This window comes from Sinorhizobium sp., assembly GCF_059070375.1.
Map to the genome: position 1 here is coordinate 1 of NZ_JCACWC010000005.1, position 55,968 is coordinate 55,968.

The 55,968-nt window shown below is 63.4% G+C and carries 53 protein-coding genes (1 of these 53 only partly in view); 24 read left to right on the top strand and 29 right to left on the bottom strand.

What is annotated here, in order from left to right; translation table 11 throughout:
* The 3 genes from AC5J09_RS28235 to AC5J09_RS28245 all read right to left on the bottom strand — a co-directional run.
* The coding region (locus AC5J09_RS28235) for an SPFH domain-containing protein (protein ID WP_494299148.1) at positions 1-945 on the bottom strand (945 nt) is incomplete at its 3' end.
* Between the two features lie 145 nt (positions 946-1,090).
* Positions 1,091-2,596, bottom strand: a complete 1,506-nt coding sequence (locus AC5J09_RS28240; RefSeq protein WP_324762330.1) for a xylulokinase — start codon at positions 2,594-2,596, stop codon at positions 1,091-1,093.
* A 112-nt stretch (positions 2,597-2,708) separates the two neighbouring features.
* Entirely contained in the window at positions 2,709-3,695 is a 987-nt protein-coding gene (locus AC5J09_RS28245) for a sugar-binding transcriptional regulator (RefSeq protein WP_018096776.1), read from the bottom strand.
* A gap of 112 nt (positions 3,696-3,807) precedes the next feature.
* Between AC5J09_RS28245 and AC5J09_RS28250 the strand changes: the two genes are divergently transcribed.
* The 10 genes from AC5J09_RS28250 to AC5J09_RS28295 all read left to right on the top strand — a co-directional run bounded on the left by AC5J09_RS28250 (position 3,808) and on the right by AC5J09_RS28295 (position 16,098).
* Positions 3,808-5,163: a sn-glycerol-1-phosphate dehydrogenase gene (locus AC5J09_RS28250; protein WP_324762329.1), complete on the top strand. Its 1,356-nt coding sequence runs from the start codon at positions 3,808-3,810 to the stop codon at positions 5,161-5,163.
* Positions 5,164-5,167: 4 nt separating this feature from the next.
* Positions 5,168-5,980, top strand: coding sequence for an HAD-IIB family hydrolase (locus AC5J09_RS28255; protein ID WP_275597354.1), 813 nt, complete (start codon positions 5,168-5,170; stop codon positions 5,978-5,980).
* Positions 5,977-7,512, top strand: coding sequence for a glycerol-3-phosphate dehydrogenase (gene glpD, locus AC5J09_RS28260; protein ID WP_494299150.1), 1,536 nt, complete (start codon positions 5,977-5,979; stop codon positions 7,510-7,512). Before AC5J09_RS28255 ends, glpD begins: the two co-directional genes overlap by 4 nt.
* Positions 7,513-7,633: 121 nt before the next feature.
* On the top strand, positions 7,634-8,521 hold the full coding sequence (locus AC5J09_RS28265; protein WP_275597356.1) for a carbohydrate ABC transporter permease: 888 nt from the start codon (positions 7,634-7,636) through the stop codon (positions 8,519-8,521).
* A 1-nt stretch (position 8,522) separates the two neighbouring features.
* The gene (locus tag AC5J09_RS28270; RefSeq protein ID WP_018096781.1) at positions 8,523-9,404 is read left to right on the top strand and encodes a carbohydrate ABC transporter permease; all 882 of its coding nucleotides are present in this window, start codon (positions 8,523-8,525) and stop codon (positions 9,402-9,404) included.
* 68 nt (positions 9,405-9,472) lie between these two features.
* The gene (locus AC5J09_RS28275; RefSeq protein ID WP_324762327.1) at positions 9,473-10,969 is read left to right on the top strand and encodes an ABC transporter substrate-binding protein; all 1,497 of its coding nucleotides are present in this window, start codon (positions 9,473-9,475) and stop codon (positions 10,967-10,969) included.
* Positions 10,970-11,091: 122 nt separating this feature from the next.
* Positions 11,092-11,817 (top strand): SDR family oxidoreductase, encoded by a 726-nt coding sequence (locus AC5J09_RS28280; RefSeq protein WP_018096783.1) that lies wholly within the window; start codon positions 11,092-11,094, stop codon positions 11,815-11,817.
* A gap of 50 nt (positions 11,818-11,867) precedes the next feature.
* Entirely contained in the window at positions 11,868-12,932 is a 1,065-nt protein-coding gene (locus AC5J09_RS28285; protein ID WP_100672938.1) for an ABC transporter ATP-binding protein, read from the top strand.
* An 81-nt stretch (positions 12,933-13,013) separates the two neighbouring features.
* Positions 13,014-15,062, top strand: a complete 2,049-nt coding sequence (locus tag AC5J09_RS28290) for a bifunctional aldolase/short-chain dehydrogenase (protein ID WP_494299154.1) — start codon at positions 13,014-13,016, stop codon at positions 15,060-15,062.
* A gap of 19 nt (positions 15,063-15,081) precedes the next feature.
* A complete protein-coding gene (locus AC5J09_RS28295; RefSeq protein ID WP_494299155.1) occupies positions 15,082-16,098 on the top strand; it encodes a glycerol-3-phosphate dehydrogenase in 1,017 nt (338 codons plus the stop codon).
* Between the two features lie 34 nt (positions 16,099-16,132).
* Here the strand turns inward: AC5J09_RS28295 and hemH are convergent, their stop codons facing one another.
* The 4 genes from hemH to AC5J09_RS28315 form a co-directional block, all read right to left on the bottom strand.
* Positions 16,133-17,167, bottom strand: coding sequence for a ferrochelatase (gene hemH / locus AC5J09_RS28300; RefSeq protein WP_494299157.1), 1,035 nt, complete (start codon positions 17,165-17,167; stop codon positions 16,133-16,135).
* Positions 17,168-17,291: 124 nt separating this feature from the next.
* The gene (locus tag AC5J09_RS28305) at positions 17,292-19,202 is read right to left on the bottom strand and encodes a 5'-nucleotidase C-terminal domain-containing protein (RefSeq protein ID WP_494299158.1); all 1,911 of its coding nucleotides are present in this window, start codon (positions 19,200-19,202) and stop codon (positions 17,292-17,294) included.
* 189 nt (positions 19,203-19,391) lie between these two features.
* Positions 19,392-19,760 carry an outer membrane lipoprotein Omp10 gene (gene omp10, locus AC5J09_RS28310; protein ID WP_003531074.1) on the bottom strand — a complete coding sequence of 123 codons (369 nt, stop codon included), beginning with the start codon at positions 19,758-19,760 and terminating at the stop codon, positions 19,392-19,394.
* A gap of 289 nt (positions 19,761-20,049) precedes the next feature.
* Complete coding sequence (locus tag AC5J09_RS28315) at positions 20,050-21,501, bottom strand: homospermidine synthase (RefSeq protein ID WP_494299159.1); 1,452 nt, start codon at positions 21,499-21,501, stop codon at positions 20,050-20,052.
* A 389-nt stretch (positions 21,502-21,890) separates the two neighbouring features.
* Here AC5J09_RS28315 and AC5J09_RS28320 point away from each other — a divergent pair, with 389 nt between their 5' ends.
* The gene (locus AC5J09_RS28320; protein ID WP_018096790.1) at positions 21,891-22,841 is read left to right on the top strand and encodes a sensor domain-containing diguanylate cyclase; all 951 of its coding nucleotides are present in this window, start codon (positions 21,891-21,893) and stop codon (positions 22,839-22,841) included.
* Here AC5J09_RS28320 and AC5J09_RS28325 read toward each other — a convergent pair.
* Genes AC5J09_RS28325 through AC5J09_RS28335 form a run of 3 tightly spaced genes read right to left on the bottom strand, consistent with a single transcriptional unit; the run spans position 22,806 to position 26,523 of the window.
* Positions 22,806-23,432, bottom strand: a complete 627-nt coding sequence (locus AC5J09_RS28325) for an aminotransferase class IV family protein (RefSeq protein ID WP_494299160.1) — start codon at positions 23,430-23,432, stop codon at positions 22,806-22,808. The genes AC5J09_RS28320 and AC5J09_RS28325 overlap by 36 nt on opposite strands.
* Positions 23,429-24,586 (bottom strand): aminodeoxychorismate synthase component I, encoded by a 1,158-nt coding sequence (locus AC5J09_RS28330; protein ID WP_440852253.1) that lies wholly within the window; start codon positions 24,584-24,586, stop codon positions 23,429-23,431. The genes AC5J09_RS28325 and AC5J09_RS28330 overlap by 4 nt, the downstream gene beginning before the upstream one ends.
* A 53-nt stretch (positions 24,587-24,639) precedes the next feature.
* Entirely contained in the window at positions 24,640-26,523 is a 1,884-nt protein-coding gene (locus AC5J09_RS28335; protein ID WP_100672946.1) for a M3 family oligoendopeptidase, read from the bottom strand.
* 198 nt (positions 26,524-26,721) lie between these two features.
* On the opposite strand from AC5J09_RS28335, the gene AC5J09_RS28340 reads away from it, so the two are divergent.
* Both AC5J09_RS28340 and AC5J09_RS28345 read left to right on the top strand, forming a co-directional pair.
* Complete coding sequence (locus AC5J09_RS28340; RefSeq protein ID WP_275597363.1) at positions 26,722-28,263, top strand: sigma-54-dependent transcriptional regulator; 1,542 nt, start codon at positions 26,722-26,724, stop codon at positions 28,261-28,263.
* Positions 28,264-28,443: 180 nt separating this feature from the next.
* Positions 28,444-30,267, top strand: a complete 1,824-nt coding sequence (locus tag AC5J09_RS28345) for a peptidoglycan L,D-endopeptidase MepK (protein ID WP_100672948.1) — start codon at positions 28,444-28,446, stop codon at positions 30,265-30,267.
* Positions 30,268-30,334: 67 nt separating this feature from the next.
* On the opposite strand, the gene AC5J09_RS28350 is transcribed toward AC5J09_RS28345, so the two are convergent.
* The 3 genes from AC5J09_RS28350 to AC5J09_RS28360 form a co-directional block, all read right to left on the bottom strand.
* Positions 30,335-30,607: a DUF2312 domain-containing protein gene (locus tag AC5J09_RS28350; RefSeq protein ID WP_018096796.1), complete on the bottom strand. Its 273-nt coding sequence runs from the start codon at positions 30,605-30,607 to the stop codon at positions 30,335-30,337.
* A gap of 107 nt (positions 30,608-30,714) precedes the next feature.
* Complete coding sequence (locus AC5J09_RS28355) at positions 30,715-31,020, bottom strand: DUF1244 domain-containing protein (RefSeq protein ID WP_100672949.1); 306 nt, start codon at positions 31,018-31,020, stop codon at positions 30,715-30,717.
* A gap of 19 nt (positions 31,021-31,039) precedes the next feature.
* Positions 31,040-31,834, bottom strand: coding sequence for an N-formylglutamate amidohydrolase (locus AC5J09_RS28360; protein WP_100672950.1), 795 nt, complete (start codon positions 31,832-31,834; stop codon positions 31,040-31,042).
* A gap of 229 nt (positions 31,835-32,063) precedes the next feature.
* On the opposite strand from AC5J09_RS28360, the gene AC5J09_RS28365 reads away from it, so the two are divergent.
* Together AC5J09_RS28365 and pyk are read left to right on the top strand one after the other, a co-directional pair.
* Positions 32,064-32,501 carry a DUF1036 domain-containing protein gene (locus AC5J09_RS28365; RefSeq protein WP_100672951.1) on the top strand — a complete coding sequence of 146 codons (438 nt, stop codon included), beginning with the start codon at positions 32,064-32,066 and terminating at the stop codon, positions 32,499-32,501.
* Positions 32,501-33,940, top strand: a complete 1,440-nt coding sequence (gene pyk / locus AC5J09_RS28370; RefSeq protein ID WP_494299161.1) for a pyruvate kinase — start codon at positions 32,501-32,503, stop codon at positions 33,938-33,940. Before AC5J09_RS28365 ends, pyk begins: the two co-directional genes overlap by 1 nt.
* Before the next feature lie 262 nt (positions 33,941-34,202).
* On the opposite strand, the gene AC5J09_RS28375 is transcribed toward pyk, so the two are convergent.
* From AC5J09_RS28375 to AC5J09_RS28395, 5 genes are all read right to left on the bottom strand, one after another.
* On the bottom strand, positions 34,203-34,817 hold the full coding sequence (locus tag AC5J09_RS28375) for a hypothetical protein (RefSeq protein ID WP_324762318.1): 615 nt from the start codon (positions 34,815-34,817) through the stop codon (positions 34,203-34,205).
* 176 nt (positions 34,818-34,993) lie between these two features.
* Entirely contained in the window at positions 34,994-35,119 is a 126-nt protein-coding gene (gene ykgO / locus AC5J09_RS28380; RefSeq protein WP_010970191.1) for a type B 50S ribosomal protein L36, read from the bottom strand.
* Positions 35,120-35,293: 174 nt separating this feature from the next.
* The gene (locus AC5J09_RS28385) at positions 35,294-36,343 is read right to left on the bottom strand and encodes a 5-(carboxyamino)imidazole ribonucleotide synthase (protein ID WP_324762317.1); all 1,050 of its coding nucleotides are present in this window, start codon (positions 36,341-36,343) and stop codon (positions 35,294-35,296) included.
* A complete protein-coding gene (purE, locus tag AC5J09_RS28390) occupies positions 36,340-36,852 on the bottom strand; it encodes a 5-(carboxyamino)imidazole ribonucleotide mutase (protein ID WP_018096802.1) in 513 nt (170 codons plus the stop codon). Before purE ends, AC5J09_RS28385 begins: the two co-directional genes overlap by 4 nt.
* 1 nt (position 36,853) lies before the next feature.
* Positions 36,854-37,057: a YdcH family protein gene (locus AC5J09_RS28395; RefSeq protein ID WP_003536028.1), complete on the bottom strand. Its 204-nt coding sequence runs from the start codon at positions 37,055-37,057 to the stop codon at positions 36,854-36,856.
* A gap of 211 nt (positions 37,058-37,268) precedes the next feature.
* Between AC5J09_RS28395 and AC5J09_RS28400 the strand changes: the two genes are divergently transcribed.
* Positions 37,269-37,442, top strand: a complete 174-nt coding sequence (locus AC5J09_RS28400) for a YdcH family protein (protein WP_003536026.1) — start codon at positions 37,269-37,271, stop codon at positions 37,440-37,442.
* A 153-nt stretch (positions 37,443-37,595) separates the two neighbouring features.
* Here the strand turns inward: AC5J09_RS28400 and AC5J09_RS28405 are convergent, their stop codons facing one another.
* On the bottom strand, positions 37,596-37,856 hold the full coding sequence (locus AC5J09_RS28405) for an ArsR/SmtB family transcription factor (RefSeq protein WP_100672955.1): 261 nt from the start codon (positions 37,854-37,856) through the stop codon (positions 37,596-37,598).
* 78 nt (positions 37,857-37,934) lie between these two features.
* The gene (locus AC5J09_RS28410; RefSeq protein ID WP_494299162.1) at positions 37,935-38,717 is read right to left on the bottom strand and encodes a sulfite exporter TauE/SafE family protein; all 783 of its coding nucleotides are present in this window, start codon (positions 38,715-38,717) and stop codon (positions 37,935-37,937) included.
* 100 nt (positions 38,718-38,817) lie between these two features.
* Here AC5J09_RS28410 and AC5J09_RS28415 point away from each other — a divergent pair, with 100 nt between their 5' ends.
* The 5 genes from AC5J09_RS28415 to AC5J09_RS28435 all read left to right on the top strand — a co-directional run bounded on the left by AC5J09_RS28415 (position 38,818) and on the right by AC5J09_RS28435 (position 44,118).
* Entirely contained in the window at positions 38,818-39,471 is a 654-nt protein-coding gene (locus tag AC5J09_RS28415) for a thiamine phosphate synthase (RefSeq protein WP_324762316.1), read from the top strand.
* A 9-nt stretch (positions 39,472-39,480) separates the two neighbouring features.
* On the top strand, positions 39,481-40,626 hold the full coding sequence (locus AC5J09_RS28420) for a tetratricopeptide repeat protein (protein ID WP_275597370.1): 1,146 nt from the start codon (positions 39,481-39,483) through the stop codon (positions 40,624-40,626).
* A gap of 240 nt (positions 40,627-40,866) precedes the next feature.
* Entirely contained in the window at positions 40,867-41,667 is an 801-nt protein-coding gene (locus AC5J09_RS28425; protein WP_018096807.1) for an inositol monophosphatase family protein, read from the top strand.
* Between the two features lie 313 nt (positions 41,668-41,980).
* On the top strand, positions 41,981-43,087 hold the full coding sequence (locus AC5J09_RS28430) for a MotA/TolQ/ExbB proton channel family protein (RefSeq protein WP_100672959.1): 1,107 nt from the start codon (positions 41,981-41,983) through the stop codon (positions 43,085-43,087).
* Positions 43,088-43,089: 2 nt separating this feature from the next.
* Complete coding sequence (locus tag AC5J09_RS28435) at positions 43,090-44,118, top strand: peptidoglycan -binding protein (protein ID WP_494299163.1); 1,029 nt, start codon at positions 43,090-43,092, stop codon at positions 44,116-44,118.
* Here AC5J09_RS28435 and AC5J09_RS28440 read toward each other — a convergent pair.
* Positions 44,105-45,919, bottom strand: a complete 1,815-nt coding sequence (locus tag AC5J09_RS28440; protein ID WP_494299164.1) for an ABC transporter transmembrane domain-containing protein — start codon at positions 45,917-45,919, stop codon at positions 44,105-44,107. The two genes, AC5J09_RS28435 and AC5J09_RS28440, sit on opposite strands and share 14 nt — an antisense overlap.
* A gap of 288 nt (positions 45,920-46,207) precedes the next feature.
* On the opposite strand from AC5J09_RS28440, the gene rpmE reads away from it, so the two are divergent.
* Positions 46,208-46,429, top strand: coding sequence for a 50S ribosomal protein L31 (gene rpmE, locus AC5J09_RS28445; protein WP_010970183.1), 222 nt, complete (start codon positions 46,208-46,210; stop codon positions 46,427-46,429).
* Positions 46,430-46,661: 232 nt separating this feature from the next.
* On the opposite strand, the gene rcdA is transcribed toward rpmE, so the two are convergent.
* The 3 genes from rcdA to AC5J09_RS28460 form a co-directional block, all read right to left on the bottom strand.
* Positions 46,662-47,180: a protease adaptor protein RcdA gene (gene rcdA, locus AC5J09_RS28450; protein WP_494299165.1), complete on the bottom strand. Its 519-nt coding sequence runs from the start codon at positions 47,178-47,180 to the stop codon at positions 46,662-46,664.
* Between the two features lie 363 nt (positions 47,181-47,543).
* On the bottom strand, positions 47,544-47,732 hold the full coding sequence (locus AC5J09_RS28455; protein ID WP_018096816.1) for a DUF1192 domain-containing protein: 189 nt from the start codon (positions 47,730-47,732) through the stop codon (positions 47,544-47,546).
* Positions 47,719-49,020: an MFS transporter gene (locus AC5J09_RS28460; RefSeq protein ID WP_100672964.1), complete on the bottom strand. Its 1,302-nt coding sequence runs from the start codon at positions 49,018-49,020 to the stop codon at positions 47,719-47,721. Before AC5J09_RS28460 ends, AC5J09_RS28455 begins: the two co-directional genes overlap by 14 nt.
* Positions 49,021-49,201: 181 nt before the next feature.
* Between AC5J09_RS28460 and AC5J09_RS28465 the strand changes: the two genes are divergently transcribed.
* Together AC5J09_RS28465 and AC5J09_RS28470 are read left to right on the top strand one after the other, a co-directional pair.
* The gene (locus tag AC5J09_RS28465) at positions 49,202-49,357 is read left to right on the top strand and encodes a hypothetical protein (protein WP_018096818.1); all 156 of its coding nucleotides are present in this window, start codon (positions 49,202-49,204) and stop codon (positions 49,355-49,357) included.
* A gap of 145 nt (positions 49,358-49,502) precedes the next feature.
* Positions 49,503-51,407, top strand: a complete 1,905-nt coding sequence (locus AC5J09_RS28470) for a TPR end-of-group domain-containing protein (RefSeq protein ID WP_494299166.1) — start codon at positions 49,503-49,505, stop codon at positions 51,405-51,407.
* Positions 51,408-51,419: 12 nt separating this feature from the next.
* Here the strand turns inward: AC5J09_RS28470 and AC5J09_RS28475 are convergent, their stop codons facing one another.
* From AC5J09_RS28475 to gap, 5 genes are all read right to left on the bottom strand, one after another.
* Positions 51,420-52,337, bottom strand: a complete 918-nt coding sequence (locus AC5J09_RS28475; protein ID WP_494299167.1) for a PhzF family phenazine biosynthesis protein — start codon at positions 52,335-52,337, stop codon at positions 51,420-51,422.
* A gap of 172 nt (positions 52,338-52,509) precedes the next feature.
* Positions 52,510-53,535 carry a class I fructose-bisphosphate aldolase gene (locus AC5J09_RS28480; RefSeq protein WP_018096821.1) on the bottom strand — a complete coding sequence of 342 codons (1,026 nt, stop codon included), beginning with the start codon at positions 53,533-53,535 and terminating at the stop codon, positions 52,510-52,512.
* 349 nt (positions 53,536-53,884) lie between these two features.
* Positions 53,885-55,084, bottom strand: a complete 1,200-nt coding sequence (locus AC5J09_RS28485) for a phosphoglycerate kinase (protein ID WP_494299168.1) — start codon at positions 55,082-55,084, stop codon at positions 53,885-53,887.
* Positions 55,084-55,674 carry a putative glycolipid-binding domain-containing protein gene (locus tag AC5J09_RS28490; RefSeq protein WP_494299169.1) on the bottom strand — a complete coding sequence of 197 codons (591 nt, stop codon included), beginning with the start codon at positions 55,672-55,674 and terminating at the stop codon, positions 55,084-55,086. Before AC5J09_RS28490 ends, AC5J09_RS28485 begins: the two co-directional genes overlap by 1 nt.
* Before the next feature lie 5 nt (positions 55,675-55,679).
* A protein-coding gene (gene gap, locus AC5J09_RS28495; protein WP_018096824.1) for a type I glyceraldehyde-3-phosphate dehydrogenase crosses the window boundary here: on the bottom strand, positions 55,680-55,968 show its 3' portion. Its footprint extends 722 nt past the window's final position; 289 of the gene's 1,011 nt are visible here — the last part of the coding sequence; its start codon lies off the right edge, out of view; its stop codon occupies positions 55,680-55,682.

The window sequence follows — 55,968 nt, forward strand, 5'->3', positions numbered from 1 at the left end:
GGACTGGCGCTGGCGCGGGGAGGACGCGGTGCCTTCACCGAAGACCTCCTTCGCGATCGCGCCTATGCCGCCGAGCGAGCCGATGAGCGACGAGGCTTCCATCGGCATCAGGACGATCTTCTGGTTGCTCGCCGTTCCGATCGCGGCAAGGGCCTCGGTATATTTCTGCGCCACGAAATAGTTGATCGCCTGCACGTCGCCGGCTGCGATCGCCTCAGAGACCATCCGGGTCGCCTTGGCCTCCGCCTCGGCCAGTCGCTCGCGCGCCTCCGCCTCGCGGTAGGCGGCCTCGCGCTGTCCTTCGGCCTGGAGGATCGCCGATTGCTTCGCGCCTTCGGCACGCAGGATCTGCGCATTTCTGGAGCCCTCCGCTTCGAGCACCTGTGCGCGCTTCTCGCGTTCCGCCTTCATCTGCCGGGCCATGGCGTCGACCAGGTCTTTCGGCGGCGCGATGTCCTTGATCTCGATGCGGGTGATCTTGATGCCCCAGGGATTGGCGGCCTCGTCCACGACGTGGAGCAATCGATCGTTGATCGTGTCGCGGTTCGACAGGAGTTCGTCCAGATCCATCGAGCCCATGACGGAGCGGATGTTGGTCATCGTCAGGTTGAGGAGCGCGTTTTCCAGATTGGCGACCTGATAGGCCGCCTGTGCGGCGTTCAGGACCTGATAGAAGGCGACCGCATCCGCCGACACGCTCGCATTGTCCTTGGTGATGACCTCCTGCGTCGGAACGTCGAGCACCTGCTCCATCACGCTCAGCTTGGAACCGATGCGATCGATGAAGGGGACGATGAGATTAAGCCCCGGTTCCATCGTCCTCGTGTAACGGCCGAAACGCTCGACCGTATAGCGGTAGCCCTGCGGCACCGTCTTGATCCCGGCAAAGAGCACGAGGATCACGACAACGACGAATGCGACGACTGCGATATCCATACCGCCCATGACAGCCCCTTCCTTCTGCAACTCCAGCGTTTGGAGTCGCGCCCGAGTGATCAGGTGGCGATTCGCAGGGATAATTCAAGCGTGTCGGAAAGGTCCGCGCGTTTCTGCGATGCCTCACGACCAACTGTCGTCAACACAAAATGGGTCAGGCGCCGTTATCGGCATGGTCGAGGTGGCGGATCGCGTGGTAGAGGTTTGCCTGCCGGCGGGACAGTGCCGCCCATGCTTCGGCGGTGGCTGGGCGCGGTTCGACCTGTTCGGCGAGGCGCGACATGGCGTCGGCGGCCTCGCTGAAATGCCCGTACCAGCCGGCGCCGACGGCAGCGGACATCCCGGCGCCGAGTGCGGAGGCCTCGTCGGAAAGGCTGCGAATGACAGGCAGTCCGCTGGCATCCGCGATCATCTGCCGCCAAAGCGGGCTGCCGGCGCCGCCGCCGATGACGAAGATCCGGTCGGCCAATACGCCCATCGATCTCATCTCGCGCAGGGACCGGACGAATTCCAGGGTAATGGCTTCCATCGAGGCACGGTAGAGATGGCCCATGCCCGTCTCAGGACCCATGCCGGTGAAGGCTGCGCGGGCATCCGCGTCCCAGTGCGGGTCCATGCAGCCCATGAGGTAGGAGCAGACGGTGACGCCACCGGAGCCGACACTCAGGCTGGCCGCGTCCGCTTCGAGCCTCTCAAAAATTGAGGGATCCGATCGTCCTCCGGCGAAGGTGTCCAGCAGCCAGTTGACGAAATAGGCGCCTGCGCGCTGGCAGCTTTCGAGCAGATAGCCTTCGCCGCTCGGCGAAACCAGGGTGCGCCAGTACCGGCTGAGCTTGCGCGTCGGGGTCCAGCAACCGCCGACGACGGCCGTGCCGAGATTGAGATAGACGACGCCCGGTTTGATCACATTGACTCCCAGGCCGGCGCAATGGCCGTCGCCGCCGCCGGCATAGACCGGCACCCCCGCGGCGAGGCCCGTCGCCGCCGCGGCATCCGCGGTTACCTCGCCGATCAGCGTACCGGGCCGGTAAAGCGGCGGCAGCTTGGCGAGCGGAATGCCGAGGTGGTCGAGAATCGCGCGGGACCATTGCTTCGTCTCGATATCGAGGAGCCCGAAGGGATCGCCGCTGGTCCAGCTTGCAGCGGCCTCGCCAGTCAGCTTCTGAGTCAGGTAATCATGTACGCTCAGGATCTGCGCCGCGCGGTCCAGCATTTCCGGCTCATACTGCCGATAATAGAAAAGGCGATACACGCAGGGAATGGTGTCGACCGGCTTGCCCGAGGTCGCATGCAGCCGCTCGGCGCCGAATTCGTCCGCGAGCAGCTGAACCACGTCCTGCGCGCGGCGGTCGAGCCAGAGGGTTGCCGGGCTGAGCGGCTTTCGGTCCCGGCCGAGCAGGACCATCGTTTCGCGCTGGTTCGAAATCGCGATACCGTCGACCCGGGCCGGATCGATCTGGCGCATGAGTGATGACAGCGCCTGGCAGGCGGCCGACCACCAGTCCTCGGCATCTTGCTCCGCCTTGAGCGGATGCGGCGTCGAGATGCGGTGCGGCGCGCGGCCCTCGGCACGGGGTGTGCCGTCCGCTGTCCAGGCGATGGCCTTGACGGACTGGGTCGATGAATCCAAGCCGATGACATAGCGTTCGTCCAGCTGCATGCGCACCTCCTCCACGGCTCAACACCATGCGGTCCTCCTTAGACCGCACCACACGCATTGGCCCTTCCTCCCGGCCGAGATCAGCCGCACCGGACGACCGGGGTCGCCCTGATCACTTCGCCAGCAACGCCTCTCCCGTGGCGATGTCGGTTACGAAATGGGTGGCGTAGCCGGCTTCGAGCGTGGCGGTGATCGCGGCGATCTTGACCGCGCCTCCGGCCACGCAAATGCGGCTCGCCACCTGCTTCAGCTCGTCGAGCGAAATGCCGACCATCCTTTCATCGTGGTCTCCGCCGATCGCGGCACCATGCGCATCGATGAAGCGACCGATAATCACGGCCGTGGCACCGCGCGCGACATAGTCGTCTATCTCCTCCCGGCTTGCGATGCCAGAGGCCCGCACCGTGCTCTTCGGGCCGATGTCGCCGACGCCGAAGAGAATGCGGTTGGTCGAATGCACCAGATCCATCTGCTTCCTCAGCACCGGCTCGTTGAGCAACGCCGCCTTCAGCTCGCGCGTCGACAGAACGGCAGGCGCCAAAAGGTTGACGCAGCGGGCGTGGATGCGGTTCGAAAGCAGGGAGGTGCAGAGTTCGGGCGAGAAGTTGGGCTCGCCGGTCGAACTGCCGGAGACCTGCACCACGGTAAGATTTCCGACAGGGCGCGTCAGGGAAATGCGGTCTGCGACGGCGAGTACGGTGCGCCCCCAGGCGACGCCGATCGTATCGCCGTCCTCGATCTGGTCGGCCAACACGCGCGCGCCGGCTTCGCCGAGCCGCTGCGACAGGCTCTCCTCGTCACCGTTCGGGATGACGAAGGCGCCTTGAAGGCCGAACTTCTCCATCAGCGCGCGGGCGACGCTGGTGCGGCCGCCGGCCTTGGGGTTGATGTTCACGGAGACGATGCCGCGCTCGCGTGCCTCCTGCAGGTAATTGACGATGGTGGCTCGCGATACGTTGAGCTGCTTGGCGATCTCGCTCTGCGTCATCTGGTCGGCATAGTAGAGCCAGGCGGCCCACATCACCGCATCATCGAACTCGGTGGGTATCCCCGCCGTGGTTTCCTCGCCGGTCCTGCCGGAAGTCTTTTCCCTTGCCATGGCGCTATCTGGCAGAGCCTGGTGGCATTTGTCAATCATCTCTGGCATGTGTATTGACATATGCCAATTCATGTTGTCACATGCTACGAGATTGAGAGCGCGGAACGAAGGTATGGAAACGGCAAGCCAGCAGAACACCGCCGCATGTGCGCCCGAAGGAGGCTGGGCGGTCCTCATCGACGACATTCTTGCCGGGAATTGGATCAACCCCGAAACGGGTAGGCCGGCTAGCGTTCCCTACGAGAAGATCGCCATTGCGGAATCGCTGGACGGAGCCGAGGCCGATCTCGTCGCCAGCCTCGGCTTGGGCGAACGCTATGCGGTGGTATCCGACGCAGCCACCTGGGATGCGATGGGCGGGCGCGTCGCATCCGCGCTGAAGAGCCTCGGTCCGGTCGATGCGGTCATTCTTGACCATCCGCATGCGGATATGGGTGCCGTGAGCGCGTTGACCGAAAGGCTTTCAGGGGCGGATGCCGTAATCGCGGTGGGTTCCGGCACGATCAACGACCTCTGCAAATTCGTCACCGGGCGCACCAATCGCCGATACGCCGTGTTCGCGACGGCCGCCTCGATGAACGGCTATACTTCCACGACTGCCTCCATCACCTTGGAAAACGGCCTGAAGGTCTCGCTTCCCTCGCATGCGCCGGCCGGCTTTTTCGTCGATCTCGCGGTCACTGCCGCGGCGCCTCGCTATCTCTCGGCGGCCGGTTTCGCCGATTGCCTCGTGCGCTCTGTCGCGCAAATCGACTGGTGGATGTCCCACCGGCTGACGGGCAGTCTCTATTCCAGCGTACCCTATATCCTCCAGGGTGCCGACGAGCGGGCGTTGAACGCGCGTGCGGCGGGCATTGCCGAAGGTCGCATCGAGGCCAACGGCTACCTTCATCGCGTCCTGACGCTTTGCGGCTTTGGGGTCTCCTTCACCGGAATGTCGAACCACGGCTCGATGGGCGAGCATCAGATATCTCACTATATCGACTGCTTTGCCGGCGAAAATCATCCGGGCACGCTGCACGGCCAGCAGGTGGGGGTAGCAACGCTGACCATGGCGCGGCTGCAGCGCATCTTCCTCGACAGCGACAAGCCGCCGGTCGTCCGCCCCACGAAGATCGACCCTTCCGAGATGGCCCGGCGTATGGGCGACGACATCGCCGCCCAGTGCTACGCCGAAATCCAGCCGAAGATTTTCGATGCAGCTTCCGCCGGCGAGATCAACGAAAAGCTCTCCGAACTCTGGCCGACGCTGCGCCGGGAGCTGGAGGCTTTCGCTCTGCCGGTGGCCGAGATGGAGAGACTTCTACGGGATGCCGGCGGCCCGATGACGGCGGCCGACCTCGGGCTGCCGGCCGATACCTACCGGGAGGCCGTGCTGCACTGCCGAGAGATGCGCAACCGTTACACCTTCCTCGATATCGCCGCCGACGCGGGCATCCTCGATGATTTCGCCGCCGGGGAGGCGTGAGGCGATGCGCGCGGTTGCCGAGATGCCTATCGATGTCGCCGCCCGGATCAAGGTGCTCTTTGCCGACATCGACGACACACTGACCAACGAAGGCCGGCTGCCGGCCGCCGCTTACGACGCCGTCGAGCGCCTGGCCGAGGCGGGCGTTGCCGTTGCCCCGATTACAGGGCGACCGGCCGGCTGGTGCGACATGATCGCCCGCATGTGGCCGGTCGCGGGAGTTGTCGGCGAAAATGGCGCCTTCTATTTCGCCTACGACCAGACGGAGCATCGCATGCACCGCCGCTTCGCTATCGCCGAAGCCCAGCGTGCCGCCGACCGCGAGAAGCTCAGCCAGGTGAGCGCCCGTATCCTCGCGGAAGTGCGCGGCGCAGCGGTCTCTGCCGATCAGCTCTACCGAGAGGCCGATCTCGCCATCGATTTTTGCGAGGACGTGCCGGCGCTCCCGGCATCGGAGGTGGACCGGATCAAGCGCATCTTCGAGGAGGAGGGTGCCGTCGCCAAGATCTCTTCCATCCATGTCAACGGCTGGTATGGCGCCTATGACAAGCTGACCACGACGCGTCGCTTCGCCGCCGACATTCTGGGCGTCGACATCGACAGCGAGCGCGAGACGATCGTTTTCGTCGGCGACAGCCCGAACGATGCGCCTATGTTCGGCTTCTTCCCCAATGCCTGTGGCGTTGCGAACGTGCTCTCCTTCAAAGGTCGCATCGAGGCGGAGCCGGCCTATGTGGCGGCCCGCGAGGGAGGTCACGGCTTCGTCGAGGTTGCGAACCACATCCTCGACGCCCGGTCGGGGAGGGACGCGGCATGAAGGGAGCGGCCTTCGACATTGCCATTATCGGCGGCGGCATCAACGGAGCAGGCGTCGCCCGCGATGCGGCTGGCCGCGGTCTGAGGGTCCTGCTCACCGAACAATCCGATCTCGGTTCGGCCACATCCTCGGCCTCCACCAAACTCATTCATGGTGGCCTGCGCTACCTGGAGCACTACGAGTTTCGACTGGTCCGCCATGCTCTGGAAGAGCGCGAGCGGCTCTGGGGAATCGCGCCGCATATCATCTGGCCGCTGCGTTTCGTGTTGCCGCACCGCAAGGGATTGCGTCCCGCCTGGCTGCTGCGGCTCGGCCTGTTCCTCTACGATCATCTGGGCGGGCGCAAGCTCTTGCCGGCAACGCAGACCGTGCGGCTGAGGAACCACCCTGCAGGGGAGCCGCTGCGCGACGTCTCGTCAGTTGGGTTCGAATATTCCGACTGCTGGGTGCAGGATAACCAACTCGTCGTACTCAATGCGCGCGATGCGGCGATGAGAGGCGCCGACATCAGGGTGCGTACACGCTGCGTCGCCGCTCGCCGCGAAGGCGGTCTCTGGAGGCTGACTTTCGAAGATGCCGAGACCGGCCTGAAGAGCGAAGCGACGGCTCGCGCCCTCGTCAACGCCGCGGGCCCTTGGGCCGACAGGATCGTGTCCGAGGTCGCGGGCGTCGGTGCGGCGGGCCGCGTACGCCTGGTTCAGGGCAGTCACATCGTCGTCAGGAAGCTCTACGAGCACGACCGTTGCTATATCTTTCAGAATCCGGACGGCCGCATCTTCTTCGCTATTCCCTATGAGGAGGATTTCACCCTCATCGGCACGACCGATCGGGATTACAGGCACGCTCCCGAAGAGGTCACCGCGTCGGCGGAGGAGATAGATTACCTGCTGACCGCAGCATCGTCCTATTTCCGTGCCGATCTTTCCGCAGCCGACGTCGTCTGGACCTATTCCGGCGTGCGCGCTCTGTTCGATGACGGCGCGGCCGACGCGCAGGAGACGACGCGCGATTACGTGCTGGAGCTCGATCGGCCGGAAGCGCAGGCGCCGTTACTCTCCATCTTCGGCGGCAAGATCACCACCTATCGCTGCCTGGCCGAGGATGTCCTGGAACAGCTCGCGACGGTCTTTCCCGAGTGGAACAGGCAGCGGGGCTGGACGGCGGCGCAGCCGCTTCCGGGTGGCGCCTTTCCGGTTGGAACGGCCGACGATCTCGCAAGATCCATTCTCTCAGAGCATCCCTATCTCACCTGGCGGGAGGCGCGCCGACTGGTGCGTCATTACGGACTGGAGGCACGCGGCATTCTCGGCAAGGCACGGGAGCGCGCCCATCTCGGCCGCGACTTCGGCGGCTCCATGACCGAGGCGGAAATCATCTTCCTGATGGAGCGCGAGTTTGCACTGACGGCTGCCGACGCAGTCTGGCGGCGCACGAAGTCGGGACTGCGGATGACGAGCGAGGAGATAGAGGCGCTCGACAGATACATGCAGGAACGGCGCCGCAGCGGCGAGGCGGCGCGCGCGGCAGGCTAGGACCGCTTCCGGGGAAAGCGGGCGCACGAGGGGACGACGGTGTTCCGCACCGTCGAATTGTCGGAGGGGACGGACCAGGGCGGGTTACCGCCGCGACTGGCGTCCGTGGGAGGAGAAGGCAATGTCGATTGCACAGGTAAAACGCATCGCGATCTCGGATTCGCCGTGGCCGTGGCTCCTGCCGCTTGTCGCGCTGCTCGCCGTCTTCACTATCTATCCGTTCATCTACAATGTCTGGCTGAGCTTCCACGAATTCGTGCCGAAGAGCCGAGGACTCAAGTTCGTCGGCGTCGACAACTGGATTCAACTTTGGAACGACAGTCGCTTCTGGGGTGCACTTGGTGTCACGTTCCTCTATTTCGCCGTGGCCCTGACGATCGAAATCGTCCTCGGCATGGCGATCGCGCTTCTCCTCGACGCCGAACTGCCGGGTTTCGGGATGCTGCGCGCGGTGCTTTCTATGACGCTGGTCATCCCCCCCGCCATTGCCGGCATGATGTTTCTCCTGATGGAGGATTCGCAGTTCGGGGCGCTCTCCTATCTGCTGGGCCTCGTCGGCCTGCTCGACAAGGCGACGCCGATGCTTGCCACGTCCTCGCTCGCGCTGATCGGGGTTCTGATCGCGGAAGTCTGGCAATGGACGCCGTTCATGGTGCTGATCTTCCTGGCCGGGCTTCGCTCGCTGCCGGCGGAGCCTTACGAGGCGGCGATGATCGACGGCGCATCGTCCTGGCAGATGTTCCGCCGGCTGACGCTGCCGATGATGTCGCGCGTCATCGCTGTCGCGGTGCTGCTGCGCGGCATCGACCTCTTCCGCGTGTTCGACTACGTCTTCGTCATGACCTCGGGCGGGCCAGGCACCGCCACCTATACGGTCAGCCTCTATGCCTGGCAGCAGACCTTCTCGTTCCTGAAGTGGGGCTACGGCGCCACGCTGAGTCTGACGAGCCTGGTCATCGTCATGGTCATTGCCAACACATTCATCCGCGTTGCAAAGGTGAGGTGGTAACATGCATCAGAGCGCTTTCGCCCGCACGCTGCGCACCATTGCCGGTTGGCTCGTCGTCGGAGCCTTCTTCTTCCCGATCTATTTCTGGACATCGGTCGCCTTCCGCGACGCAAAGGACATCTTCAACTGGCCACCGATTTTCTTCGGCTTCCAGCCGACCGTGAGGAATTTCGAGCAAGTCTTCGGCATATCGCTGGGTTTCGGCTTCGGCAGCCAGGAAGCCGTAACGCCGGGTGGCGGCAACTTCTACATGGGGCCGCGCCTTTGGGATTCGATCGTCGTCGCATCCTGCTCGACTGTGCTGGCGATCGTGGTCGCGACACTTGCCTCCTATGCACTGTCGCGCATGCATTTCCGCGGCCGCCATGAATTCGTCAACTGGGTGCTGTCGACCCGCATGATGCCGCCGGTAGCGGTGGCGATCCCGATGTTCTTCATATTCAAGCAGTTCAACCTGCTCGATACCTATACGGGTGTCATCCTCGTGCACGGTCTCATGAACCTGCCGCTGGCGGTACTGCTTCTGAAGAGCTTCTTCGACGACATACCGGCGGAGATCGACGAGAGCGCGCTGCTCGACGGCGCGTCGCGCTGGACGATCTTCCGACGCATCGTGCTGCCGATGGCCAAGGGCGGCATCGCCGCTACCGCCGTACTTTGCTTCATCTTCTCGTGGACGGAGTTTCTCTTCGTCCTGACCCTGACGCAGACCGGGCTGAAGACCGTGCCGGTCGTGTCGTCGACCTTCGTGACATCGATCGGAACGGCCTGGGGCAACATGGCCGCCCTCGGGGCAGCGGCGATCGTGCCCGCCTTCGTCGTGATCCTGCTCGTTCAACGCCACCTCGTCCGTGGCCTGACGATGGGTTCGCTGAAGCAGTGAGAATGCGGCGCTCGCGCCGACAACAGGAGAGATCGGGGCCATTTCCGGCGCCGATAGAGGAGGAAGACATGAAAGAGAAAGACAGAAAGTTTTATCTCGCGTCTGTGACCGACCGCTTCGTCCGCGGCCAGATCGACCGCCGCAGCTTCCTGCGCGCCGCCGGCACGCTCGGCCTCGGCGCAACCGCGCTCGGAATGGGTTTCGGCAACCGCCCCTTCGGCCTAAGCAGGGCGCTCGCCCAGGAACAGCTTCAGCCGTCGGCCGAGGTGATCTCCTGGCTCAAGGACGTCGCCAAGCCCTTTGCGGGAACGACGTTGAAGCTTGCCACGGAATCCACTCCGCCGTCGAACGCCATCAACTCGCAGCTGAAGAAATATTTCGAGGAAGCGACCGGTATCAGGGTCGAGATCGAAGTCCTGCCGCTCGAACAGGTTCTGCAGAAGCTGACGCTCGACGTGGCCTCTTCGCTCGGAACCTACGATCTCTATTACATCGACCAGAGCTGGTCGGCATCCTTCAGCCAGGACGTATTCGATCCGCGCGAGCAGCTTCAGGACAAGCCAGACCTCGCCATGCCGAACTACAACATCGACGATTTCATGCCGGCGCTCGTCGACGGCATCGCCAAGTATGAGGATCGCTGGGTTGGCGTTCCCTACGACATTCCCATCTTCATCATGATCTACCGAAAGGACATCTACGAAAAGCTCGGTCTCAAGGCGCCGACGACGTTCGAGGACCTGCTGAACAATTCCGCCGCCATCACGAAGGAAATGGGGCCGAACCTCTACGGCTATGCAGGGCAGATGAAGTCGGGCCACTATGCGCTGGAGTGTGAGTGGACCTCCATGCTCTGGGGAAATGGCGGCTCGATCTTCAATGCCGACAAGAAGTTCGTCGGCAACGACGAACGGGGCATCGCCGCGCTCGACTATTACACCAGGCTCAAGGAAACCATGCCGCCGGGTGTCGACCAGTGGACCTGGGACGGCCAGGGCCAGGCGATCGCTCAGGGGGTTGCCGCCTCCATGCTCTCCTGGGGCGAGTTCTTTCCCTATTTCGACGATGCCAGCCAGACCAAAGTTTCCGGCCTCTGCGAGGCGGTCGTCCCGCCGCAGCCGGCCGCGCTCAGGAAGCCCGAAGAATGCGGCTACGGCGAAATCCCCGGTACCGGCCACCAGGGCGGCTCGTCGCTGGCGGTGTCCAGATATTCGAAAAGCCCGGATGCGGCTTGGATCTTCATGCAATGGGCCACCTGCGCCGACACGCAGGCCCTCATCACTACGCTCGGCGGCGGCACCGGCCCCACCCGCGCCTCGGTCTATGACGACCCGCGCGTCAAGGCCAATGCCCGCGTCGGCGCCGGCACGACCCGTCACTTGTCGGTCGTCCGCGAGACGATCGACAAATACATGGGCTCGGAACCGGACTTGCCGGAATGGGCGCAATTGTCGAGCGATACGATTCCCGTCGGCCTCGGCAAGTATTTCGCCGGCAGCTACGGCTCCTCCAAGGAGGCGATGGACGACATCGCCTCGCAGGTCGAAACCGTTCTGAAAGGCTGACTCACATCCGGATGGGGCGCCGCTGCATGTCGAAATGCGGCGGCGACATTGCGCCTCGGCAAGCGCGCGCCGTCTTAGCGGTGCCCCTTCCGGTCGGACAAACGCAAAAACAGGGGATCACCATGCCCGAAAAACCGCTGATAGCGATCACTGGCGCCAGCTCCGGCATTGGAGAGGCCGTTGCGCGCGCCTTCTCCAAGGCCGGCCATCCGTTGCTGCTCATAGCCCGCAGGCTCGACCGGCTCGAGTCGCTGGACTTGCCCAATGCCGTTCTGAAGAAGGCGGACGTGCGCGATCGCGCCGCACTTGCCGATGCGGTCGGCGAAGCCGAGGCGAAGTTCGGGCCGGTCGACATGATGTTTGCCAATGCCGGCATCGCACGGCTCGGCGACATCGCCCGTCAGGCACCGGAAGAATGGGACGAGATGATCGACATCAACACCAAGGGTGTGATGAACAGCGTGCATGCGGTGCTATCCGGTATGATCGGGCGGAAGCAGGGAACGCTGGTGATGATGAGCTCGATCGCCGGACGCAAGGTCTACCCGGACCATACGGTCTATTGCGGCACAAAGTTCTTCGTCCACGCGGTGTCCGAAAGTCTGCGCGAATATCTGGCGCCGCACGACGTGCGCGTCATCGTCGTCTCCCCCGGCATCATCGAAACGGAGGTGCTGGACCACGTGAAGGACGAGACCACTCTTGCCAATTACAAGGCGAACAAGGCGGCGATCGGCGGCGGTATTTCAGCGGAAATCGTCGCGGACCTCATCCTCGACGCCTATCGGCTGCCGCAACGCGCGATCGTCCAGGAAATCGTCATCACGCCGACGCGGCAGAAGTATTGAGACAGAGCTGCCGCGACGGCCGGCCGAAACGAACAAGGGAGTAACGACCGATGGCGACCGTGGAATATCAGAATATCGGCAAGTCCTTCGGTGCCGTCACGATCATGCGCGACATCTCCTTCCGAATCGAGGACCACGAATTCGTGGTCCTGCTCGGACCGTCGGGCTGCGGCAAGACGACCTTGCTCAGAATGACGGCCGGCCTCGAGGCCGTCAGCGAAGGCGATCTCATGATCGGCGGAAAGCGTGTGAACGACGTGCATCCGCGTGACCGTTCGATCGCCATGGTCTTCCAGAACTACGCGCTCTATCCGACGATGAAGGTCTACGACAACATCGCCTTCAGCCTGGAAGTGGCGAAGGTTCCTTCCGCGGAGATCAAGGAGCGGGTGGAATGGGCGGCCGCAACCCTCAACCTCACCCCCTATCTCGATCGTTATCCTAAGGAGCTTTCCGGCGGCCAGCGCCAGCGCGTCGCCATGGGTCGCGCCATGGTGCGCGAGGCGGAGGTGTTCCTGTTCGACGAGCCGCTGTCGAATCTCGATGCCAAGCTGCGCGCTCATATGCGCACGGAGATCCGCCAGCTGCACAACCGGCTGAAGACCACCACTATCTACGTCACCCATGACCAGATCGAAGCCATGACCATGGCCGACAAGATCGTCGTCATGCGCGCGGGCAAGATCGAGCAGATCGGCTCGCCGGACGATGTCTACGACCGGCCCGCCAGCAAATATGTTGCAGACTTCATCGGCTCTTCGTCCATCAACTTCCTCCCCGGAACCGTGGTGGCGGACAATGGCGCTCCCGCCGTCGATACGGCGGCCGGGCGGCTGGCCGTGGAGGCGTCCCCGGCTTTGAAGCCGGGCAGGAAGGTCGTCCTCGGCCTGCGCCCGACCGACGTGGTGGTCGATGCCGCAGGTCCGCTTGCAGCCAAAGCGATCCTCACCGAGCGGCTTGGCCATGACGCGCAGCTTTTCTGCCAGGGCCCGGAGGGAAGCTTCGTCGCGGTCGTCGACAAGGCGGAGCGGTTTTCGGAGGGCGCCGAGGTTCGCTTTGCGATCCCACCCTCCAAGGTGCACGTGTTCGATGCCGAGACCGAGGTCCGCATCTGACCGCTGCGGACCGGACATTACACGATTGATCGACTGGGAGCCGGCCGCTCGAACGCGGTGCCGGCCAGGAAAGGAACTGTCATGAAGTCGCGCTGGTTGGACTCCGAATTCACTTCGACCGTAGAGGGCTATGCCGCCAAAGGCGTCAATCGCGATCTTGCGGTCCGCACCTATACGACCCGGCTGCTGGGCTCCGATCCGGAATTGGTATTGCACGGCGGCGGAAACACATCGGTCAAGACCACGTTCAAAGAGATGGACGGCACCGAGGTGGAGGTACTCTGCGTCAAGGGCAGCGGATGGGACATGGGTACGATCGAGCCGCAGGGACTGCCGGCCGTGCGCTTGCAGCCGCTGCAGGCGATGATCGGCTTCGAGACGCTCTCCGACGACGACATGGTGATGCTCCAACGCCGCCTGCTTATCGATCCAGCTTCGCCCAACCCGTCGGTCGAAGCCATCCTGCATGCGATCCTTCCCTTCAAGCACATCGATCACACCCATGCGAATGCGATCGTTTCGCTCACCAATCAGCCGCATGGCGAAGAGTTGATCCGGGAACTCTTTCCCGAGTCGATCATCGTTCCCTATGTGATGCCGGGCTTCGATCTGGCCAAGGCCTGCGATGCCGCCTTCAAGGCAAACCCGAAGGGCGGCGGCATGATCCTGCTGAAGCACGGCATCTTCACCTGGTCGGACGAGCCGCGAGAGGCCTATGAGGACATGATCGCCAAAATAGACAAGGCCGAGCGGCGTCTCTCCCAGGGCAGGGCGAAGCCGTTCGCGGGCATCGTCCTCCCCGACAACCTGGCCTCCGCCGCGGAGATTGCGCCGATCCTGCGCGGGGCTTTGGCGATCGAGACGGGCCTCGAAGGTGCGCCGAAGCGGTTCGTTCTGGAGCACCGTGCAGGCGAGAAGATTCTCGAATTCTGCAACGCCGAAAACGTCGATAGCCTGACGCGCCGCGGCAATGCGACACCGGAGCACGTGATCCACATCAAACGCTTCGGAGTGGCACTGCCGGCGCCGCAAAAGGACAGGCTCGGCGAATGGGCAGAGCAGGCGCGGGCGGCGGTTGCCGCCTTCGAGGCCGACTACAGGGACTATTTCGAGCGCAACAATGCCCGTGTCGGAGGTGGCAAGCGCATGCTCGACCCGAAGCCTCGGGTGTTTTATGTCGCCGGCATCGGCCTCTTCGCCGCCGGCGCGGCGCGAAAGAATGCGATCGTCGGTGCGGACGTGGCGGAAGCAACCATCGACGTCATCACCAAAGCGGAGGGCATCGAGGCGTTCGAGGCGCTCTCTGAGGCCGATCTCTTCGACATCGAATACTGGTCGCTTGAGCAGGTGAAGCTGGCAAAGGTGCAGGAAAAGCCTTTAACCCGACAGGTGGCGATCGTTACCGGCGCAGCAAGCGGGCTGGGCCTCGCGGTGGCAGAGGCACTGAAGGCGGAGGGTGCCGAACTCGCGCTCTTCGACATTTCCGAGGACGCGCTGAAGGCGGCTGCGAAAAAGCTCGGCGCGCTGCCGGTGCTGTGCGACGTGACCAATCCGGAGGCGGTAGACGCAGCCGTCGCCAAGGCCGTGGCGCATTATGGCGGTGTCGACATTCTGATCTCGAATGCCGGAGCCGCCTTCCAGGGCAAGCTGCTTGGCGTCGACGAGGCGACCTTCCGCAGAGCCTTCGACCTCAATTTCTGGAGCCATCACTATGTCGCGCGTGCGGTAGTGCGCGTCATGGAGCAGCAGAAAACGGGCGGCGCGCTGGTGTTCAACGTCTCCAAGCAAGCGGTGAATCCCGGCGCCGATTTCGGCCCCTACGGGACTTCAAAGGCGGCGCTGATGGCGCTGATGCGCCAATATGCGATCGAGCACGGCGGCTCCGGTATCACCTCGAACGCCGTCAATGCAGACCGTATCCGTACCGGCCTCATGACCGACAAGATGGTGGAGGAACGCTCGAAGGCGCGGGGCGTGACGCCGGAGGACTATATGCGAGGCAATATGCTTCGGCGCGAGGTGACAGGCGCCGACGTGGCGGCGGCCTTCGTGCATCTGGCCAAGGCACGGACCTCCACCGGCGCGGTCGTCACCGTCGACGGCGGCAATGTCGCCGCGATGATGCGCTGAACAGCGGCGGGGGGCGTATATGGCAACGATCCTCGTTTTAGGGGCAGGCGTCATGGGTACTGCCTTGGCCGTGCCTGCCAGCGACAACGGCCACAGGGTACTGCTGGCCGGCACGCCGCTCGACACGCTGCCTGTCAGCAGGATGAAGGCGGGTGAGATCCACCCGAAGCTCGACGCGACGCTTGCCGAAACGGTGACGATCCTCGCGGACGAGGAACTCCGGCCGGAACATGCCGAGACGGCGGATCTCATCGTCGTCGGCGTCAGCAGCCCGGGTGTCGCCTGGGCGGCCGACCGGCTGAGCGGCCTGCTGCGCTCGAAAAAGCCGGTGGCCTTCGTGACGAAGGGTCTCGACCGCGAGGGTGAACGGATCGTCACCTATGCCGAGACGCTGCCGCCGCGGATCGCCAATATGGAGAGCTTCATCGGCATCGGCGGGCCATGTATCGCGCGCGAGCTTGCCAACCGCTATCCGACGTCCAGCATCTATGCCAGCCGTGACAGGGCGGCCGCGGACTTCGCCGCGGGCTTGATGCGGACACCTTATTACCGGCTCGCGGTGGGCGAGGATGTGACCGGCGTCGAGGCCTGCGCGGCGCTCAAGAATTTCTTCGCAATCGGTGTCAGCGCCATGCAGACCCGCTATCCGGACGGGCTGCGCGCCGACGGCCAGTCAAAAAACCCGACTGCGGCGGCCTTCAATCAGGCGGCTCAGGAAATGGCTTTGCTCTGCGAACGGATCGGCGGCAACCGTGCTTCCGCTTTCGACCGCGCCGGCATCGGCGATCTGCACGTGACGGTGGGCGGCGGACGCAACAGCCGGCTCGGTCACGGCCTCGGGCTTGGCCGAACCGTTGCGGACGTGATGTCGGGCGAGCTCGGCGGCGAAACGGTCGAAGGCATCGACACCGCACGGATGGTCGGCTCGTTGCTGCGGCAAATCGACGATGCCGCCACCCTTCTGCCTCTCGCAACCGCCATTACGAACGCCATAGTCGAGGACGGCGTATTCGCCTTCGACTTCGGGAGGATTTAGGTCGCGGCGATTCCCGGTCGGGAATGGCGCTGTTCTACAACCAACCTTCCAGCTCGCGGCGCACGACGTGGTTGAGCACCGCCATGCCCTCGGGGCTGTCGTTCAGGCAGGGGATATGGGCGAATTTTTCGCCGCCATTGTGGTGGAAGCTCTCGGCCGCCTGCCCGGCGATCTCTTCGAGCGTCTCCAGACAGTCGGAAACAAAGCCCGGATTGATGACGGCGATCTTCTTCACACCCTCCTTGGCCAGCCGTTCCACGGTGGCGTCCGTATAGGGTTGCAGCCACTCCTCGGGGCCGAATCGCGACTGGAAGGTCACCTGCAGCTTTTCTTTCGGCCAGCCAAGTTTTTCGCGCAGAAGGCGTGCGGTCTTCTGACACTGGCAATAATAGGGATCTCCCTTTTCGAAATAGCTTTTCGGGATCCCGTGGAACGAGGCGAGCACCAGCTCCGGCTCCCAGTCGAGCGTCGCGAGATGCTTGGTGATCGAGGTGGCCAGGGCGTCGATGTAGACCGGGTCGTCGTGATAGGGCGGCACCGTTCTGAGCGCCGGCTGCCAGCGCATCTTGAGCAAGGCCTCGAAGGCCTTGTCGTTGACGGTGGCGGTGGTGGCGGCGGCATATTGCGGATAGAGCGGGAAGACGAGAATCCGCTCGCATCCGGCTTTCTGCAGCGCCTCTATGCGCGACGCGATCGAGGGCTGGCCATAGCGCATCGCCCAGTCGACGACGACCTGCGGCTGGCCGCCGAAGGCATCCGCCATCAGTGCCGCCTGATTGCGCGTATAGGTTCTGAGCCAGCTTTCGTTCAGTTCCTTGTTCCAGATGAGCTCGTAGGCCTTGCCGACCTTGCGCGGACGTGTGTTGAGCACGATGCCGTAGAGGATCGGGTACCAGAAGAGACGCGACCATTCGATCACGCGACGGTCGCTCAGAAACTCCCGCAGATAGCGGCGCATCGAAGCGACGTCGGTGCCGTCCGGCGTGCCCAGATTGACGAGGAGCACGCCGACCTTTCCGTAGCTGACGGCGGGGTGATTGGTGTTCGGCTCGGCATCCATGGCGGTCATTTCGGTCCTCGTGAGGCGCGCACCTTTGCAAGGTGGTGGTCGCGCCGGCAGTTTCAAAGCCTTCTAAGAAGAAAAACCGGCGCGGGAAAGCCCGCGCCGGTCCCAAATGTCGAGGCAAATCGTCTTACTCGGCCGGGATGTCCAGCTCGCGGCCGATTTCAAGCGCCCGCGGCGCCGGATCCCCGTTGGCGGCCGATATTTTTCTCCATTCGGTGCCGCTGCCGTAAAAGGATTCCGCGAGGTCCCACAGCGTATCGCCGCGCGCTATGACGTGCTTGCGTGGGCCTTCGGCAGCGGCTGCCGCCGGGGGCGAAGCCTCGGGGGCAGTGGTGGCCGCTTCGCTTTCCGCCGGCTTTGCGGCGGCCTCCGGCTCCGGTGTGGCGGCCTCCGACTCCGGCGCAGCGCTAGGCGCGGCCTCCGGGGCTGCGGCAGCCACTTCCGTGATGCGGCCGTCGGTGTAGGGCTTGAAGGGCTGGTGGGCGGCGAGGTAGTCGGCGAGCACGGTTTCGAGGCCCGGACCGTAGTCATAGGCATTCTCGCCCTTGTCCTTGAAGACGGCGTAACCGTCGCCGCCGCCGCGCATGAAGTTGTTGCTGACCAGCGAATAGGTCTTTTCCGGATCGAGTGCCGCGAAGGCGTCACCCTCCTTGACCTCGACGCTGACGAGGCGGCTGCCGGCGGGCTTCGAACGATCGAAGGAATATTTGAGGCCCGCGACCTGGGGGAAGCGCCCGCCGCCTTCTTCGACCTGGCTGAGGCCGTTTTCAAGGGCTGCGCGGATGTCGGAGCCCTTCAGCTGGAAGGTGGAAAGCGTGTTCTGGAAGGGCAGGACGGTGATGACTTCGCCCATCGTCACGTCGCCGCCGTCGATCGAAGCGCGCAAGCCTCCGCCGTTGGTGATGGCGACCGTCACGCCCTGGCCCTTGACGCGATCAAGCATCGCGTCGGCCACGAGACTGCCCATCTCGCACTCCTTGGCGCGGCAGGTCTCGCGCGATCCGTCGATCGGCGCCTCGGTTTTGGCAATCACTTTCGATCGCAACTCTTCGATGGGCTTTGCGAGTTCCTTGATCCGTGCGGCCACGGCCTCGTCCGGCTTCACGGAGGAATCGACGAGGATCGGGTCGCCCTTGGCGGCCTTGACGACGCCGTTGTCGTCGAACGTCACCACGAGGTCGCCGAGATATTTGCTGTAGGAGCCGGCCTGTACCACCGGCACCTGGTAGCCGCCGGGGTTGTCGACCATGGTGGGATATGGCCCCTCGGCCTTCTCGTCGGTGTTGGACAGCAGACTGTGGGAATGGCCGCCGACCACCACGTCGACGTCCGGGATCTTGGCGATCGCCGCGAGGTCGCGCGGATAGCCGACATGGGTGAGCGCGATGATCTTGTCGACGCCCTGCTTCTTGATCTCTTCGATCGCGCTGGTGATCGTCGCCACGTCCTCGCCGATCAGAATATCCGGCCCGACCGAGGAGAGCTCAGGCGTGTCATTTGCGACCGCGCCGACGATGCCGATCTTTTCGCCGCCGACATCCAGAACGATCGACGGCTTGATCCGATCGCCGATCTTCGATTTGTGACTCGGCAGGACATTGGCGGTGACGACGGGGAAGGTGACCTTGTCGAGGAAGCTCGCAAGGCCATCTTCGGCTTCGTCGAATTCGTGGTTGCCGACGGTCATCGCGTCGAACTTCATCAGGTTGAGGAACTCCGCTTCCGCGGTGCCCTTGTAGGTGGTGAAGAAGAGCGAGCCCTGGAAATTGTCGCCGGCGTTGAGCAGGAGCACGTTCTTGCCCGTCAGTTCCTGGCGCTTCTGGTCTATCAGCGTCTTGAGGCGGGCGACGCCTCCGAAGCACTCGTTCTTGCCCTCTTCCTCGGCCGAACAGGTCGAATCGAATTTGTTGATCGATTCGATGCGCGAATGAAGGTCGTTGATGTGCAGGATGTTCAGTTCATAATCGGCAAAAGCTGCGCCCGAAGAGAGCGCGAGAAGGGAAGCGGCAACGAGGCCGGTCCGCATGTGTCTGATCATGGTGTGCTCCTGTGTGCTGCCGGCCGAGTCGCAGGTAAGACCCGCCGCGCTGCAGCGGATGTTTTCACCAGTCGGGATCGACTTCAAGCCGCAAACGCATGCCGATGCCGCCGGATTTCAGACAAGGTTAAGCCGTCCCGGCAAGAAAAAGGGCCCGTCCAGGGCCCTCGTTCATCATCTGGCGCCGTGTCAGCCGCGGCGCGCCAGCGAGAACTGTGCGCCGGAGTCCGTCGTGCAGTTCAGCTGCGCCGGCGTTGCCAGCGCACAGTTGACCTTGGACTGGGTGTTGCGCACCAGCGAGGTCATGTTGATTTCCACCAGCGTCGGGCTGACGTTCACATAGTTGCCGGAGGCGAGAAGCTGGTTGGTGTCGGTCGTGCGCGTCGAGAAGGTGCCGCCTGCGAAAGTGGAGACGATGCCGTTCGGATCGACCCAGGAACCCTCGACACCCGTCGCCTGCGGCGCCGACGACATTGGCCGCAGTTCCCGAGGCTGAGACTGACAGGATGCCAGCGCGGCGGCAGTTGCCAGGAGGGTGAGGATGGCGAATGGCTTCATCGGCGTTTCTCCCGCGTCACGAGTTGAGCGGGATGCGAACGCAAAACCGCTTCATACTTTCCTGTCCCGCTCTACCGCATAATTCCGTGAATCGAAACCGATCGACGCACAATTGTGCGGCGTCTCACAGCACCGCAACGACCGTTGTGCGTCTTTTGAGACACGCGTGCGCGAAACATGCCGCGATCATGGGTTGAAAGCAAGAGCGGGCATGCGCGCGGCGTTCGAAAAGAAAAGGCCCGGAACAGGACTGCTCCGGGCCGACAGGGCGTGCTTCGTCGCGTGATCCTCAGCGGACGAGAATGTTCCTGAACTGCCAGGGGTCCTTCGTGTCGATGTCTTCCGGGAAAAGGCCCGGGCGGCCGTCGAGCGGCGTCCATTCGGTGTAATGTCCTTCGACAGGGCCGAGATAAGGCATCTGCACTTCCAGGCAGCGCTTGTAGTCCATCTCGTCGGCTTCGACGATGCCGGCCTTCGGGTTCTCCAAAGCCCAGACCATGCCGGCAAGAACGGCGCTCGTGACCTGCAGGCCGGTGGCGTTCTGATAGGGCGCGATGCGGCGTGTCTCTTCCAGCGAAAGGCGGGAGCCGTACCAGTAGGCGTTCCTGGCATGGCCGTAGAGCAGCACGCCGAGCTCGTCGACGCCGTCTACGAGCTCGTGCTCGTCGAGGACGTGCAGCTCCGGCTGCGCCGTGCCGCCATTGCCGAACATCTCGTGCAGCGAAAGAACGGCGTCATTGGCCGGGTGATAGGCGTAATGGCAGGTCGGGCGGTAGGAAACGTCGCCGTCCTTGTCGCGGACGGTGAAGAAGTCGGCGATCGAGATCGCTTCGTTGTGCGTGACCAGGAAGCCGTATTGCGGGCCGGGCGTCGGGCACCAGCTGCGCACGCGGGTGTTTGCACCCGGCTGCTCCAGGTAGATCGCCGCCTTGCAGCCCTTCTTGTGCTTCTTGGCGTTTTTCGGCATCCAGTTCTCGTGGGTGCCCCAGCCGAGCTCGGCCGGCTGCAGGCCTTCCGAAATGAAGCCTTCTACCGACCAGGTGTTCCAGAACACGTTGAGCGGTTTCGGGTGCTTGGCGCGCTGGGTGTCGCGCTCGGCGATGTGAATGCCCTTGACGCCCGCTTTCTTCATCAGCTTCGCCCAGCCTTCCCGGTCGTCCTGATGCGGCTCTTCGTATTTCAGGCCGAGATCGTCGGCGAGATTGAGAAGGGCCTTCTTGACGAACCAGGAGACCATGCCGGGATTGGCGCCGCAGGTCGAAACCGCCGTGGTGCCGCCCGGGTTCTTTTCCTTCTCCCGGCGTACGGTTTCGCGCAGGGCGTAATTCGTGCGCTCGGAATTGTCCATTTCGGCATCGAAGTAGAAGCCGAGCCACGGTTCGACGACCGTGTCGACATAGAGGACGTCGAGCTTGCGGCAAAGCTTCGTGAGGTCGAGCGACGAGGTGTCGACAGAGAGATTGACGCAGAAGCCCTGGCCACCGCCTTCCGTCAGGAGCGGCTTCAGCAGTTCCTTGTAGTTGTCCTTGGTAACGGCCGCCCGCACGTGCCGCACGCCATGGCGCGCGAATATTTCCGCGTCCTTGGCATCCTCACGGGGCTCCACCACGATCAACCGGTTCTTGTCGTATTTGAAGTGGCGCTCGATCAGCGGCAAGGTGCCGTGGCCGATCGACCCGAAGCCGATCATCACGATCGGGCCGGCGATCTCGCCATAAACCGGATAGGTGGTGTCTGCCATTTTTGTCTTTCTCCTGAGAAAACATCCCTGTGCGATGCTTGGATGGGCGCAAGAAGCGAGCCTCGAATTCCTGGTGAGGACTGCATGTCGGGCAGAACCACTCAGGCAAACTATAGAGTGCAGCGGACTTTCGTGCGTCTGGATAGATGCGCGGCGCTGTAGAGCACAGTTTCCTGTCACAATAAAGAGCGGTCCCGTCAAGGCGGCACCTGCGACTTTGCTTAACCGGCTATCTTCCAGGGGCAGCGATGCCGCGGCCGCACCGGCACGATTTCGGGTCGATTCCGGAATCATCGCGATGCGGGCAGCTTGCCGCAAGCGCATCGTGCTATAGCTTCAACAGAGCCCATTGCCTCGCATCGCGACCGAAGTTCCTGGAGCAGACCAACGTGACTGGTGATCACCTCAAGGCCCTGATGGGCTTGCAAGCCGCAACGCCGGTGCTCATCGCGCTCTATGATCCGCAGGATCGGCTGCGCTACGCCAATGAAGCCTTTCGATCGGCCTACCACGTCGGCGAGGGCGAAGCACCGACCTGGGCGGAGATCATGCGCCGCAATCATGCCGCGGGCAGAGGCACCGTTCTCAAGACTGACGACCTCGAAGGCTGGATCGCCGCCACGGTCCACCGGCGCGGGAAGGTACCTTTCCGCACGGTCGAGACCGACCTTCACGACGGCCGCTGGCTTTGGATGACGGAGACCGTGGACCAGAAAGGCTGGATGCTGTGCATCGCCGTCGACATTACGGAGGTGCGGGCGGGGGAGCGCAAGCTTCGCCAGGACCGGGATTTCGCGCTCAGGGCCTCACAGGTGGACGAACTCACCAGCGTGCCCAACCGGCGCTACACGATGGAAAGGCTCAACGAGTTCATCCGGAACTGCGCCGAGAACCCGCACATGTGGGGATGCGTGGCAATCATAGACATCGACTATTTCAAGGCGATCAACGATCGCTATGGCCATCATCGGGGTGATGAGGTGTTGCTCGACTTCGCCCGGCAGATGCAGGAATTCGTCCGGCGCTCCGATTGCTTCGGGCGGATCGGCGGCGAAGAGTTCATGCTGATCCTGCCGGACACCACCGTCAGCGAAGCGAACCTCATCCTCGATCGGCTGCTGGACAGGGTCCGCAACGCCAGACCGCTTTCGAACATACCGGAGTTCTTCTACACCTGTTCGGTCGGACTTGCGGAGTATCGGGAGGGCGACAGCGTCAGGGACATTTATTCACGCGCGGACGATGCCCTTTACATCGCCAAGCGTGAAGGGCGCGATCGCGTCAAGCGTCATACGCTACCCGGATCAGACCGTGAGTTCAGCCCGGATCAGTCCCCTTAGGGAATTGCCGATGTAAAGACGGCCGCTTGCGAGGTCGGCGGGAGCCAACCGCTCGACCCGTGCCCGCCGCTGGCAGATGAGCTCCGTGCGCAGAACGCCGGCGAGAAGGCCGCAGGCGATCGGCGGCGTCTTCAAGTACCCGCTGCCGTCATCGAGAAAGACCGACGTTATCGTCCCCTCACAGACTTCCCCCTTTTCATTGAGCAGGATGACCTCGTCGGCCTCGGCCGTGGAAAACTCGCTGCGTGCCGCCTCGTAGCGGCTCCGGCGCGTGGTCTTCATCCGGACGAGGCGGTCGCTGGAATCAAGCCGCGTCGAGGCGATCCGCACTCGCCACGCCGCGCCGTCGCCAAGCGGCACGAAGGGCGCCGTCGTCACGTCGATGCTGCCGTCGCGGTCGAGCGTGAGGCGCACGCGCAGCGGCGCTCGCGCGCCCGAAACGGCTCGCCCCAGCGTCGCCTCGGCTGCGGCCGCACCTGAAAAGCCGAGGCGCCTGGCGGAGCGCGTCAGTCGCGCCAGATGCAGCCGCAGCCTCGTAAAGCCATTCTCCGGTTCGTAGCGCAGCGTCTCGATCAGGGAAAAACCGGTCATCGGGCGATCTCGGCATCGCCGACGGCGAAGCGGGCCTTCAACAGGCATTCCTCGTACTCTGCCTCGGCCTTGGAATCGAAGACGATGCCGCCGCCGACATTGAAGACAGCCCGGCCCCCGGCAAAGAGCGATATGGTGCGGATCGCGACATTGAAGCGCATGGTGCGGTTCGGGGCGATGTAGCCGATCGCGCCGCAATAGGCGTCACGCGGCCCGGACTCCAGATCGTGGAGAATTTCCATCGCCCGCATCTTCGGGGCGCCGGTCACGGAGCCGCAGGGAAAGAGCGCGGCGAAAATGTCGGCGATGCCGATATCAGGCAGAAGCTTCGCCCTGACGTGGCTCACCATCTGGTGGACCGTCGGATAGGTCTCGATGTCGAAGAGCTTCGGCACGTCGAGCGTGCCGACTTCGGTCACGCGGGAGATGTCGTTGCGCAGAAGGTCGACGATCATGCGGTTCTCGGCTTGCGTCTTCTCGTCGGCGCGCATCGCCGCGATGATCGCGTCGTCCTCATCAGGGCTCGCGCCGCGCCGCGCCGTGCCCTTCATCGGATGCGTCTCGATCCAGCCGTCGGCGTCGACCCGGAAGAAAAGTTCCGGCGAGCGCGAGATCAGGACCGGGCCGTCGAGGGCGACGAGCGCGCCGTATTTCACCGGCTGACGCTCGATCAGCGACCAGAATGCGGCAAGCGGATCGCCGGACCAGCGCGCATGGATCGGCATGGTCAGGTTGGCCTGGTAGCAATCGCCCTGGCGCAGGTGCCGGTGCAGCTTTTCGAAACGCTGGCGATAAGCAGGAAAATCCCAGCCTGCGCGGGGCTCCGCGAGGAAGGGCTCGTTTTCGATGCGCCGCTGCGGCACCGCAAGCGGATGGTCCTTTGCCGGCGCGTCGAAGACGCCGAAGGACATCAGCGGCGTTTCCCGGTTCTCCGGCGCGAAGGGGGCCAGTTTCTTCTCGAAAAGATGGCCCGCTTCGTAGGCCATGAAGCCAGCGATCCATTTGCCGGCACGATGGGCCGCCTCGATTTCGCCAAGGCCGCGGTGGAACTCAGCCCTCGTCCGCGCCGTGATGACGCGCAAAGGTTCGGCGAAAACCGTCGTGCGGTTCTCGCTGTCGTCCCGGAAGAGGACATAGGGCGCGTGTTCGATCATCGAGGTCGGTCGCTGTCAATTCGGTCCGACGGGGCCGATAAGGCCCGACCGGGTCACGCCTTATCAAGCGCCTCCAGTTCGTCGATGAGCCCTTCAATCATCGACAGGCCCTGTGCCCAGAACGACGGATCGGTGGCGTCGAGCCCGAAGGGCGCGAGAAGTTCGGAATGATGCTTCGTTCCGCCCGCCTTCAGCATCTCGAAATATTTCTCCTGGAAGCCGCGCTCGGCGTTCTGATAGACGGCATAGAGGGAGTTCACCAGGCAATCGCCGAAGGCATAGGCATAGACGTAGAAGGGCGAATGGATGAAGTGGGGGATATAGGCCCAGTAGGTCTCGTAGCTCTCAGAAAGCCGGATCGCCGGGCCGAGGCTTTCGCTCTGCACCGACAGCCATATCCGGCCCAGGTCCTCGGCCGTCAGTTCGCCTTCCTTGCGGGCCGTATGCACCTTGCGCTCGAAATCATAGAAGGCGATCTGCCGGACGACCGTGTTGATCATGTCCTCGACCTTCTGCGCAAGCATCGCCTTGCGTTCGCGCTTGTCCTTGGTCCGGTCGAGGAGCGCGCGGAAGGTCAGCATCTCGCCGAACACGGATGCGGTTTCCGCAAGCGTCAGCGGCGTCGAGGCCATCAGCGCGCCCTGGGCGCCGGCAAGGACCTGATGGACGCCATGCCCGAGCTCGTGAGCGAGCGTCATCACGTCGCGCGGCTTGCCCATGTAGTTGACCAGAACATAGGGGTGCACGGAAGGGACGGTCGGATGCGCGAAAGCGCCCGGCGCCTTGCCCGGTCGGACCGGCGCGTCGATCCAGCTATCGTCGAAGAAGCGCCGCGCGATCGCCGCCATTTCCGGGGCGAAGGCGTGATAGGCGGAAAGGACCGTATCCCTTGCTTCGTTCCAGGGAATAAGCGCGTTCGGCGTTTCCGGCAGAGGGGCGTTCCGGTCCCAGAAATCCATCTGCTCCATGCCGAGCCACTTGGCCTTCATCGCATAATAGCGGTGCGAGAGCCGGGGGTAGGCGGCCTTCACCGATGCGGCCAGAGCGTCCACGACCTCACGCTCCACCCGGTTGGCGAGATGGCGGCTGTCGGCGATATCCTCGAAACCGCGCCAGCGGTCGGAGATTTCCTTGTCCTTCGCAAGCGTGTTGGTGACGAGGGTGAAGGTGCGGATATTCGCTTTGAAGGTTTCCGCGAGCGCAAGCGCGGCCTTCTTGCGCACTTCGACTGAAGGATCCTGCAGAAGGTTGAGCGTCACTTCCAGCGGCTGCTCCTTGCCGTCCACCGAAAAGGTCAGCGATGCGATCGTCTCGTCGAAGAGCCGGTTGAAGGCGTTCGCGCCGGTCATGGACTTTTCGAGGAAAAGCTGCTCCAGCCTGTCGTCGAGCTGGAAGGGCTTGTCCTTGCGCAGGTCGAGGATCCAGGGCCGATAGTGGGCGGCAAGGCTGTCGGTCGCGAGGGCGGCGTCGATCACCTTGTCGTCGATGCGGTTGAGTTCCAGCGAGAAGAACAGGAGATGCGCCGATATGTCGGTAAGCTTCGACTGGACGTCGCCGTAGAGCTTTCCGTTCGCCGGATTGGACGTATCGGAGAAATAGGTAAGCCCCGCAAAGGAGGCGATGCGGCCCATGAGGTCGTCCAGCGCCTCGAATTCCTTCACGGCCGCGCCGATGCCCTGATCACCGGTTCGGCCGGCAGCCTCCTTGAGCTTGCCCTTCCACTTCGCCTCGAAGGCGATCGCGTCGGTTTCCGCCTTCGCGAGGTCCGAGCGGAATTCCTCGGAAGAGGGCGAGAGGTAGAGGTCCGTGAGCCGCCAGGACGGCAGCTCGCCGAGCTCGTCCGGCGCTGCTGAAGCCTGTCCGGCCCCGGAATTCACCAGCGAGGCGCGCATGAGGGATTGCCCGGAGGCGGCGAGTCGTGGCGAGGCAAAATTCATCGTCGGTTCTCTCGTTTTGAACAGGCCTTAACCCTGAAGCGAGGCAACGGCATGGCGCCCATTGCTACCGCCCGCGATGGATAAAATGCAAGCATTTCTCAAAACAGGATGTTCAGCCGTTTGTGGGACGAATGGCCGGTATGATTGGCACATGATGCTGGCCAAAGGTACCCCGCGTGTCCCAAGCAGGAGGCTTTCGTGACATCTCATATTCTTGTCATCGACGACGATCCGGTGCAGCGGCGGCTGTTGACGAACATGATCGAGCGGCTGGGCCATGTCGCGCATCTCGCCGATAATGGGCGCAGCGGGCTCGAACTCCTGCAACGCAAGGGGGGGATCATCAACGTCATCCTGCTCGATCTTCTGATGCCGGAAATGAACGGGCACGGCCTTCTCGAGGCGCTCGCCGAGCGTGGCATCGACATCCCGGTCATCGTTCAGACAGGGCAGGGCGGCATCGAAACGGTGGTCCAGGCGATGCAGGCCGGCGCCTTCGATTTTCTCGTAAAGCCGGTTTCGCCGGAGCGGCTGTCGATCGCCTTGGGCAACGCGCTGAAGATGGCGAGCCGCGACGGCAAGGTCAAAACCGCACGGCGTCCGCGCGGCGGGGCAGTCGGTTTCGACGATATCGTCTCGGCAAGCCCGGCGATGATCCGCGTCATCGATCTCGCGCGCCGCGCTGCCCAGTCGAACATTCCGATCGTGCTCGAGGGCGAGTCGGGCGTCGGCAAGGAAATGGTGGCCCGCGCCATCCAGGCGGCGAGCGACCGGGCGGCGAAGCCTTTCGTCACCGTCAATTGCGGCGCCATTCCCCACAACCTCGTCGAGAGCATTCTCTTCGGTCATGAGAAGGGAGCGTTTACGGGCGCAAGCGAAAAGCACAGCGGCAAGTTCGTCGATGCCGATGGCGGCACCCTCTTTCTCGACGAGATCGGCGATCTTCCGCTAGAGGTCCAAGTCAAACTGTTGCGCGCCGTCCAGCAGGGCGAGATCGAGACGATCGGGGCGCGTCAGCCGCAGAAGGTGAACGTCCGCCTCATCTCGGCCACCAACAAGGACCTCATCACCGAGGTTCGCGAGGGCCGGTTCCGCGAAGATCTCTACTATCGGCTGAACGTCTTCCCGATCACCATTCCGGCGCTACGCCGGCGCAAGGAGGATATCCCCGTTCTCGTACGCGCCTTCGTCGAGCGCTTCGCCGCCGAGCAGAGGCTGGATCAGAGGCTGACGGTATCGAGCGGCGCGATGGCGCTGCTGACGTCCTACGACTGGCCGGGCAATATCCGCCAGCTTGAAAACGCGATCTTCCGCGCGGTCGTCCTCGCCGAAGGTCACGAACTCACGGTCAGGGACTTTCCGCAGGTCGCCACCCAGATACCGGGATACATCGTTGCCGACCGCAGCGGTCTCTCCTGGGGCGAAGCCGGCCCGGAACGTCGTCCCGCTGCCGCTCAGCTCGCCGCTGCCCAGGCGGATGCTGGCGCGCGGGAACAACCGGCGCATGCCGAGACGACTCCGGACGCCCGCCTGGAGAACGCCATCGCCAGCCTCAGCGAGGGCGGCGAGGTCAGGAAGCTCGCCGAGGTCGAGGAGGAACTGATTCGCTTTGCCCTGAAATTCTACCGCGGCCAGATGAGCCAGGTGGCGCGCAAACTGGGAATCGGCCGCTCGACTCTCTATCGCAAACTCAAGGATTACGGCATCGATCCCGACAATCCCCTGCGTGAGGCGGCATAAAATCGACGCATTCACACCTCATTTGCCGTGCAAATCGTCCACCGCCGTTTAGACCTTGTTAGCAAACTGTTCACTATATTATAAGGGGCGGTGAACACTGTGGCATAATTGCCATGCTGTCACCTTATTTGACAGTCATCTGAGACAGCAAAGCACGGTTGTCCGTCGGACGGGGATTGAATGCCAAATTTGTTCGGTTTGGAGGAACCAGTCGGTTCCTTTGCGCGCAGACTCTGCTCGGCGGTCGCTCGAAAGGCGCCCCAGGTCCTGGCGTCCATCGCGCTGGTTTGCTCCCTCGTCACACCCGGGATGGCGCCTCCGGTCGAGGCCGCCGGCCAGACACGCACCCTCAAGCTCTATTTCATCCACACCAAGGAAAAGGCGCAGATCACCTTCAAGCGCAACGGTCGCTACGATCAGAAGGGTTTGCAGCAGATCAATCGTTTCCTGCGCGACTGGCGGCGGAACGAGCCGACCAAAATGGATCCGCGCCTGCTCGATCTCGTCTGGGAAGTCTACCAGAAGAGCGGTTCGCGCGACTATATCCACGTCGTTTCCGCCTATCGCTCGCCGGCCACGAACGGCATGCTGAGGTCGCGGTCGAAGGGCGTGGCGAAGAAGAGCCAGCACATGCTCGGCAAGGCGATGGACTTCTATATACCGGACGTGAAGCTCAAGGCGCTGCGCGAGATCGGCATGAAGTTCCAGGTCGGCGGCGTCGGCTATTACCCGACTTCCGGTTCGCCCTTCGTCCATATGGACGTCGGCGGGGTACGCGCATGGCCGCGCATGACGCGCAACGAGCTCGCGCGGCTCTTCCCGGACGGCAAGACCATGCATATTCCCTCCGACGGAAGGCCGCTGCCGGGCTATGAGCAGGCTGTGGCCGATTACAAGCGCCGCGTCGGCGCATCGGCGATCCAGGTCGCAGGCGGCGGCGCCAAGGGGCCGGGCGATACCGGCAAGCGCCGCAACCTCTTCGCCGCGCTCTTCGGCGGAGGCGGCGACGAGGATGAAGAACCCGCGGCAATCGCTGCCGGCGGCGCCGAAGAGGAAGCTCCGGCCAAGGTTCAGACCGCATCGGCGCCGGCGGCCCAGGATGCTCTTCCCGGTGTTGCAGGTTCCACTGCGGCGCCTGCCGGGCAGCAGGATATCAACGCACCGGTGCCGGCCGTGCGACCGGCATTCAAGGAAACTCCGGCTGATGGCGGCGTAGCGGTTGCGCTCGTCGCGCCGGAAAAGAACAGTGCCCAGGAGGCGCTGGCAGCTGCCATGCCGCAGACAGCGGCCGTGCCTTCGGAATTCGCGGATCTGAGCACTCTCAAGGTTCCGGTTCCGCAAATGCTCGACCGTCGCGACATGAACGCCTTGATCGCCAACGAGACGCTCGTCGCCTCCGCCGACGGCCAGGCTCAGGAGTTCGGCTTCGTGCCGGTGCCGGGAATGCGTCCGGCCGGCGAAGAGGCGCTCGCGGCCGTGGCTCACGCGGAGGTCACCATTCCCGCTTCTGCGGATGGGCCTGCGCTCGCTTCTGCGGCGCAGCCGCCGAGTGCCGCCGGTACGCGCGTTGCCCTCGCAGCGCCGACCAGCGAGGATCGGGCGCCTGCATTTTCTCCGGCGATCGAGGTCGCCGCCTATGCGCCGCAGTCGGGTTCCGCTTCACGTGAGGCGATCTTCGACAGCGTCTTCGACACCGAGGCCGATGCTCCCTCGAAGGGCGCCCGTCCCAAGAGGCAGGATGCCCAGGCGAAGAGCCGGTCTTCCGTGCGCACGGAACCGAAACTGACGCAGAAGATCATTTCCGAGTGGGCACTCTCGGCGGGCCGTGTGGCTACCCTGTCGAAGCCGGTCAAGGCCCCGCGCTTCGTCAGCAAGTCGCTCCGCGTCGCGCCGACGACCGTTTATGCGGCCGGCTTCACCAGCAATAGCGGAGCGGTCGATACGGCGCGCTTCAGCGGCAGCGCGGTCAACTTCATGGAAGTGAAGAAGTTCAGCACAAACTGAGCCTTCGATTGCCGCTCAAATATAAAAAGCCCGCCAGGTCAGTCCGCCGGCGGGCTTTTTGCTGAGTTCAGGCCGCGTCCTCGGATTCGGCGGCAGGGATCATGCCCAGCGCCTGGAGGTAGGTGTCGAGGATCGCTTCCTGTTCCATGCGCTCGTCGGCGTCCTGCTTGCGGATCGAAATCACCTTGCGCAGGATCTTGGCATCGAAGCCCATCGATTTTGCCTCGCCATAGACATCCTTGATGTCGTCGGCGATGGTCTTCTTCTCTTCTTCCAGCCGTTCGATCCGTTCGATGAAAGCGCGAAGCTGGTCGCGGGCAATGCCGTGAGCATCCGACATGGTCGTCTCCTTGTGGGGATGAATTTTCCGGGTGCTGTGAACTGCCGTGAACGGCCGCCGAGGTCAAGGGCGATTGCGCAACAACACAGGCATTTCCCGCGCAGGTCTTACTCCTTCGGGCGATTGCGTTCGAACGCGGCTTTCTGCTCGGACGAGGCCTCAGCCTGGTTCTGCGCCCGCCATTCCTCATAGGGCATGCCGTAGACGATCTCCCGGGACTCCTCCTTGCTCATCGGCACGCCGGAGGCCTCCGCCGCCTCGCGATACCAATTCGACAGGCAATTGCGGCAGAAGCCGGCGAGGTTCATCAAGTCGATGTTCTGGACGTCGCTGCGTTCGCGCAGATGCTCGAGCAGCCGGCGGAAGGCCGCGGCCTCGAAAGCGGTGCGCTGTTCCGGGTTGATTTCGCTCATCGGGGTGGCCTCCTCTTCTTCAGTCGCTGTAAGCGCCCGTGCGGGACGGGTGGCGCTGGTAGGCATGAAGCTCCGGCAGGGCGTTGAGCGCCGCAAGGATGGGCGCCAGACGTTCCGCCCAGGCGGCGACGCCCGCGGCATCGGCGATCAGGTCCTGGCGGACCTCTATCAGCGCATGCGCGATCCCGGGAGCCATGCAGTGCCGGTACATGGTATCGCCACGCAGCGCGCCGTCATAGGGCTCGTTGTTGCCGACGACGATGTCGCCGGCGGCCTCCAGCCGTTCGATCAGCGGAAACACGGCGCGCGGGTCGTTGTCCCAGAGAACCGAGGCATGCCAGGGGCGTGCCACGCCCTTCCAGAAGGGCGTGAAGGAATGCAGGGAAATGACGAGAGGCGCTCTTGCGCCGGCCGCGGCGGACCGGGCGATGGTTTCGGATACGGCCTCGTGGTAGGGGCGGTGAAAGCGCCTTATGCGGTTCTGCCACTCCTCGTCCGAGATCGGGTGGTTGCCCGGAACGATCGCGCCATCGGAAATCTTCATGATCAGGGTGGGGTCGTCTTCGCCGCGATTCGGATCAATCAGGAGGCGCGAGAAACAGCCGAGCACGGCCGGTGCGCCGAGTGCGTCCGACAATTGCCGCGTCAGCGGTTCGATGCCGATATCGTAGGCGATGTGACGCTCGAAGGCGCTTTCGGGCAGGCCGAGCCGGCCATATTCCGGCGGCAGCCGGTTCATTGCATGGTCGGCAACCAGCACGAGACCCTTTGCCGGATCGCCCCCGGTGATCTCGTAAGGAGAGTAATGGTGCATTCGGCTCCTGCCAGGCTAAAGGTACCCACCTGATTGCACGCAAAGCTGCCATTCGCAAGAAAAACGCGAAGCTCTTATGCCGTTCCGTCACAGGAATGACGATTATAATCGATTAGAGTTGCGTTGACTTTCAGGGCTGGGCGTCGCAAGAAAGTGCCACGCAAATCAAAACGGAGTTCCGTAGGAAGCCGTGTCTAGATATCCTTTTTCCAGAGTGAAGCCGGGGTCGATGACGTTTGGATCCATCCTCCTGTTTTTCTTAGCAATTTCCGCTTCATTTCTCTCTGCCGGCGATGCCCGCGCTGATTTTCGAGTCTGCAACGGGACGCAGACTCTGGTCGGCGTGGCGATCGGTTATCGGGCCAAGGAAGGCTGGGTGACCGAAGGCTGGTGGCAGGTTCCAGCGACCACCTGCGCCACGCTGATCGAAGGCGAACTTCAGTCCCGATATTATTATCTCTATGCGGAAGATGCGGCCAAGGGCGGCCGTTGGACCGGCGACGTCAACATGTGCGTGGCCGAAAACGAGTTCAAGATCGTCGGCGTGCAGGACTGCTTCGCCCGCGGCTTCCAGCGCATGGGATTCAAGGAATACGACACGGGGCGGCAGGGAAGCTGGATGGTTCAGCTTTCCGACACGCCCGGCACGCAGGAAAGCCAGAATTGATGAGACGGAACAGGAAAGTCAAAATCCTCGCGACACTCGGGCCGGCATCGGCCGACGAGCAGATGATTCAGAAGCTGCACGAGGCGGGGGCCGATCTGTTCCGAATCAACATGAGCCATGCAAGCCATGAGGTCATGCGCACGCTGATAGAACGGATCCGTTTGGTCGAGGCGCGCTGCGGCCGTCCGATCGGCATCCTCGCCGATCTGCAGGGGCCGAAGCTGCGCGTCGGAAAGTTCGCCGAAGGCAAGGTCGAACTCAAGATCGGCCAGACCTTCACGCTCGACAACCGCGATGTGCCCGGCGACAGCCGCCGCGTTTATCTTCCGCATCCGGAGATCCTCGAAGCGGTGAAGCCCGGCCATCGCTTGCTCATCGACGATGGCAAGCTACACCTGCGCGCCGAAAACACCGATGGCAAGAGCATCGTCACCACGGTCGTTTCCGGCACGCGGATCTCGGATCGCAAGGGCGTCAGCCTGCCCGATACGCTGCTTGGCGTCGGCGCGCTGACCGACAAGGACCGCATCGACCTCGACGCCGTGCTGGCGACAGGAGAGGTCGATTGGGTGGCGCTTTCCTTCATCCAGCGCCCTGAGGATCTTGCCGAGGTTCGCAAGATCGCCCGCGGCCGCGTTGGACTGATGTCGAAGATCGAGAAGCCGCAGGCGATCGAGCGGATCGACGAGATCATCGAGCTTTCGGACGCGCTTATGGTGGCACGCGGAGACCTCGGCGTCGAAATGCCGCTCGAATCCGTACCCGGACTTCAGAAACAACTGACGCGTGCCTGCCGGCGCGCGGGCAAGCCGGTCGTCGTCGCCACGCAGATGCTCGAATCGATGATCTCCTCGCCTGTGCCGACGCGCGCAGAAGTGTCGGACGTGGCGACCGCCGTGTTCGAGGGTGCCGATGCAGTGATGCTTTCGGCCGAATCCGCCTCCGGCGAGTACCCTGTCGAGGCGGTTTCGACCATGGCGTCGATCGCCAGCAACGTCGAGCGCGATCCGCATTATCCGGGGATCATCTACGCTCAGCGCACGCCGCCGGAAGCAACGGGCGCGGACGCCATCTCGCTTGCCGCTCACCAGATCGCCGAGACGCTCAAGCTTGCCGCGATCGTGACCTACACCTCCTCTGGCACCACCGGGCTGCGCGCTGCGCGCGAGCGCCCCCAGGTGCCTGTCATCGCACTTTCGCCGATCGTCCAGACGGCTCGCCGGCTTTCCGTGGTGTGGGGGCTGCACTGCGTCGTCACAGGGGATGCGACCGATCTCGACGATATGGTCAACCGCGCCTGTCGAATCGTCTCGACGGAAGGCTTCGGCAAGCCGGGAGACCGAATCATCGTTACCGCGGGCGTGCCGCTCGGTACCCCCGGCGCCACCAACATGCTGCGCATCGCCTATATCGGCTCAGACGGCCAATCGGGCATCTGAGCGGCGCCTGCTCGATCGAGCGCATTTCGACGCAGCCCCTCATCCGCCTGCCGGCACCTTCTCCCCGCAAGCGGGGCGAAGGGGCTCTCGGCGCCGGCTTCGTCCGCTCTCCACGTTCACAGCGCGTCTTAGAGCATTTCAACGTTTCATAGAAACACTGAAATGCTCTAACCATTTAATCCAACGCACTTCCGGACGGCCGGTGGCGACGCCTTGCGCCTGCCTGCCGGACGAGGGGCATTCTCGCGTCCTCAGGTGCCGGTCACGTGCGGCTGCCGGCAAGCTTTTCCGCGAGTTCGCCGAGTTGCTCCTGCGCCTTCCGGTCGGAGGGGTAGATGTCGAGGAATTGCTGCCATGCGCGCATGGCAAGTTCATCCTTCCCGGCGGCCTCGAGCATGGTGGCCATGCCGGCGAGCGCGCCGAAATGGCGAGGCTCCAGGGCAAGGACATGATTTATGTCGGACATCGACTTGCGGAAGTTGCCCATCTGGTAGTGCAGCGTGGCGCGGCGGTTCCAGCCTTCGACATAGTCGGGGGCGAGGGCAAGCGCCTGGTCCAGAAGATCGAGCGCCGCCGACTGCTTCTCATCGGCAATCGCCTTGTTGGCCCATTGCATCAGGAGATTCACGGTCGCGCTACCGGAATCCTGCCATTCGAGACGGATGCGATCGGCCACCTGCCGGGCCTTGTCCTCATCGCCTTCCTTCTTGAGATCGGCGAAGAGGGCATCGACACGCTCTTTCGGAGTGGTGAGCGCAGCGAGCTCGGCCTGAGGCGAGGGTTCTGCCGCGCTAAGCGGCGCGGCGGCCATTATCGCGGCGGCGGTCATGGCAAGAGATGCCAGTATCAGCTTCATAAAAACACGCATGGCGGACATCGTAGCCCGCCATGAAACAAGATCAAATCAATTTTGGGAAATCGGCGAGCAAGCCGCCGTGTTCCGGATCTTTCTTGAATCGCCGCCGATTCAGGAAACGTGCAGCAAGCCAAGTGCTACGACCTTTGCGCATCCGCGAAGACGCGCGGCGCTGCAGGCACGGCCTGCAGCAAGCATCAGCCCTGGCGTGCCTTGAAGCGCGGGTTCAGCTTGTTGATGATGTAGACGCGGCCCTTGCGACGAACCAGACGGTTTTCGCGGTGACGGGTCTTCAGGGACTTGAGCGAATTCTTGATCTTCATTTTTCCTGATCCGCAGGGTTTCGGGGAACGAAAATTCGCCCGGTAATTCCAACAATCAAAAGCGCGCCGTTCAGCGCGCTGTTCAAGTAGGCAGGCACATACCGTGTCGCCCCAATTGTGTCAACCGCATGACGGGGATTTTGGCGCCTGTCCCCGCCTTCCATGACGTCCCGGTCAGAGCAGGCGGGTGAAGTGCCCCATCTTGCGGCCGGACCGCGCCTCGGCCTTGCCGTAGAGATGAAGGAGCACATTGCGTTCGGCAAGCAGGTCCGGAACACGGGCGATGTCGTCGCCGACGAGGTTCTGCATCACGCAATCCGAATGGCGCGACGGGTCGCCGAGGGGCAGGCCTGCAATCGCGCGGATATGCTGCTCGAACTGCGAAACGACGCAAGCGGCCTCCGTCCAGTGGCCGGAATTGTGTACGCGCGGCGCGATCTCGTTCGCGACGACGCCGCCGTCGGCCAGAACGAAGAACTCGACACCGATGACGCCGACATAGCCGAGCGCGTCGAGAATGGCGGTTGCCGCCTTGCGGGCGGCCTCCGTGGTCGACCCGCCGACGGATGCGGGCACGGTCGATGTGTGGAGAATGCCGTTGCGATGCACATTTTCGGCAGGATCGAAACAGGCGGTGGTGCCGTCGGGCGCGCGTGCGGCGATGACCGAGATCTCCCGGTCGAACGGCACGAAGCTTTCGAGGATCAGCGGGACCTGTCCGAGCGCCACATAGGCGCCGGCCGGATCGTCGGCAGCAGAACGGAAGACGCGCTGGCCCTTGCCGTCGTAGCCGAGCCGGCGGGTCTTGAGCACGCCGGCCCCGCCGAAGTCCGCAAGGGCGGCCTCCAGATCGGCCTGGCTGTCGACGGGATGGAATCCGGCGGTGGCGATGCCGCAGCCGTTAATGAAGCGTTTCTCGACGAGACGGTCCTGCGCCACTTCCAGCGCCTTCGGCGGCGGGAAGACCGGCCGCGAACGGGCGAGTTGCTCGGCAGCCGAGACCGGGACGTTCTCGAATTCGTAAGTGATGAGATCCGCCACCCGCGCAAGCTCGTCCAACGCGCGCGGATCATCATAGGCGGCAATGATCTGGTCGTTCGCCACCTGCGCCGCCGGACAGTCCGGCTGCGGCTCGAGCACCACGGTGCGGAAGTTCAGGCGGGCAGCGGCCATGGCCAGCATGCGGCCAAGCTGGCCGCCACCGATGATGCCGATGGTCTTCATGCCTCGTCTACCGGATATTCCGCGACCGATACGGTCTGCTGTTCGCGCCAGTCGTCGAGACGGTCGGCAAGATCCTCGTCACCGAGCGCGAGCACGGCGGCGGCCAGAAGTGCCGCATTGATGGCGCCCGCCTTGCCGATCGCAAGCGTGCCGACCGGAATGCCGGCCGGCATCTGCACGATCGACAGCAGGCTATCCTGGCCGGAAAGCGCTCTCGACTGGACCGGGACGCCGAAGACCGGAAGCGGCGTCATGGCCGCGCACATGCCGGGAAGATGCGCCGCACCGCCGGCGCCGGCGATGATCACCTGGAACCCCTCGTCGCGAGCGCCCTTGGCGAAGCGGACCAGGCGGTCGGGCGTGCGATGGGCGGAAACGATCCGGGCTTCGTAAGCGATGTCGAGCGCCTCGAGCGTGTCGGCCGCGTTCTTCATCGTCTCCCAGTCCGACTGGCTTCCCATGATGATGGCGACGGGCGGGGGCGTAGTGTCGGTCACGTCTCGATCCATTTCAGGCGATGATGTCGGGAATGATCTGGTCTTCGATCTTGGTGATCTTGTCCTTGATGGCCAGCTTCTTCTTTTTCATGCGCTGGACGCGCAAGGCGTCGCAACCCGTCTGGATCATCGCGTTGATTGCCGCGTCGTAGTCTTCGTGTTCCTGCCTCAGGCGCGCGATAGTCAGTCTGAGTTCGGCCTGGTCCTGGTCCGGCATGCAAAGCGATCCCCATAAGCCCGGCTTCGCCGATCCGCGATCCGGAAATTCCTGCGTCGCTCTACCACATCTTGGTTGGCGACGGGAAGTTACCCGGCGTCATCATTTCGCCTTCGACAAATGAAAAATGGCATGGCACATTAAAAAGGTTTCAACCATGGAACATCCGGCATTTGCGTGCCGGATGCAAGCTAAAGGGAAGGGACTGCCAATGACCATTGAGGCTCATCTTGCAACGCTTGAGAAAAAACATGGCGTCCTTGAAGAGGAGCTACACGAGGCTCTGAACTCTCCGTCCTGCGAGGACGAACTGATCAGCGAACTCAAGCGACGGAAGCTGCGCATCAAGGACGAAATCGAAAGACTCCGTTCCTCGACGCACTGAGCGTGAACGGTACTCCCGATTGCATCGGGACGCATCGCCACGCGGAACTGCAGAGGCGATGCAACGATAGGGTCAAAACAATCCCGAAAAGATAGATTGCATTGCTTGACCGGACCAAGGTCCGGTCGGCTTTGCGCGGCCGAACGGAATGCATCAGGACCAGAATTGGTCCAGCCACAGGTTGAGCCGGTCGAAGCCCGGCTTGTTGATCGCGTATATCCGCCGTGTGCCGCTGGTCGAAACTGATACCAGACTGCAGTCCAGCAGGGCTTTCAGATGCTGGGAGACGGCGGGCCGGCTGATCGGCAGACCTTCGGCGAGCTCGTTGACGGTTCTTGGCGCGCGCCTGAGTTCCTCCAGCAGATGGCGCCGGTTCGGATCCGCAATGGCATCGAATGGGTCCGCGATCGTCATGCGCGGACGTTAGGCGAATTCCCCCGGAGCGGCAAGAAAATTGTGCGGTGCGGAATGTGCTTCGCACAGCAGCGCCCGCTACACTCCTCCCGATACGATGCTCCGGAGCCCATCCCATACGAGCTTCGAGCCGGCGAGGAAGGCCATCGTGTACATGAAGGGATAAAAGACCTGCGGCTTCATCCGCCGGACGGTCCAGGCGCCGCAGGCGGTCGCGACCATGGCCAGCGGGAAGAGGGTTGCCGAGGTCTTGAGATTGCTGAGATCGAGTTGGCCAAGGGCGAAATAGGGGATGAGCTTCACCGCATTGAGGGTCGCGAAGAAGCGCACGATGGTGCCGGTATATTCGCGCGGCGCGAGTTTCAGCGGCAGTGCGTATATCTGGAAGGGCGGACCGCCGGCATGGGCGACGAAGCTGCCGTAGCCGGCGAAGGAGCCCCAGAGTGCTGCTGGACCGGCGCGCTGCGGTTTCGGCTGGATGGGCGGACCATTGCGGCTGCGCCACAGGGTGTAGACATAGCGCAGTACGAAGACGACGGTGATGAGCCCGATGATCAGCCTCAGCGCGTCGCGGGGCACATAGGCGGACGTGGCCCAGCCGACCGCGATGCCGGCGAGGGCGCCCGGGAGGAGCATCATAAGGGTTTGCCGATCCCCGTGCTTGCGCCAGATCAAAAGGGAAACGATGTCCATGGCGATGAGGATCGGCAGGAGCAGCGCCGCGGCCTGTACGGGCGAAACGACCATGGACAGGATCGGGACGCCCATCAGCGACAGGGCCTCGCCCATGCCCCCCTTGGACAGGCCAACGAGCACGACGGCCGGAACGGCAACGAGATAGAAGTCGATGTCGGGAAGCATTGGCGGCGGTTGATCCTTTTGTCATCTCCGTCTATCGGTTTTCCGCAATGAAATCGAGTGCCGGCTTCCGGCCCGAAAGCGAGATCGCCAGGATTGACCCATGAGCAACATTGAAGACCGCTGCCGCCTCGTGCTGGTCGTTCCGGATATCGCAGATAGCGCGGAACGCGCGAAACTCGTCGGCGAGGCGCTGAGGGGCGGCGACGTAGCATCGGTGATCGTGCCGCAGTACGCGCTCGGCGATGCGGATTTCCAGAAGCATGCGGAAGCGCTCGTACCGGTGATCCAGAAGGCCGGCGCCGCGGCCTTGATCGAGGGCGACACGCGGGTCGCCGGACGGGCGAAGGCGGACGGTCTCCACATCGCCGGCGGTCCGGATGCGCTTGCCGATGCGATCGAGCGGCACGCGCCGAAGTTGATCGTCGGCGGCGGCAACGCCACCGACCGTCACCATGCGCTCGAGATCGGCGAGCTGCGGCCCGATTACGTTTTCTTTGGCCGCACGGATGGCGACATAAAGCCGGAGGCGCATCCGAAGAACCTGGCACTCGCCGAATGGTGGGCGTCGATGATCGAAATTCCCTGCATCGTCATGGGCGGCACGGATCCGCAATCCGCGCTTGCGGCCGCCGAAACCGGTGCCGAGTTCGTGGCGCTCCGCCTTGCCGTCTTCGGCGAGGCCGGTCAGGCGCCGTCGGTGGTTGCGGCCGTCAACGCATTGCTTGACGAAAAAGCGCCACGGTTTGAAGGTTAAGACCTGCCGATGGTAATCCGCTCTCTCCTGAAATCCAGCCGGCCCGCAGCCCTTGCCGCCGCGATGCTTCTTGCAGTCGCGCCCGCCGTGGCTCAGCAACCGGTCGCGCCTGCGCCGGCTGACGAGGGCAGCGCGTCGAAGCGCGGGCGGATCACGCCTTTCAACGGCGCGGTACTGCCGGAGGATGCGGAGCGCAAACCGGCAACGGCCGCTCCGGAAAAGCCGAAGCCCGGCGACGGCAGTGCGCCTTCGAAGGGCGTCACCGTTTTCGATCGCATGGGAGCCGAATTGCCGGCTCTTCCCGAGGAAAAGCCCTTCACCGGCAAGATCGACGAAGCCTACGGCGCCTTCCAGCGAGGTTACTACCTGACGGCGATCGACCTTGCCTTGCCGCGGGCCCAGCTCGGCGACCCCGCCGCCCAGACGCTTGTCGCCGCGATCCTGGAACAGGGTCTCGGCGTTGCACGCGACGCCAAGGCGGCGGCGTTCTGGTACGGCCAGGCGGCGAACAATGGCGACCCGGCGGCCATGTTCAAATATGCCCTGATCCTGATGGAGGGCCGCTACGTCAAGCGCGACCGGAAGAAGGCCGACGAACTGATGAAGAAGGCTGCCGATCTCGGCAACGCCTCGGCCCAGTTCAACTACGGGCAAACGCTCGTGGCCGACATGCCGGGCGAGCGGGGGCTGAAGGCGGCGATGCCCTATTACGAGAAATCCGCCGAGCAGGGCATTGCGGATGCGCAGTATGCGCTCTCGCAGATCTATCTCAATGTCGACGGCATAGAGGAGAGCAAGCGGGCCCGTGCGCGCGAGTGGCTGCTCAGGGCGGCGCGGGCGGGCTATGATACCGCCCAGCTCGACATTGCCATCTGGCTGATCGAGGGAATTGCCGGCGACCGCAATCTCGACGAGGGGTTTGCCTGGATGAAACGCGCCGCCGAAAGCGGCAACGTCGTCGCCCAGAACCGGCTTTCCCATCTCTACGTCAATGCCATTGGAACCCGTCCGAACCCGGTGGAGGCGGCAAAGTGGTACGTGCTCTCGCGCCGGGCCGGCCTCAAGGACGATGCGCTCGAGGATTTCTATCTCGGCCTCAACGAAACGCAGCAGAAATCGGCGCTGGCGGCGGCAAACAAATATCGCTCGACCTGACACGCGCCGGCGGACCCGATCTATTTCGCTTGAACTTCGGGGGTTTTTGTGGTCTTGAAGCCCCGGTTTTGTCCGCGGCCTCCCACCCCTGTGCCGCCGCGGACGGAGTGACATCTCACTCGGTTTTTTGACGACGGTTCTCCTGCCCGCGCTTCGAGCTGCGGCCTGCATGCGGACTGTCAGACAGGTTCAATGTCCGGTCGAGCGGTCTCGGCCGGCCTTCGCTAGAGGAATTGCCGTATGGCCCGCTCCGCCCTTCTCAATGTCATGGTCCAGGCCGTCTTCAAGGCCGGCAAGTCGCTGGCACGCGATTTCGGCGAAGTACAGAACCTGCAGGTTTCCTTGAAAGGACCGGCCGACTACGTTTCGCAGGCGGACCGCAAGGCCGAGCGGATCATCCGTGAGGAGCTCATGAAGGCTCGCCCGACCTACGGCTTCCTCGGCGAGGAGGGCGAGGAGATCAAGGGAACGGACGGCGCCCATCGCTGGATCGTCGATCCGCTCGACGGCACCACCAATTTCCTGCACGGCATTCCGCATTTCGCCATCTCCGTCGCGCTCGAGCGCCAGGGCGAGATCGTCGGCGCGGTCGTCTTCAATCCGGCGACGGACGAGCTCTACACCGCCGAGCGAGGCGGCGGCGCCTTCCTGAACGACCGCCGCCTGCGCGTCGGCGCGCGCAAGGCCCTCTCCGATGCCGTGATCGGGACCGGCACGCCCCATCTCGGCCGCGGCAATCACGGCAAGTATCTGGTCGAGCTGCGCCACGTCATGGGCGAGGTCGCCGGCATTCGCCGCATGGGCTCCGCCTCGCTCGATCTCGCCTATGTTGCGGCCGGCCGCTTCGACGGCTTCTGGGAACGGGACCTTGCCGCCTGGGACATGGCTGCCGGCCTCTTGCTCATCCGCGAGGCCGGCGGGTGGTCCACCGATGCCGAAGGCGGCAGCAAACCGCTGGAAGCAGGTTCGATCGTCTGCGGCAACGAGCATATCGCAAAGGCGCTTCGCGAGGTGATCCAGCGCCCGATTCCGTCCAAGTAACGGCAATATAGTTCGCCCGGAACGGTGCAACGTTTCCGGGATGGCAACATGCATAAAACAGCAAGCTGAAGCGTGCCGTATGAATTCGATTTGAATGCGACGCGCTTTAGTGCCGTACCCTTTGTTTTCCCTTCAATTCGGCGCAAACTTCCACTAGTCTCCGGGCCAATACGGATGGCCTAAGGCCATCGGCAGCACTGCTCTTCGATCGTTTCGATTTGGGAATGGTGTAGCAATTCAGAGTGATGCGGCCGCCCTCTTGTTCGTCGGACAGGCGCGGAAACTGCCGCAAAACCGGGAGACTGGCGAACTTATGGCGAAACTGAATCTGTCCGGGTGGCGCGATCGCGAAGACGTGGAGGAGGACTACGGTCCGCACAAGCTTTCGAGCCCGATGCCCTATTTCTGGACGATGGTCCTTTTCCTGATCATCGTCGGTTTCGTCGCTGCAATCCTCTTCCGCCAGGCAAGCGAGGCCTTCGCCGGCAATCCCGGCCTCAACGGGCTGATCCTGGGCGTGCTCGTGATCGGTATCCTGCTGGCGTTCAACCATGTCCTCAGTCTGAGACCCGAGGTTCGCTGGTTCAACTCCTTCCGTGCCGCCGGCAGCGCCGATAAAGTCGGGCGCGATCCGGTGCTGCTTGCGCCAATGCGTGCTCTCATCGGGGGACGCCAAACGACGGCAATCTCGACGGCCGCGCTCCGGTCCATCCTGGATTCAATCGCTGCGCGCCTCGACGAGTCGCGCGACATCACCCGCTATCTCGCCGGACTTCTCGTTTTCCTCGGCCTGCTCGGCACGTTCTGGGGCCTGCTCGGCACCATCGGTTCCATCAACACCGTGATCCAGTCGCTGGATGCGGGAAGCGGCAGCACCGACGATCTCCTGAGCTCCCTCAAGAGCGGCCTTTCGGCGCCTCTCACCGGCATGGGAACGGCGTTCTCCGCCTCGCTCTTCGGTCTTTCCGGTTCGCTCATCGTGGGCTTTCTCGATCTGCAGGCGGGACGCGCGCAGAATCGCTTCTATACGGAGCTCGAGAATTGGCTTTCGTCGGTAACCGACGTCAGCTCCGGTTTTTCCTCGCCGGGCGACATGACCGACGGCGCTCCGGTGGAAGAGCTGCGGCGGCTCACCGACCAGCTTACGCGCCTGACGCATGACGGCGGCGTGAACCAGCGCACCACCGCGGCCATGGCGAGCCTCGCCGAAGGCATTCAGGGCCTCGTCAAGAACATGCGCGGCGAGCAGCAGATGCTGCGCGACTGGATCGAGGCGCAGCAGGAGGAAGCCAAGGCGATGCGCAAGACGCTCGACCGGCTGACGGCGCGCATCGGCCAGGCCGACCGGATCACCGTGCAAAGCGAGAAGGCCGCAGGACAGGCGAAGCTCAGCCGCATCGAAGACGGCGGAGGGGATTGACCATGGCGCTTTCCCGACGCCGCGATCCGCGGGCGATCAACTACTGGCCGGGCTTCGTCGACGCACTCTCGACGCTGCTCATGGCGATCATGTTCCTGCTCAGCGTTTTCGTCACCGCGCAGTTCCTGCTCGGCCGGGAGATCAGCGGCAAGGACGAGGTGCTCAACCGGCTGAACAGCCAGATCAACGAACTCACCCAGCTCCTGGCGCTCGAGAAAAGCGGCAAGCAGGATCTCGAGGATTCGCTAGCCAACCTGCAGGCGTCGCTTTCACAGTCGGAAGGCGAGCGGTCCCGCCTGCAGGCCCTGCTCGACCGTGGCGCCGGCAGTGCCGAAGTCGCCGACGAAAAGATCGGCCGGCTTGGCTCCGAGCTCGAAAACGAGCGGCAGGTCAGCGCCCGGGCCATGAGTCAGATCGAACTCTTGAACCAGCAGATCGCAGCGCTTCGCAGCCAGATCGCCGCCATCGAAGGCGCACTCCAGGTATCGGAGGCGAAGGACGACGCCTCGCAGGCCAAGATAGCCGATCTCGGCCGCAGGCTGAACGTCGCCTTGGCGCAGCGTGTCCAGGAGCTCAACCGCTACCGTTCGGACTTCTTCGGCCGGCTGAGGGAAATCCTGTCGGATCGGGAAAATATCCGCATCGTCGGCGATCGTTTCGTCTTCCAGTCGGAAGTGCTCTTTCCATCGGGCGGCAGCGACCTGAACCCGGAAGGGCAGGCCGAGATGGCGAAACTTGCGACAGCCCTTCTCGACCTTGCCAAGGAGATCCCGGCTGAGATCAACTGGGTCCTGCGCGTGGACGGCCACACGGACGACGTTCAGCTGTCGGGGATAGGGCGCTTCCGGGACAATTGGGAACTGTCGTCCGCCCGCGCGACGTCCGTCGTCAAGTTCCTGATCTCGAAAGGCGTTCCGGCGGACCGGCTGGTGGCGGCCGGCTTCGGGGAGTATCAACCCATCGCACCGGGCGGAAGCCAGGAAGCACGCGCGCAGAACCGCCGCATCGAGCTCAAGCTCACGGAGAAATAGGCGCGGGCGAGCCGACGAACAGTGCTTCTGCGCCGTGATCGAACTGGAGCCGCGCGAGCTTCGCATAAAGCCCGCCCTGGCGGATCAGCGACTCGTGGGTTCCTTCCTCGACGATACGGCCGTGCTCCATTACCAGAATGCGATCCGCCTTCAGCACGGTGGCGAGCCGATGGGCGATGACGAGCGTCGTGCGCTCCTGCATCAGGTTCTCAAGCGCCTTCTGCACCAGCGTTTCGCTCTCCGCATCGAGCGCCGAGGTCGCCTCGTCGAGAAGAAGGATCGGAGCATTTTTCAGGATGGCGCGGGCGATTGCGATGCGCTGGCGTTGACCGCCCGAAAGGGTCACCCCGCGCTCGCCGACCAGCGTGTCGTAGCCCTGGTCCAGCCTGCCGATGAACTCTTCGGCCTGCGCTGCGACGGCGGCGGCGCGCACCGCTTCACGGCTTGCGTCCGGCACGCCGAAGGCGATGTTGTCGTGCACCGAAGTGGCGAAGATGGTCACGTCCTGCGGCACGATCGCAAGTCTCTCCCGCAGATCCTCGGGATGGACGGCGCGTACGTCCGTACCGTCGACGCGGATGGTGCCTTTCGCCGGGTCGTAATAACGCAGGAGCATCGAGAAGACCGTGCTCTTGCCGGCGCCGGACGGGCCGACGATGGCCACCGTCTCGCCCGGTCTTACCGCAAAGCTCAAGCCCCGGAGGCTCTTATAGTCCGGCCGGGCGGGATAGGCGAAGTGGACACCGTCGAACTCCACCGCACCCGCGGCAGGGACGGGCATTGCGACCGGATGCTCGGGCGCCCCGATCTCCGGCACTTCGCTCAGAAGCTCGTTCAGACGCTCGGCGGCCCCCGCCGCCTGCGAGAGCTCTCCCCACACTTCCGAGAGTGCGCCGAGGCTGCCTGCCGCAAAAACGGAATAGAGCAGGAACTGACCGAGCGTCCCCGCGGAAAGCGAGCCCGCCAGGACGTCCCGCGCACCGAACCAGAGCACGGCGACGACGCTTCCGAAGACCATGGTGATGGCAAAGGCGGTCAGCACCGAGCGCGCTTTGGTCGCAGCGCGCGCGGCGCGATAGGCAGCCTCCACAGCGCTGCCGTAGCGCGAGCGCGCGCTCTCCTCACCGTTGAAGGCCTGCACGGTGCGGGTGGCGGCGATCGCTTCCCCGGCATAGGCGGAGGCGGCCGCGAGCATGTCCTGCGCTTCGCGGGAACGCCGGCGTACCGAGCGTCCGAAGCCGACGAGGGGGAAGACGATGAGGGGGATCGCCGCAAGCACGAGGCTCGAAAGCTTCGGGCTCGTATAGACCATCATGCCCATTGCGCCGAGACAGAGGATAAGGTTGCGCAGCGCCACCGATGCCGTCGCACCCACTGCCGACTTGATCTGAGTCGCGTCGGCCGTCAGCCGCGAGACGATTTCGCCGGACTGATTGACGTCGAAGAATGAGGCCGAGAGCTGCATGACGCGTGCGAAGACGTCGCGTCTGAGATCGGCGACGATGCGCTCGCCGAGCGAGATCACGAAGTAATAGCGGGCGGCACTGGCAAGGGCGAGGACCACTGCAAGCACCATCAGCATGGAGAAATAGGTGTTGATGAAGCCGGAATCGGAGCTGGAGAAGCCGTGATCGATCATCCGTCGAACGGCCAGCGGCAGGGTCAGCGTGGTGGCCGCTGCGACGGTCAGAGAGACGGCGGCGCCGATCGCGAGGCCGCGGTAACGCGAGAGATAAGGCAGCACGGTTGCGAGCGGGCGGATGGACCTGCGCGCCGGCGGTTGTTTTTCTTGTCTTGGCACATAGCCCCCCGTTCGCCTGTCACGGGGCCACAGGCCTGTGCGCCGCCGAGGCGCCAGAGCTGTGCGACTGCGATCTGCTGGCGCCCCGGACCGTGCCGATCCGACGAACCATGCAGAGATCACAAGTCTTCCGCGCGGCACTTGTTATCCCGCAGACCTTCATGTATAGGCACGGCATCGAATTGGGAAGCCGCGGCCCAAGAGCGGTCTGCGGCTTCATTTACGTGTTCGGTCCCAAAGTCGCAATGCCTTGCGACAATTGGACCCTGGAACTCTAGGAAGATTGTTATGAAGGCAGACATCCATCCCGACTACCACACGATCAAGGTTGTCATGACCGACGGCACCGAATACGAAACCCGCTCGACCTGGGGTACGGAAGGTGCGACCATGAACCTGGAAATCGACCCCAAGTCGCATCCGGCCTGGACCGGCGGCAACCAGCAGCTCGTCGACCGCGGCGGCCGCGTCTCCAAGTTCAAGAAGCGCTTCGAAGGCCTCGGCCTCTGATTCAGCCGCTCGACAGCGTGTCTCGAAGCCCGGCATTGCCGGGCTTTTTTGTTGGCTGCCGCTCTTTCCTGCCCGGCTTCGGGCAGGTGCTTTCTCGCTCAAGTCGTCCGTGCATGGATCCTCGGGCTTGACCCTGGCTTGACGCGAGGATCCAACCGCAATCACGCCCGCGCCAACAAAAAACCCGGCACATGGCCGGGCTTTGGCTTACAGCGGCAGGGTTCTGCCTCGCTCAACTCGCTCCGAAGGCCGTCTGCAGCAGCTTGATCTGCGCCTTGACGCCGTTCTGGTTGTCCGGAACGAAGCTCGTTGCTTCCTGCGGCCGATAAATCTCGCGGTCGAGCAATGCGACCCGGTTCTGCAGCCGGAGCGACCGCTCGATGAGCTCGCGGAAGCTCTCTGGCAGATCGTGCCAGCCCGGCGCGCTGCGGTCGACGTTGAAGCTGTCAAGTCGCACCTTGCTCTTTTCCGACAGCACCTGCTCGCGGCTCATCTCGCCATTGTTGACGGCGCGCTGCAGCAGGAGCCATGACGCCATCTGCATCAGCCGGGTGGTGAGGCGCATCGACTCGGCAGCATAGAGAACGGATGCCATGCGCGGCAGCACCTTGGCGGCGGTGCGTCCAGGGCCATCGAGATAGCTTGCCGTTTCCTCGACCAGGCCCATCCCTTCAGCGTAGAGCGCCTTGAACTGCGCCGAAGACGCAGCGTGACCGGCGAAACTGACGGTATTCAATCCTCTTTCGGACATGCCTGTATTCCCTGGTTCCAACGCATCACAACTGTCAGGAAACGGGCGGCTCTGGGAAAAGTTTCCTGAGGCCCCTCCATGCTCGAAGAATGATCCCATACCGCATTCCGCGCAAGAGCATTCTTAAGAAAGGGTTAATCTCCACACTTCTTTGGAGGCCGCTCTGTCGCAAAGCAAAAAAAGAGCCGCGTGAAGCGGCTCTCAAGGTAAAACAGGGAGAAAAATCAGACCCATTCGCCAGTCGGTGAAATTGTCTAAGTCCGGAAGGACCGGATGCTCGGACAATCGCAGAAAATGCTTAATTTGCGGTTAAAGCCCAAGCATTCTTCTGGATTAAAAGTCCGCAATCATTCCAGCCCGCGCTCACCGGAAAAGGCTTTCGGCGGCCGAACGGCTCGCCGACTTGCGCTGTCTTTCCGCTTCGAGCCTTGCAATTTCCTCCGTCAGAAGCGCGATGCGCGCGGTCAGTTCGTCCACGGAGAGCAGCGAAAGATCGCTGCCGATCTCGTGTTCGGTCTTCTTTTTCGGTTGGTCATCGTCAAACAGGCTCATTCGATCTCTCCTCTTCCTGGGGATCGTCGGCGCCTTCGTCCGGCAGTTCCTCCAGCGGAGCCGCACGCGGCGAGAGCTGCAGGCTCTCCGGCGTCGTCGCCGTGCCGGCATTGACCGGCGAGAAGTTCTCGCGCTCGGCCGCGGGCACCGGTGCGCGCCGGCGGCTGCGGACGATCGCATAGGCAGTGATGAGCATATGCGCACAGGCCGTGATCATGAAGAGGCCATAAGGCCCGCTGGCGGTCATTATCGGCCCGCCGATCGTCGGGCCGATAATCGTGCCGATGCCGTAGAGCAGCAGGAGCCCGCCCGAAACCTTCACGAAATCCTCGGGGGTCGCGAAGTCGTTGGCGTGGGAAACCGCGATCGGGTAGAGCGCATTGGCGGCTGCGCCGTAGATCGCGATCAACGTCAGAACGATCCAGACCTGACCGGGCTCGACGAGGAAGATCAGGAGGCCGGCGAAAGCGCCGACGCCTGCGAGCGCGGCAAGCACATAGCGGCGGTCGATGCGGTCGGAGATGCGGCCGGCCGGCAGTTGCATGACGGCGCCCGAGAAGATCGCGACGCTCATCATCGCCGCGACGGTGCTGTCCGACAGCCCGGCCTGGCGGCCGAAGACGGCGCCGAGCGTGCCGAAGGCACCGTTGGCGATGCCGATGAGCAGGATGCCGAGGAAGGAAACCGGCGAATTGCGGTAGAGGCCGCGCAGGTCGAGGCGGACCTGTTTCAGCGGCTGCGGCGAAGCGGCCCTGGACAACAGCGTCGGCAGCATCGCTACGCAATAGAGAATGCCGCAGATCATGAAGAAGAAGGTCGTGGACGTCTCGCCGAAGGGAATCATCATCTGGCCGCCGACGACGCCGAAAAGGGTGATGGCGATATAGAGCGAGAAGATCACGCCGCGGCTCTCATTGGTGGCGCGCTCGTTCAGCCAGCTTTCGATGATCATCGACGTTCCGGCAGTGGAGAAACCCGTGACCGCGCGCAGCGCCAGCCACCAGACCGGGTCGATCAGAATGCCCGTCAGCAGGGAAACGATGGCGATCAGGGCCGTGAACACGCTGAAGGCGCGCACATGCCCGATGCGCTTGACGACATTCGGAGCGAAGAAGCAGCCAAGCACGAAACCGGTGGCCCAGAGCGTGCCGAACAGACCGAGGATGGTCGTCGGATAGCCCTCCGCGGTGCCGCGCACCGGCAGGAGCAGGCCCTGCAGACCGTTTCCGAGGAAGAGAAACAGGGTGCCAAGCAGCAGCGCGGCAACGGGAAGCAGGTTATTTCTCATCGTCCACCCGGAATTCGTTCGCCCTTCGGCGTGTCGTGACGAGGACCGCCGCTCTGCCGATGGAAATCAATACCACCGGTCATTGCAAATCGACGGCGAAAACAATAGCCCTCTATGCGACGAAAAGTGACGTCCGTATGACGTCGCTCCCATTGCAGCGGATCTTCCCGGAAATGAGCGAATGTCAAAGGCACTGACGGTTCTCCTGCTGCTGGCCATGTGCGTCCAGCTCATCAAGCCGCTCGGCTATCCGGGACTGCGGCAGCGCCGCGATTTCTGGAAGATTGCCGTCTTCGCCATCGTCGTGATGATGGTCACGGTGCTCGTGCGTCCCTGAGCCTCCTGCGTGCCGCACGAGATTTAGAAGTCCGGCGACTTCGGCGTTCCTTGAGAAACAGCAACTTGGGAAAGGGCCGCGCTATTGTGGCGCTCAAGTTGCTCTATCTCCGCACGACATGACGACAGGAAAAGGTTAAATTACCGTGCTCGGCCACAAGATGAAGATCGAGGCTCTGTTGGAACGTCGTCTCACCGCCATTCTCGCAGCCGATGTCGTGGGCTACAGCCGCCTCATGGGAGCGGATGAGGCCGGGACGCTCGCGGCGCTGAAGCGCCATCGCCGCGAGCTGCTGGAACCAAAGATCGCCGAACATAAAGGCCGAATCGTCAAACTGGCGGGAGACAGCATGCTCGTCGAGTTTTCGAGCGTGGTGAACGCTGTTGCCTGTGCCGCTGCGATTCAGCGCGGTATGCTCGCCTGCAACGAAGGCTTGCCGAAAAGCAGGCGCATCGAACTCAGGATCGGCATTCATCTCGGCGACGTGATCGTCGAGGACGGCGACATCTTCGGCGATGGCGTCAATGTCGCGGCGCGCCTCGAAGGGCTCGCCGATCCTTCCGGCATCGCCGTTTCTGCGTCCGTACGGGACCATGTCGGCTCGAGACTCGATGTCGGTTTCATCGACAAGGGCGAATACAGCCTGAAGAACATCGCATCGACCGTCCGCGTCTATACGGTGTCGCTCGGCGGCAATTCGCTCGGCAAGCGTGGGGAGCCGTCCGGCGTCGTCGACCGCGGCTACGAATTATCGATCGCCGTCCTGCCCTTCACCAATATGAGCCATGATCCCGAGCAGGAATATTTCTCCGACGGCATCACAGAGGACGTCATCACCGACCTTTCGAAGATTTCGCGCCTGCACGTCGTCGCCCGCAACACCGTCTTCACTTACAAGGGCAAGTCCGTGAAGGTTAAGCAGATCGCCCATGAACTCGGCGTTCGCTTCATCCTCGAGGGCAGCGTGCGCAAGGCGGGCGGGCGTGTGCGCATCACCGGCCAGTTGATCGACGCGCAGACCGGCGGGCATCTGTGGGCCGACCGCTACGACCGCGATCTGACGGATATTTTCGCGATTCAGGACGAGATCACTCATGCCATCGTCGACCAGCTCAAGATAAAGCTTCTGCCGGAGGAAAAGAGAGCGATCGAAAGCGACCCGACGACCTCGGTCGAGGCCTATACGTACTATCTCCGCGGTCGTCAGTTCTCCCATACGTGGACCCGGCCCTATCTGCTGCTCGCACGCCGCATGTTCCTGAAGGCCGTCGAACTCGACCCGAACTATGCGCGTGCCTATGCCGGCATCGCCGAGTGCGAATGTGCGATCAGGGACTGGCACGAAAAGGAGTTCCCGCTGGAGAGCATACTCGACATGAGCGCCAGGGCGCTCGCGCTCGATCCGAACCTGGCGGAAGCGCATGCCTCGCGCGGGCTCGCATTGAACCACCACGGCCAGACGGAAGAGGCAAACCGTGAGTTTCTGCAGGCTCTGGCGCTCGATCCTTCGCTCTATGAGGCGAATCTCTATTATGGCCGTTTCCTCTTTGCGCAGGGCCGATTCCGGGAAGCGATCGGGTTCTTCGAGCGCGCGGCGGAAATCCGGTCGGACGATTACTTTTCGCCGATCCATTTGATGGGTTGCCATCTGTCCCTTGGTATGGAGACCGAGCGCCAGCGCTGGGCGCGGATCGGCATCGAAAGAGCGCAAAGCGCAATGGAGCGGAACCCCGAAAATGCCAGCCCGGCGCATCGCGGTGCATTGGCGCTGGCGCATATGGGCGAGGCGGAACGTGCGAAAGAATGGGTATCTCGCGCGCTGGCGATCGATCCGGACGATATCGTCGCGCGGTACAATGCAGCCTGCGTCCATTCCCTCCTCGGTGAGGGCGAGCGCGCGCTGGAACTGCTGGAAACCGTGGTGCCGCTGAGCTCCAGCTACCATGTCCAGTGGTTCAACCAGGATCCGGACCTGGACCTCATACGCGACGATCCGCGCTTCCGCGCGCTCCTCGACGCGCTCACAGAGTGCAAGGTCGGGAGGCGCTGAACATTCCGGCGATCAGATCAAGATCTCCCCGCGCATCGCCGAAACGCAGTCGCCCGAGACGCTGACGTTGCGGACTGTGCCGTTCCTCTTGTCGACACCGACCGTGATGAGGCTGCGGCGACCCATTTCCACGCCCTGTTCGATGACGAGTTCGGCCTTCGCGTCGGCCTCGGGAAGCAGCGAGACGAGGTAAGCGCCGAGCGCCGCCGAAGCGCTGCCGGTTGCCGGGTCCTCGATGACGTTGTCGAGCGGAGCGAACATGCGTGCCCTTATATGGCCGGGCCGCTCGCGCGTATGGGCATAGAGAAACAGGCTGAAGCTGTCTTCCGCAAGCGGATAGCGGCTATTCGCCTCCTCGAAGGCCGAGACGTTCGGCCGCGCTGTCGAAAGGGCATCGACGTCGCGCACCTCGGCGACCGAGAAGGGCAGGCCGACCGAAATGCGCACCGGCGGATGAGTTCGGTCGACGAGGTCGTCCTGGCGCAGCGATGCGCAGGCGGCAATCGTCGCGGCGTCTATGGCGGGTCCGATTTGCAGCGCCTGCGGGGCGACGATTCTTGCGCCCGTGACGATGCCGTCACTGCCGAGAAGGGTCACTTCGACAAGGCCCGCTTTTTCCTCGAAACGCAATGCGCCGCCCGGCTTGCGGCCGAAGACTTCCCGTTGCCGGCCGAGCACGAAGGCCGTGCCGACATTCGGGTGGCCGGCGAAAGGCACTTCGGTCGTCGGCGTGAAGATGCGCACGCGCGCGGTGTTCTCCGGATTTTCGGGCGGAAGGACGAAGGTGACTTCGGAATAGCCGAACTCCGTGGCGATCGCCTGCATCTGGGCGTCGCACAAGACCCGTGCATCCGGGATGACGGCAAGCTGATTGCCGGCGAAACGGTCGGTCGTGAAGACGTCGACGGTAATGAAGGAGACGGTGTTCATGGGCCCTCCGGTCGGTCGCAGATGGCGTAGATTTAAAGTCGTCGCCGGCGCCGCTGAACAGCGAACTTGTCTCCCTGACAATTGTCGAGGCAGCAAGGCGGCGCCATAAAAAAAGGCCCGGCGGCATCGCTGTCACCGGGCCTCTCCTCGCTCCCTCGAACTATTCTGGCGCTCAGGCGGCTTTTTCGAAGTCCTTCGTCCAGCTTCCCTTGGCGGCGAGGCTGCACATCTTGGCGCGATGGGCGAAGGCGCGCTGCCCGGCCGCGACGTTTTCCGACTTGCCGCCCCAGGCATTGAGCGCTTCCTGCTGCAGCGCCCGGCCATAGGAGAAGGTAAGCTTCCAGGGCAGGTCGTGCGCCGCGTTCATGGCTGAAAGGTGCGCCGTCGCCTCTTCGGTCGACTGGCCGCCGGAGAGGAAGGCGATGCCGGGAACAGCCGCCGGAACGGTGCGCTTCAGCACCTTGATGGTGCGTTCGGCGACCTCATCGACGGAAGCTTTGCGCGCCTTCTTGCCGTCGATCACCATGCTCGGTTTCAGGATCATGCCTTCGAGGCTGACGCGGAGTTCGCCAAGTTCCTCGAAGACGGTGCGCAGGACCCATTCGGTGACCTCTTCCGAGCGCTCGATCGAGTGATCGCCGGGGGCGCCATCCATCAGCACTTCCGGCTCCACGATCGGTACGATCTTCGCCTCCTGGCACAGCGCGGCATAGCGGGCGAGCGCATGGGCATTGGCCCTGATCGCGCCCCAGGTCGGAAGAGCGTCGGAAATCGCAATCACGCCCCGCCATTTGGCGAAGCGGGCGCCGGCTTCATGATATCTGGCAAGGCGGGCGGCGAGCCCGTCGAGGCCTTCGGTTACCGTTTCGTTCGGGAAATGGGCCATCGGCTTGGCACCGGTGTCGACCTTGATCCCCGGGATCGAGCCCGCATTGCGGATGACGTCGGTGAGGGGCGTGCCGTCTGCAGCCTTCTGGAACAGTGTTTCCTCATAGAGGATGACGCCGGAGATATACTCGCGCATCGCATCGTCCGAGCGCAGCAGCATCTCGCGATAGTCGCGGCGCGACGTCTCGGTGGACTCCAGGCCGATGCTGTCGAAGCGCTTCTTGATCGTCGCGGTCGACTCGTCGGCCGCAAGCAGGCCGCGGCCGTTTGCCACCATGGCAACCGCAATGTCTTCCAGTCTTTCGCTCATATTCTTCTCCTACACACAGCGCTGATCAGCAATCGGAACAGCGAATGAAACCAATCTCGGAGCGAGGCGCAGAACCGTCTTTCGCGCCCCGGGAACAAAGCCGCGTTAACAGAAGATACCGTGCGGGAAAATGGCAGTAAAACGGGCTAAAACGATTTAAATAATTTTAATCGTTTGAAAAATCGTAATTATTTTGGGTGGCTTGGTTCCGGCGCGAAGGTGCATGTCACCTGCATGACGAGGCGTTCGAATCTGGATCAACTTGTCGGGTTCAGCTATCGAGGCGATAGGCGCGTCGCATGAGTAATTCAATGCGACGCACCTTGCATGCAGAGCACCGTAGCGGGGCTCAGTTCCGCTGCCGGAGAATATCGACGCCCGGCAGGGGCTTGCCTTCCATCCATTCGAGGAAGGCGCCGCCGGCGGTCGAGACATAGGTGAAATCGTCCGCGACCTCGGCATGGTTGAGCGCTGCGACCGTGTCGCCGCCCCCGGCGACGGAGACGAGCGAGCCTGCGCGCGTGCGGGATGCCGTGTGTTTCGCGGCTGCCACGGTCGCCCTGTCGAACGGCGCGATCTCGAAGGCGCCGAGCGGGCCGTTCCACACGAGGGTTTCGGCGCGGGAGATCCATTCGTTGATGGCATCGATCGATTTCGGCCCGACGTCGAGCACCATGGCGTCGGCAGGGATGGCGTTGATATCGACGGCCTCGTTGTCCGCACCGGCCTTGAACTCACGGGCAACGACGCCGTCGACGGGAAGAACGATTGCGCATCCCGCTTCCGAGGCGGCCGCGAGGATGGCCTTGGCGGTCTCCGCAAGATCGTGCTCGCAGAGCGACTTTCCGACATCGACGCCTTGCGCCGCGAGGAAGGTGTTGGCCATGCCGCCCCCGATGACGAGCGCGTCGACCTTCTTCACGAGGTTCTGCAGAAGGTCGATCTTGGTCGAGACCTTGGCGCCGCCGACGATCGCAACCACCGGGCGCTTCGGATTGCCGAGTCCCTTTTCAAGCGCTTCGAGCTCCGTCTGCATGGTGCGGCCGGCATAGGCGGGAAGGTGATGAGCAAGCCCTTCGGTCGAGGCGTGGGCGCGATGGGCGGCGGAGAAGGCGTCGTTGACATAGATGTCGCCATTGGCGGCGAGCGCCGTCACGAAGTCCGGATCGTTCTTCTCCTCGCCTTTGTGGAAGCGGGTATTCTCGAGCAGCAGCACTTCGCCGTCGTTCAATTCGGCAATGGCGTTGGCGGCCTTGTCGCCGATGCAGTCGGCAGCGAAATAGACGCGCTGGTCGAGAATCTCCTCGACGGCGGGGGCGATCGCCTTCAGCGACATGCCGGCGACGGGCTCGCCCTTCGGCCGGCCGAAATGCGCGAGCAGAACGACTTTCGCGCCCTTCTCGGAGAGTTCGCGAATGGTCGGCGCCACGCGCTCGATGCGGGTGGTGTCGGTCACCTGATTGTCCTTGACAGGCACGTTCAGATCGACGCGCACGAGAACGCGCTTGCCGGCAATGTCGGTCAGATCGTCGAGAGTCTTGAAAGTCATCAGATGGTCTCCGGTGATAGTCTCTGGAATAGGGTAGGGTAGTCGATGACGAGGCCATCCTCGTCGACTGGCAGGTCCGCCGTGAAGCTGCCGTCCGCCGCCTCGTAACGGTAGAGCTTGCCGTCGTCGAGGCAGGTGTAATGCTGACCGTCGACGGTCGGTTCGAAGCTGTCGAAGGGCACGTAAAGCATGTCGAGCCTGGCGGTGCCGGATTGCCGGGTGAGGCCCAGGCGGCGGATCGGCAGCGTATTCGTGAAGGGCGTGCCGGCGAGGTCGATATCGATGCAACCGTCGAATTGCAGCAAGGCCGTTCCGTCTGCTTTGCGCCAATGGCCGTGCCCATCGGACATGAGGTGCAGCCTCAGCCCTTGGGTCGTCTCTATGAGAAAGGAAAAGACGCGCCAGCCGGCATCGCAGTCGATTCGGTAGCGGACGCCATAGGCCGTTGCGCCGCGTTCGCCGATGAGAACGCTTTCGGCGCGGATGGCCGCGCCGAGCGATGTGTCGAAAGTCCTGAGCGTCAGATGTTCGAGCCCTTCCCCTTCGAGCGGGCGCCAGCGCACCGTCGTTGAGGAAAGGGCCCGGAACATCGGTCTTAGAGGAGCTTGCTCAGGGCAACCGCCGTATCCGCCATGCGGTTCGAGAAGCCCCATTCATTGTCGTACCAGGACAGGATCGACACGAACTTGCCTTCCATCACCTTGGTCTGGTCCATGTGGAAGACCGAGGAATGCGGGTCGTGGTTGAAGTCGACCGAGACGTTCGGCTGAAGCGTGTAGCCGAGAACGCCCTTGAGCGGGCCGTCGGCGGCAGCCTTGATGGCGGCGTTGATCTCTTCCTTGGTCGTCTCGCGCTTGGCGACGAATTTCAGGTCGACCACCGAG

What these genes read in the sequence shown, in the direction of transcription:
- AC5J09_RS28240 (WP_324762330.1), bottom strand. Translation starts at nt 2,596, where the DNA reads ATGCAGCTGGACGAACGCTATGTCATCGGCTTGGATTCATCGACCCAG.
- AC5J09_RS28245 (WP_018096776.1), bottom strand. Translation starts at nt 3,695, where the DNA reads ATGGCAAGGGAAAAGACTTCCGGCAGGACCGGCGAGGAAACCACGGCG.
- AC5J09_RS28250 (WP_324762329.1), top strand. Translation starts at nt 3,808, where the DNA reads ATGGAAACGGCAAGCCAGCAGAACACCGCCGCATGTGCGCCCGAAGGA.
- AC5J09_RS28255 (WP_275597354.1), top strand. Translation starts at nt 5,168, where the DNA reads ATGCGCGCGGTTGCCGAGATGCCTATCGATGTCGCCGCCCGGATCAAG.
- glpD (WP_494299150.1), top strand. Translation starts at nt 5,977, where the DNA reads ATGAAGGGAGCGGCCTTCGACATTGCCATTATCGGCGGCGGCATCAAC.
- AC5J09_RS28265 (WP_275597356.1), top strand. Translation starts at nt 7,634, where the DNA reads ATGTCGATTGCACAGGTAAAACGCATCGCGATCTCGGATTCGCCGTGG.
- AC5J09_RS28270 (WP_018096781.1), top strand. Translation starts at nt 8,523, where the DNA reads ATGCATCAGAGCGCTTTCGCCCGCACGCTGCGCACCATTGCCGGTTGG.
- AC5J09_RS28275 (WP_324762327.1), top strand. Translation starts at nt 9,473, where the DNA reads ATGAAAGAGAAAGACAGAAAGTTTTATCTCGCGTCTGTGACCGACCGC.
- AC5J09_RS28280 (WP_018096783.1), top strand. Translation starts at nt 11,092, where the DNA reads ATGCCCGAAAAACCGCTGATAGCGATCACTGGCGCCAGCTCCGGCATT.
- AC5J09_RS28285 (WP_100672938.1), top strand. Translation starts at nt 11,868, where the DNA reads ATGGCGACCGTGGAATATCAGAATATCGGCAAGTCCTTCGGTGCCGTC.
- AC5J09_RS28290 (WP_494299154.1), top strand. Translation starts at nt 13,014, where the DNA reads ATGAAGTCGCGCTGGTTGGACTCCGAATTCACTTCGACCGTAGAGGGC.
- AC5J09_RS28295 (WP_494299155.1), top strand. Translation starts at nt 15,082, where the DNA reads ATGGCAACGATCCTCGTTTTAGGGGCAGGCGTCATGGGTACTGCCTTG.
- hemH (WP_494299157.1), bottom strand. Translation starts at nt 17,167, where the DNA reads ATGACCGCCATGGATGCCGAGCCGAACACCAATCACCCCGCCGTCAGC.
- AC5J09_RS28305 (WP_494299158.1), bottom strand. Translation starts at nt 19,202, where the DNA reads ATGATCAGACACATGCGGACCGGCCTCGTTGCCGCTTCCCTTCTCGCG.
- omp10 (WP_003531074.1), bottom strand. Translation starts at nt 19,760, where the DNA reads ATGAAGCCATTCGCCATCCTCACCCTCCTGGCAACTGCCGCCGCGCTG.
- AC5J09_RS28315 (WP_494299159.1), bottom strand. Translation starts at nt 21,501, where the DNA reads ATGGCAGACACCACCTATCCGGTTTATGGCGAGATCGCCGGCCCGATC.
- AC5J09_RS28325 (WP_494299160.1), bottom strand. Translation starts at nt 23,432, where the DNA reads ATGACCGGTTTTTCCCTGATCGAGACGCTGCGCTACGAACCGGAGAAT.
- AC5J09_RS28330 (WP_440852253.1), bottom strand. Translation starts at nt 24,586, where the DNA reads ATGATCGAACACGCGCCCTATGTCCTCTTCCGGGACGACAGCGAGAAC.
- AC5J09_RS28335 (WP_100672946.1), bottom strand. Translation starts at nt 26,523, where the DNA reads ATGAATTTTGCCTCGCCACGACTCGCCGCCTCCGGGCAATCCCTCATG.
- AC5J09_RS28345 (WP_100672948.1), top strand. Translation starts at nt 28,444, where the DNA reads ATGCCAAATTTGTTCGGTTTGGAGGAACCAGTCGGTTCCTTTGCGCGC.
- AC5J09_RS28350 (WP_018096796.1), bottom strand. Translation starts at nt 30,607, where the DNA reads ATGTCGGATGCTCACGGCATTGCCCGCGACCAGCTTCGCGCTTTCATC.
- AC5J09_RS28355 (WP_100672949.1), bottom strand. Translation starts at nt 31,020, where the DNA reads ATGAGCGAAATCAACCCGGAACAGCGCACCGCTTTCGAGGCCGCGGCC.
- AC5J09_RS28360 (WP_100672950.1), bottom strand. Translation starts at nt 31,834, where the DNA reads ATGCACCATTACTCTCCTTACGAGATCACCGGGGGCGATCCGGCAAAG.
- AC5J09_RS28365 (WP_100672951.1), top strand. Translation starts at nt 32,064, where the DNA reads ATGACGTTTGGATCCATCCTCCTGTTTTTCTTAGCAATTTCCGCTTCA.
- pyk (WP_494299161.1), top strand. Translation starts at nt 32,501, where the DNA reads ATGAGACGGAACAGGAAAGTCAAAATCCTCGCGACACTCGGGCCGGCA.
- AC5J09_RS28375 (WP_324762318.1), bottom strand. Translation starts at nt 34,817, where the DNA reads ATGTCCGCCATGCGTGTTTTTATGAAGCTGATACTGGCATCTCTTGCC.
- ykgO (WP_010970191.1), bottom strand. Translation starts at nt 35,119, where the DNA reads ATGAAGATCAAGAATTCGCTCAAGTCCCTGAAGACCCGTCACCGCGAA.
- AC5J09_RS28385 (WP_324762317.1), bottom strand. Translation starts at nt 36,343, where the DNA reads ATGAAGACCATCGGCATCATCGGTGGCGGCCAGCTTGGCCGCATGCTG.
- purE (WP_018096802.1), bottom strand. Translation starts at nt 36,852, where the DNA reads ATGGATCGAGACGTGACCGACACTACGCCCCCGCCCGTCGCCATCATC.
- AC5J09_RS28395 (WP_003536028.1), bottom strand. Translation starts at nt 37,057, where the DNA reads ATGCCGGACCAGGACCAGGCCGAACTCAGACTGACTATCGCGCGCCTG.
- AC5J09_RS28400 (WP_003536026.1), top strand. Translation starts at nt 37,269, where the DNA reads ATGACCATTGAGGCTCATCTTGCAACGCTTGAGAAAAAACATGGCGTC.
- AC5J09_RS28405 (WP_100672955.1), bottom strand. Translation starts at nt 37,856, where the DNA reads ATGACGATCGCGGACCCATTCGATGCCATTGCGGATCCGAACCGGCGC.
- AC5J09_RS28410 (WP_494299162.1), bottom strand. Translation starts at nt 38,717, where the DNA reads ATGCTTCCCGACATCGACTTCTATCTCGTTGCCGTTCCGGCCGTCGTG.
- AC5J09_RS28415 (WP_324762316.1), top strand. Translation starts at nt 38,818, where the DNA reads ATGAGCAACATTGAAGACCGCTGCCGCCTCGTGCTGGTCGTTCCGGAT.
- AC5J09_RS28420 (WP_275597370.1), top strand. Translation starts at nt 39,481, where the DNA reads ATGGTAATCCGCTCTCTCCTGAAATCCAGCCGGCCCGCAGCCCTTGCC.
- AC5J09_RS28425 (WP_018096807.1), top strand. Translation starts at nt 40,867, where the DNA reads ATGGCCCGCTCCGCCCTTCTCAATGTCATGGTCCAGGCCGTCTTCAAG.
- AC5J09_RS28430 (WP_100672959.1), top strand. Translation starts at nt 41,981, where the DNA reads ATGGCGAAACTGAATCTGTCCGGGTGGCGCGATCGCGAAGACGTGGAG.
- AC5J09_RS28435 (WP_494299163.1), top strand. Translation starts at nt 43,090, where the DNA reads ATGGCGCTTTCCCGACGCCGCGATCCGCGGGCGATCAACTACTGGCCG.
- rpmE (WP_010970183.1), top strand. Translation starts at nt 46,208, where the DNA reads ATGAAGGCAGACATCCATCCCGACTACCACACGATCAAGGTTGTCATG.
- rcdA (WP_494299165.1), bottom strand. Translation starts at nt 47,180, where the DNA reads ATGTCCGAAAGAGGATTGAATACCGTCAGTTTCGCCGGTCACGCTGCG.
- AC5J09_RS28455 (WP_018096816.1), bottom strand. Translation starts at nt 47,732, where the DNA reads ATGAGCCTGTTTGACGATGACCAACCGAAAAAGAAGACCGAACACGAG.
- AC5J09_RS28460 (WP_100672964.1), bottom strand. Translation starts at nt 49,020, where the DNA reads ATGAGAAATAACCTGCTTCCCGTTGCCGCGCTGCTGCTTGGCACCCTG.
- AC5J09_RS28465 (WP_018096818.1), top strand. Translation starts at nt 49,202, where the DNA reads ATGTCAAAGGCACTGACGGTTCTCCTGCTGCTGGCCATGTGCGTCCAG.
- AC5J09_RS28475 (WP_494299167.1), bottom strand. Translation starts at nt 52,337, where the DNA reads ATGAACACCGTCTCCTTCATTACCGTCGACGTCTTCACGACCGACCGT.
- AC5J09_RS28480 (WP_018096821.1), bottom strand. Translation starts at nt 53,535, where the DNA reads ATGAGCGAAAGACTGGAAGACATTGCGGTTGCCATGGTGGCAAACGGC.
- AC5J09_RS28485 (WP_494299168.1), bottom strand. Translation starts at nt 55,084, where the DNA reads ATGACTTTCAAGACTCTCGACGATCTGACCGACATTGCCGGCAAGCGC.
- AC5J09_RS28490 (WP_494299169.1), bottom strand. Translation starts at nt 55,674, where the DNA reads ATGTTCCGGGCCCTTTCCTCAACGACGGTGCGCTGGCGCCCGCTCGAA.